Source organism: Dyella subtropica (assembly GCF_026283965.1).
In the GTDB taxonomy this organism is placed as follows: Bacteria; Pseudomonadota; Gammaproteobacteria; order Xanthomonadales; family Rhodanobacteraceae; genus Dyella_D; species Dyella_D subtropica.
Window position 1 is genome coordinate 1 of record NZ_JAPDPD010000026.1, and the last position, 54,502, is coordinate 54,502.

The following is a 54,502-nucleotide window of genomic DNA, read 5'->3' on the forward strand; positions in this document are numbered from 1 at the left end:
GACACGCACCGCGAGCCTTCTGGACATCACCCCGTCTTTTAGAATTCACATGTGCGGCCGCTGCGTCAGCTCGCCTGCGGCCCGGGCGCCGCCTCGACAGACAGCCAGTCTGCCTTCGCCGACGCCCGGGCCGCAGGCGAGCTGACACAGCGGTGACGCCTACGTTGAATAGACCAGAGCATCCTTAACGCGTCGGCAAAGGAATGAACTCCTCTTCGTCGCCCGCCACCTTGCCGTAACGCTGTTCTTGCCATTCGAGCTTCGCCTGCTCGATGCGCTCCTTACGGCTCGACACGAAGTTCCACCACAAGTGTCGCTCGCCATCCAACGGTGCACCGCCGAACAGCATCACACGACTGGCTTTGGTGGCCTTGATCGGCGCCGAGGTCGCAGCGGTCTGCGCCGCCGCCTGAGTAGGTGGAATGGTCAAGCCTTCCCAGCTCACTTCCCCTTCGATCACGCAGAGGCCGCGCTCAATGTGCTCCTCCGGCCAGGCCAGTTCGGCACCAGCCTCCAATGTCGCCTCCATGAAAAACATCGGCGCGAAGACCTTCACGGGCGAACGCTCACCGTAGGCCGTACCGGCGATCAGCACCAGTTCGGCGCTTGGCCGGCGAATACGTGGCAAGGCAATCGCGTCGTGGTGGTGGAATTCCGGCTCGACCTCTTCGTCATGCTGTGGCAAGGCCACCCATACCTGCACACCGTGCATGCGCTGGCCGTCGCGTCGCTGCTCGGGCGGCGTACGCTCCGAATGCGCGATGCCACGTCCGGCGGTCATCCAGTTCACTTCGCCCGGCCGGATGTCCGCTACGCTGCCGACGGTGTCGCGATGACGGATGGCGCCGTCGAACAACCACGTCACCGTGGCCAGGCCGATATGCGGATGCGGGCGCACGTCCATGCCGCGTCCCGGTGCGAAATCCACCGGACCCATCAGGTCGAAGAACACAAACGGCCCTACGTGCCGGGCCAACAGCACCGGCAGCAACCGGCGCACAGTGAAGCCATCGCCCAGATCGTGCAGGCGTCCTTCGATAAGTATCGGAGTCTGTTCCACAGCCATGCTCCTCGTCACCAGGCCCGTTGATATTGCGCCGGCGCGTCGATCTTCGCACCCAGCTCTTGCGCCGCGCGGCGCGGAAAATACGGATCGCGAAGACTTTCGCGAGCGATCAGTACCACATCGGCATCTTCGTCGCTGACGATGTCCGCTGCATGGGCAGCCTCGGTAATCAGGCCCACCGCTCCCGTTGCGATGCCGGACTCGCGGCGAATCCGCGCCGCAAACGGCACCTGATAGCCGGGGCTGAGCGGAATCTTCACGTGCGGAACCAGGCCACCGCTGGACACGTCGACGAGGTCGACGCCCAGCGCTTGCAGCTCGCGCGCCAGCCGCACGCTTTGCTCGATGTCCCAGCCGCCTTCTCGCCAGTCGGTGGCGGAGATACGCAGCCATAGCGGCAGTTCCGTCGGCCACACCTCGCGCACCGCAACAATGACTTCGCGCAGCAGGCGCGTGCGATTTTCGAAACTGCCACCGTAGGCGTCGTCGCGCCGGTTGCTCAGCGGAGAAAGGAATTGGTGCAGCAGATAGCCATGGGCAGCATGCAGTTCAACCAGCTGGAATCCGGCGGCACGCGCCCGTTCGGCCGCCGCACGAAAATCCGCCACGACGGCGCATAGGCCGACGACGTCGAGTGCCTGCGGCGTATGCCAATCCTGGTCGAATGGAATGGCCGAAGGCCCAACGGTTGCCCATGCACCTTCTTCAACGCTCAACGGGCGGCCGCCCTCCCACGGCCGATGCACGCTGGCCTTGCGACCTGCATGCCCCAGCTGCACACCAGGAATGGCGCCCTGCGCGGCGATGAAGCGCGTGATCGGTTGCCATGCATCGCGCTGGGCGTCATTCCACAAACCCACGTCCGATGGCGAGATACGGCCTTCGGGAGAAATAGCCGTAGCTTCGGCGATCACCACGGCCGCGCCACCCACGGCGCGACTGCCCAGGTGCACGAGATGCCAGTCGTCCGGAAGGCCATGGATGGCGGAGTACTGGCACATCGGGGCGATCACCAGGCGATTGCGCAAAGTCAGGCTGCGCTGGACCAGTGGAGCGTAGAGATTCATTGTCGTGCCTTGAGGAAACTGCCACAGCAGATGCCGGCGCGGAGGCTTGGCTTCAAGAGGCCGCGGCGTTCCGCGCATCGATGGCGGCCGCTGACGCCATCCATCGAGCCACACGCACGGCGACCGCTTCCGGCGACTTCATCCAGGCAAAGTGATCGGCGGGTGTACCCGCCAAATCCTGTGGACCCAACACGTGCAGCTCGCAACGTGCACCGGGCATCTTCGCCAGCAGCCAGGCCAACGAGGCTTCGGGCCCCAGCCAGTCGTCCCGCATGCGCAGGCCCAGCAAGGGCAAAGTCAGCTCGGATAAGCGCGCCTCGAAATCCACTGGCATATCGGCCGCCGCGTAACGCCCCGTACGTCCGCTGCGCGCCCAGTCGGCGATCACGCCACGCGCTTCATTCCCACCAAAACCGATGCGCCGCCCGGGCAAGTGACCCATCAAGCGGGCCAGCACGGGAGCCAGCACGTAGGACAGGCCGATCAGGTAGCGCTGCCTGAAACGCCGCCAATAAGGAGAGCCGCTTGCCACGAGAACAATGCCGGAGTGATCGCGCGGGTGCAGGCTGGCATACAGCGTGGCGAGCTGCGCGCCGAGACTGTGCCCGCCTAGCCAGCAAGGCAACGTTCCGAAGCGCTCGCGTACGGCCTTCAGTCCGGCCGGCAGATCGTCCTGCAACAGCTCGCGGTAAGCCCAATCGTTGTGCCGCCCGGCCCGCTGGTCACTCGATCCAATTCCACGCCATTCGTGCAGCGCCACGGCAACACCGTGTGCAGCCAACGCCTCGGCCAGGGGCAGGTAGTGCTTTGCGGGAACGCCCATCGCCGGCAACCAGTACAGCAGGCCGGTGATTTCTCCGACCGGGGCCACCGTGAGCAACTCGGCCTTGGCACCGTCGGTCGCGGTGATCGGAAGTATGGACGATTCGAATGCCGGCGCCGCGATGGAAGGTTGTGGTTCTTGCACCCAGAGGACCCCGGTAAATAATGAAAGATCGCAGGCTAGCGAATGCACTCTATATGCGCCAAGCATGGATACAAAAAAAGGCCGGCTTGCGCCGGCCTTTTCTCCAATCATGGCCTGAATTCAGGCCGGCGCCACTTCATCGGCTTGCAGACCTTTCTGGCCCTGCACCACCTTGAAGCTCACCTTCTGCCCCTCTTTCAGGCTGCGAAAGCCTGACCCGGTGATAGCGCGGAAATGCACGAAGACATCGGGGCCACTTTCCCTGCTGATAAAGCCAAAACCTTTAGCGTCATTGAACCATTTGACGGTGCCAATTTCACGTTCCGACATGACTCACTCCGATCTGCTCGATACTGAGACAAGTCAGCCTCCCCTTTGGCCGACGGCTTACTGGGCATGCAGGGAATCGGGTGAGGCGATGCGGGACTCCTTGGAGCCTGGCACCGGGGCACGCACGTGACCTGGCAAACACAGTGGAATTAGCATAACGGATTTTCTTAATTGCAAGTAGCCGATGGCCTAGATAATGAAAACGGCCCATGCAATAAAAAAGCCAGGCATCGCTGCCTGGCTTCTTTAAAACGCATTGACGGCGTATCAGGCCGCCTGGACCTCATCGGCCTGCAGACCCTTCTGGCCCTGCACGACCTTGAAGCTGACCTTCTGGCCTTCTTGCAGGCTCTTGAAGCCATTGCCCTGGATCGCGCGGAAATGCACGAAAACATCCGGGCCGTTGTCGCGGCTGATAAAGCCGAAACCCTTGGCGTCGTTGAACCACTTGACGATACCGATCTGACGATCAGACATGTAAATCACTCCGTAAGGTTTTATGAGACTCGGCCCCTCCAACATGGAGCGGGCCGGCTTACTGGTGTGCTAGGAAACCCTAGGGGTGAGGCGATGAAGCAGATCGCTGATCAGCGGCATCGGGTCACAAAACTCTGGTGACCCCGGCAAACACAGTGCCTATATGATAGCCGTATCAAACCCCTAAACGCTAACCGATGCTTTTGTCAAACTGAACGAAACGGCGGCTCAGCGCTTAAAAAAACACGCTAGGGCTTTCGTCCATTTCACCCATTGACGGCATCGATTCAGCTTTTCTTTACATGTCGCGTTGTCTATTGCATCTGCGTCCTGTCACCCAACCATGCGACCGAATTCAGCGCGGGCACGCACGCGCTGGAACTTACCAGTCGAGGGGATTCACTATGTCCAACCTACCTTCCCGCCTCGCCCTGATCGTTCTTTCCGGAGGACTCATCCTGGCCGGTTGCGCCGACAAGACCACCCGCCCAACCACGCCCTCATCCACAACGACCGGCAGCACGCCGACCTCCACATCCCACGCCACACCCACCCGCCCCAGCTCCGCCACAGGCGGGAAATCGCGACCGGCCACCCAGACCGCCGAACCAGCCCTGCCGGACAAGACCGGCATCCAGGCCTGCGACGACTACCTCGCGTCCTACATGGCTTGTCACCGCGCCGCGGGCATCTATGCCCCCGACCAGATCGAGGGACGCTACGAGATGATGCGTGAAAGTCTGTTGAAGGATTCACTGAATCCTGACATCCGGCCGCAACTCGGCAGTCGTTGCACTTCGCTGGCCTCCCAACTGCACCAGGCCTTGCATGGCAAAGCCTGCGCCGCGGAGCCCGCTGCAGCGACCAGCAGCGGCAAGCCCTGAGCGGGGATGCCAGCGCCAAGTGGATCAGCTAACCCCGCCAGAGCGCCCGCAAAGCCGGCGCCATGCCTGAAGGCTGGCACCGGCCCAAGCGGATTTTCGGAGTGGCATGCCATTGCGCGCAGGCGACGACAGCCTCCGCCAAATCTTGAAGCAGGCCTGGCGTGGGCTCCTCCCCCGCTTCCAGATGCAGCGACTTCACTTCGAACACGCCCTCTACCCGATGCGCCTTGGCGTCGAGCCGCCCGATCAGGCGACCACGGTGCAGGATCGGCAGCACGTAGTAGCCGTAGCGACGTTTGGGCGCGGGCACGTAGCACTCGATGGTGTACTCGAAGCCGAACATGGCCAGCACGCGGGCGCGATCCCATACCAGCGGATCGAACGGCGACAGCAACGTGGTATGCGTGGCCCGAAGGCGACCTTGCGCAGCTTGTTTCAGTAGATCGACATGGTCGGCATGGACATAGCCCGGCACCTTCCAGTCGCTTACGGACACTTTGAGCAATTCCCCGGAAGCCACCAGCGGGACAAGCTCCTGCTCGGTCACCGCGGGCTTCAATCGGTAGTAGTCGGCGATCCAACGCGCCTGAGTGATGCCCAAGGCACGCACGCTATCGAGGATGAAGCGCTGGCGCAGAGCCGCATGCTCCAGCGTCGCCGGCTCGCCATCCAGTGGCGGATCGAGTCGCGCGATAACGTTCTCCGCCAGGTCGTACACACGCTGGAAGCGCTCACGGCGGGCCACCATCAATTCACCCAGCGCGAACCACGCCTCCAGCCAGCGCTTCTCTGGCTTCCACGACCACCAGCCGCTGACACCACGATCCTCGCGAGTGAAGTCCGCAGCGCGCACCGGGCCGGAATCGCGGATGCGTGCCAGCAGCCCGTCCATACCGTCGCGTTGATCGCGATGCATGCGCGCCGCATGGCGATGCGCCCAGTGCGTATCCCGTTGCCCACGCCATGCGCGGTGCCACGCATAATCGGAGGCTGTAACGAAACACGCTTCATGCGCCCAGCATTCCGCCAGCTGTCCTTGCGCAAGCGCTTCGTCCAGCCACATCGGCTCGTAGTCACCCAGACGCGAATGAAGCACCAGGTACGGACTGCGAGCTACCACGTGGATGGTATCGATCTGCAGCAGACGCATGCGCGCGATCGCCTCCACCACGTCGGCACGACGCGCACGTTTGCGCGGTGCGCGCAGCAGGCCTTGTGCCGCCAACTGCAGGCGCTGTGCCTGCGCCAAGCTCAAGTGGGTCACCGCAGATGAAGAAAGCGACAACGAAGACAAAATTTTCACATCATCGGGGCGCAATGGTTGTGCAGGCATTTACCAAGCCTTTGTTAGCGTGTGAGTGGCGCAGGAAGTGCTGTTGACCGGAACACTGCCGCAGCCCACTTTTGGTTCCTGCGCCCTTCCGTCCTCGAGCCAGTGATTCTGACATGGAGTATCGATGATGAAATCACGCAAACCACTGCTGACCCTTCTCGCCTCCGGTTCTCTGCTGTTCGCCGGCGCACTGTTGGCGCAGAACCAGCCTGCCCCGCCGCCTCCGACACAAAGCATGCAGACCGTGCCGAGCACCTCGCCCTCTCCGCCGACGCAATCAACGCAGGCGCCTGTCGGCAAAGACAGCACGCGCTTCAACAGTCCGCAGGGTGAGGTGACCATCAACTCCACCATCCCCGCCACGAAGAATGCCGGCCCACCGCCGGACTTCGCTCAGCTTGCGGGTGGCAAGTCATACGTCACGGAAGACGATGCAGCGGCCTATCCGCCGCTGGCCAATGACTTCCTGCATGCGTCGAGCGGCAAGAACCGCCTGACCAAGGCCCAGTACGAGAACTGGTTGAAGCATCACTAAGCTTCCGGCACCTTTGACGCCGGCCGCGGCTAGCCTGCGGCCGGCGTTTTCGTGCTCGGGGACGCCGTCGTGACCAAGCCGCATCACCCACGCCCGGACGGGCCTATTCATGGAGCACGCAATGAAGCGACCGACTGCCCTGGCGACCGTCGTACTGGCCGCGGGCCTCGCATGCCCCGAGGGCCATGCCCAAAACCCCAGCCCGATGGACATTCGCGCCTGCACGGCGATCGAAAGCGACGCCCAACGCCTGGCGTGCTACGACCGCGCCACCGGCCGCACCAACATGTCGACGGCGCAGAAAAAGGTCGACGAGGCCGCCGTCTCGCCGGGCGTGTTCTCCCGGGACAAGAGCGCCCGCGAAACCGTTGAGGCAGGCAATCCGGAAGTAGCGCGTCCACTTTCACTGCTGGATTCGCGCTGGGAGCTGTCGCCCGAAAGCAAGCTGGGTACCTACAACATTCGTGGCTATAAGCCGCTCTATGTCATGCCAGTGTTCGCTACCAGCAACCAGAACGACATGCCGCACAGCCCCAATCCCGAGAACACCGTCACGTCACCGCAGCCGCTGCAGAACACCGAGATGAAGTTCCAGCTCAGCCTGAAGACCAAGGTGTGGCAAGGCGTCTTCGGCGATGTCGGCGACCTGTGGATGGGCTACACCCAGTCCTCGCGCTGGCAGGTATTCAACGGCAAGATTTCCCGTCCGTTCCGCGAAACCAACTACGAACCCGAAGCGATGCTGGTGTTCGACACGCATTATCAGGTGCTGGGCTGGGATGGCCGCCTACTTGGTATCGGCTTCAATCATCAGTCCAATGGCCGCGCCAATCCGCTATCGCGCAGTTGGAACCGAGTGATGGCCAACGTCGGCCTCGAGCGCGATGGCTGGGCGGTCATGCTGCGCCCCTGGTGGCGCATTCCCGAAGACCGCAAGACCAACGACAACCCGGACATCAGCGATTACATCGGTCGTGGCGATGTTCAGATCATCCGCGAATGGAAGGGGCAGGAATTCGGTCTGATGCTGCGTCATTCGCTGCGCGGCGGCAGCCGCAGCCGCGGCGCCGGTCAATTCACCTGGAGCTTCCCCATGGCCGGCAATCTGCGAGGGTACATGGAGCTGTTCAAGGGCTACGGCGAAAGCATGATCGACTACAACCACAACGCCACCTACCTCGGCATCGGCGTATCGCTGCTCGACTGGTATTGAGGCCGGCAATCCAACGAGGCCTGGTGCTAAGAGCCTGTTCAAAATCTCTATGCCGGCCTATATGGCGCGGTGCTGAGGGCGAGCAGTTCCATACAGAACCAGAGACTTTGAACAGGCTCTCAGCGCCACCAGGCCTTTTTCGTGCCCATGAGGATCTTCAGCATCTGCCCACGCGCCAGCGGCAAACGGCTCAGAGGGTGAAATGCCACATCACGCAACCGTGCCAGGCCGTCGTGATCGGACTGGAACAGCGGCGTCAGCCAACGGCTCATCCACTGATAGACGGCCAGATGATCGCGGCGACGGCGGCGATAATCCTGCAACGCGACATCCACCTGCGGAGTCGCCGCGAGCGCATCCGCCAGCGCTTCGGCGTCCAGCAGCGCCATGTTCACACCCTGCCCCAGCTGCGGACTCATGGCGTGTGCCGCATCGCCGAGAAACACCATCCTTCCGTGCACCGGGCTGCGCAGCACTACGTCGCGGTAGCGCGCGCGATGCAATTGATCGGGCGAGGTGATGCCATCCAGCAGCGGCACGGCTTCCGGCCATAGCGCCGCGACACGTTCCTGCAACCGAGCCAGCCCAGCCGCATCGAAAGCATCGACCTGCTCGCCCGGCAAGCTGAAATAGAACGTGAGCCAGTGCCCGCCGCGATCTGCACGCTGCCCGACAGGAAGCAATCCGATCATTTCGCGCGTACCGCCGTAACGTTGCCGCAACTCGGTACGGTGCGGCCACTGCTCTGCCGGCAACAGGCACCACAACGCTCCCCACCGATACATCGCCTGGCGACGCACCTGTTGCGACACGCCCTGGCGCAGGCGCGAGTGCGCGCCGTCAGCCACCACGATCAAGTCGAACGGCCCGTGGACGCCACCCTGGCTGTCACGCAGGTGCTCGCCGTCTTCGCTCAGCGCCTCGATGCAGACGCCAGTGTGGATGCGTGGCGCGTCCCGATAGGCATCGCGCAGCACGGTGAACAGACTGCCGCGGGTCAGGCCAAGGCCAAAGCATGCCGAGGCATGGTCGGCGTAGCACATGTCCATCACGCGTCGGCCGTGGCGATTGACGCCGTGCAGACGCTCGATGCGCTGCCCTTGTGCCAGCACCTGATCGTGCAGACCCAATCGCGCGAGCACACCCAAACCCGTGGGCTGCAACAGAAAACCCGCGCCCACCGGTCCAGGCGCTGCCGCCTGCTCATAAACGCTCAGCGCATGGCCTTGAGCGGAAAGGAAAAGCGCCGCGGCCTGGCCGGCGGCACCATAACCCACAATGGCGATGCGCAAACGATCCTGCATGGAAACAGCTCAGTCCTTGAGTGGCAGCTCGCACGAAGCCGCTCGCTTTGGCGCATTCGATGCGCCGATCCAGCTGGATCGGCGCATGCCTTCACCTTGCAGCCACTAGTCAAGACATAGCGAGCGGCCGCGTAGTCGTTTTGTCAGTGGCGCTCAGTGGTGATGACCGCCTTCACCGTGCACATGACCGTGCGACAGCTCTTCCTCGCTGGCCTCGCGCACGTCGGTCACTTCGATGGCGAAATGCAGGGTCTTGCCTGCCAAAGGGTGATTGCCGTCGATATGCACTGTCTCGGCATCGACCTTGGTCACGGTGACATTGAGGACGCCCTGCGGACCACGCCCCTGGAACTGCATACCCGGTTCGATGTTGTCCACGCCCTGGAAAGCATCGCGCGGCACTTCCTGCATCAGCTCGGGATGGTGCACGCCGTAACCTTCTTCGGGTGCCACCTCGACCTTGAACTGATCGCCGGCCTGACGGCCTTCCATCGCCTTCTCCAGGCCCGGCACGATCTGGCCGGTGCCATGCAGGTAGGTCAGCGGCTCACGGCCTTCGGAGCTATCGATGACCTGACCCTGGTCGTCGGTCAGCGTGTAGTGGAAGGAGGCGACGGAGCGCTCGGAAATCTGCATGGTGTTCTCACAAGTACCAAAGTGGGCCGGCCGAACCGGCAAGAACGATAAGCCTATCATCCATGCCGGTGCGTTGACGAAGCACGGCCGTCCATCGCACCACTGCCGCCATGCCAGAATGGCGCGCCTCCCCACTCCCCACACCATGTCTTCACTACTCGACGCCTGGCGCCATCGCCCCACTCACCGTCAGGTCTGGGCGCTGGCCGTGCCGATGATTCTGTCCAATCTCACCGTGCCATTGGTGGCCTTGGTGGACAGTACCGTGGCCGGTCATTTGCCTCAGACGCAGGACCTGGGCGCGGTGGCCGTGGGCAGCGCGATCTACGCCCTGCCGGTATGGAGCCTGGGCTTCCTGCGCATGGGCACGACGGGCTTCGCCGCCCAGGCCATGGGTGCCGGCGACAACGCCGCGCTGCGCACCGTCCAAGCACAAGCTCTGATGCTTGCCGCCCTGCTCGGAGTGGTCGTCGGCGGGCTCATGCTGCCGCTGCTGCCCTGGCTGATCGGACAGATGCATTCCACCCCGCAACTCGCCACGCGCAGCCTGGACTATCTGCATCTGCGCTTGCTGGGGCTGCCGGCGGCCTTGCTCAACTACGCCTTGGCCGGCTGGTTCATCGGCGCCCAGCGCGCCCGCGCCACGCTGGCGTTACTGCTGGTCACCAATCTGGTGAACATCGGCCTGAATCTGTTGTTCGTACTCGGCTTTGGCTGGGGCGTTCCAGGCATTGCGCTTGCCTCGGTCTGCGGCGAGTGGTGCGGTGCGCTCTATGGCCTGTGGCGCGCACGCAAGGCTGTCCGCGGGCTTGCGGGGCAGATCGACTGGCGTGCCATGCGTGGCTTGACGCATTGGCGCCCGCTGTTGATGGTGAATCGCGATATTTTTCTGCGCACGCTGGCGCTGGAGGGCGTGTTCTTCAGCATCTCCCTGCTGGGTGCCCGGCTGGGCGATGCCACCGTCGCCGCCAACGCCCTGTTGTTGAATGGCCTTATGCTGACGGCCTTCAGCCTGGACGGCTTGGCCAATGCCGTGGAAGCCCTGTGCGGGCACGCCATTGGCGCGCGCGATCGCATCGCTTTGCACCGTGCACTGGTCGTGGCCAGTGGCTGGTCCCTGTTCGGCAGCCTCGGTTACGCTCTGCTGTTCGTGGTGGGTGGGCACGCGTTTGTCAACGTGCAAACCAGCCTGCCCGAAGTGCGCGACATGGCTTACCGCTGCATCCCATGGCTGGCGGCGCTGCCGCTGGTCTCGGTGTGGAGCTACCTGCTCGACGGCTTGTTCATCGGTGCAACGCGGGCACGCGAAATGCGCGACGGCATGCTGATCTCCGTACTGCTATTCGCGCTGCTGGCCTGGGCGACACGGAGCTGGGGCAACCACGGTTTGTGGCTGGCTTTTCTCGCCTTCATGGCGACGCGCGGCCTCAGTCTTGGCTTCATCGGCTGGCGGCTGCAACGGCGTCAAGCATGGATCGCGTAAGACCATCGCCCATCGCCCTGGCGCACCAGCTACGCGATACTGCCGCGATGAAAGTCATCTCATTGAGCCGCCACTGCCTGCTGCTCGCCACGGCCACGCTGTCTTTGCTCACCGCCGTCGTGTCGGCCCAGGGCGTATCGATACAAAGTGGCCAGGATCTGGCCGCGCGCATCGACGCGCATATCGGACAGCCACGCTTTGCCGGCGCAAGCTGGGGCATCGCCGTGGTCTCGCTGAATAACGGACGCACGCTCTACGCACACAACGCGGACCAGCTGTTTCAGCCCGCCTCCACCGCCAAGCTCTATACCGCCGCACTCACGCTCAGCGAACTAGGCGCGGATTACCGCATCCCCACGCGCCTGCTGGCAGGCGACAAGCTGCGTCATGGCACGCTGGACGGCCCGCTGATCCTCTACGGCATGGGCGACCCCACACTGGGTGCCGACGCCTCCACAGTGGACTGGGCCAACCAGCTGTCCAGGCAACTTGCCGAACGCGGTATCCAGCACATCAAGGGCGACCTGATCGCGGACGACACCTACTTTGCCGGCCCATCGATGGGCTCGGGCTGGGAGGCCATCGACTTGCAGAGCTGGTTCGCCGTGCCCTCTTCGGCACTCAGCGTGCAAGAAAACCAGGTCGATGTGACGATCACACCTGCCGCGCGGGAAGGCCATACCGCGATGGTGTCGCTGGAGCCGGCAGGTGCCGTACCGGCCGTGGTTAACCGCATGACCACGAGCGCCCCCAAACTGCGCAACGACATCAATCTCTATCGTGCACCGGGCGACAACACGCTGTATGCCTTCGGCAACATCGCGGCGCGTTCGCCCGCACAACGCTTCAAGCTGGCCGCGGTCGATCCCGCCCAGCTCGCTGGCGATCAGCTGCTGAAGGCGTTGGCGCGGCACGGCATCAAGATCCAGGGCCATCTGCGTGTCCTGCACTGGCCGCAGAGCAGCGAGGCCCTGCGGGCGGACACCTCGACCGTCGCCGAGGTGCTGTCACCGCCGGTGGGTGAGATCCTGCAGCGCGGGCTCAAGCACTCGCAGAACCTCTATCTGCAAAACCTGCTGCTGATCGCCGGCGTCCGCGCACAAGCCGATGCGATGCAGGGACCTGCGCCACCGGTCGGCTTTCTCACCACCGAGAACTGGGGCATCCGCAGCTTGCGCCAGTTGCTCGATCGCATGGGCGTGGCGCCCACGGCCAGCCTTATCGAAGAAGGCACCGGCCTGTCGCGCCGCGACCTCAGCACACCCAACGCCATGACCCAGCTGCTCGCCTTCCTCGCCGCGCAGTCCTACGCCACCACGCTGCGCGAAGCGCTGCCATTGGCCGGCGTCGACGGCACCCTGCAATGGCGCATGCGCAACACCCCCGCCGAAAACAACGTGCAGGCCAAGACTGGCAGCATGAATCTGGTGCACTGCATGGCCGGCTACGTCACCACGGCGGGCGGCGAGCGGCTCGCCTTCGCCATCATGCTCAACAACTACGATCCGCCGCCCGGCTCGCCAGGAGCCAGCCGTGACGTGGATGCCATTGCCGTGATGCTGGCTGGGCTGCGTGCCGATACACCAGCTTCTGCTGACGCTAAAGCCAGCGCAGGTGCGCCTCAACCGGTCAACTGAGCTTCCAGATCCTTGCCGATCTTCTCCGGCGTGTCAGTCGGTGCGTAACGCTTCACCACCTCGCCTTCGCGATTGACCAGGAACTTGGTGAAGTTCCATTTGATCGACTCGCTGCCCAGGATGCCTTTGCCTTCGCTCTTCAACCACTTGTAGAGCGGATGAGCGTTGCCCCCGTTGACCTCGATCTTGGAAAACACCGGGAAGCTCACGTCGTAGTTCGTGCTACAGAAGTTCTTGATCTCGGCCTCATCGCCCGGCTCCTGGTGACCAAACTGATCGCAAGGGAAGCCAAGCACCACCAGGCCATAATCACGCTGGGCACGCCACAGCGCCTCCAGCCCGGTGTACTGAGGCGTGAAACCGCACTTGGAAGCGACGTTGACGATCAGCATGGCCTTGCCGCGCCACTCGCTGAGCGAGCGCTCGTTGCCGTCGATGTCGCGTGCGCTGAAATCGTAGACCGTGGTCATGGCGGGGCTCCGGGAGATATCTGTTTGGCAGTCTACGCCAAGCTCAGGCAGAGCTGGCATAGAATGCCCGTCCCGGTCACTGTCCAAGGTCCGTCGTGATCCGCTTTGTCGATGTCCACAAGTCCTACCGTGTCGACGGTCAGGACATCCCCGCCCTGCAACCCTTCAGCCTGGATGTCGCCGATGGCGAAGTGTTCGGCATCATCGGCCATTCCGGCGCCGGCAAGTCGACGCTGATCCGGCTGATCAACCTGCTGGAACGCCCCAGCGGCGGCCGCATCCTGATCGGCGATACCGACATGACCACGCTGGGCGACGCCGAACTGCGCCTGCAGCGCCAGCGCATCGGCATGATCTTCCAGCACTTCAACCTGCTGGCCTCGCAGACGGTGGCGAACAACATCGCCTTCCCGCTGCGCCTGGCCGGCGAGCGAGATGCGGCGGTGATCCGTACCCGTGTGAACGAATTGCTCCAGCGTGTGGGCCTGAGTGAACACGCCAACAAATACCCATCGCAACTTTCCGGCGGCCAGAAGCAACGCGTGGGCATTGCCCGGGCACTTGCCAATCGGCCGTCCATTCTGTTGTGCGACGAAGCCACCAGCGCGCTCGATCCGCAAACCACCGCCTCGGTGCTGGACCTGCTGGCCGAGATCAACCGCGAATTGAAACTCACCATCGTGCTGATCACGCACGAGATGGATGTGGTGCGCCGCGTGTGCGACCGGGTGGCCGTGCTGGACGCCGGCCGCATCGTCGAACACGGCTCAGTGGCCGATGTCTTCCTCCACCCAACACACGCCACCACGCGCCGCTTCGTCAACGAGGCGTTGCCGGAAGAAGCCGCGGGTGAACAGACGTTCTATGCGCACATCCCCGGACGCATCCTGCGCTTGTCTTTCCGCGGCGAAGCCACCTGGACGCCGGCACTGGGCCGAGTGGCGCGCGAGACAGGCGTGGATTTCAACATCCTTGCCGGCCGCGTCGACCGCATCAAGGATTTGCCCTACGGGCAGTTAACCCTCGCCATGCAGGGCGATGGCGTGGACGCCGCGCTGACGACGCTGCGCGCGGCCGGCGTCGAGATCGAGGAGCTTGCACGATGACCACCCCGTTCCTGCAAGGCCTGTTCCCCAATATCGATGACTGGGCGGAGATTGGCCATGCCTGCATCGATACCTTATTGATGCTCGGCGGCTCGCTGCTGCTCACTGTGCTGATCGGGCTGCCGCTCGGCGTGCTGCTCTACCTCACCGGCAAAGGCCAGCTGCGCGCCATGCCGAAGCTGTACGCCGTGCTGTCTCTGCTGGTGAACGTGCTGCGTTCCATTCCCTTCATCATCCTGATGATCGTGCTGATGCCGCTGACTTACGTGCTGGTGGGCACCAAGCTCGGCATCCGCGGCGCCATCCCGCCACTGGTGATCGGTGCCGCGCCGTTCTTCGCCCGCTTGGTGGAGACCGCTCTGCGCGAAGTGCAGCGCGGCGTGATCGAGGCCAGCCAGGCAATGGGTGCCAGCACGTGGCAGATCGTGCGCCACGTACTGTTGCCCGAAGCGCGCGGAGGGCTGATCGCCGGCACCACCGTCACCGCCATCGCCCTGGTCGGCTACACCGCCATGGGCGGCGCCATCGGCGCGGGTGGCCTCGGCGACCTGGCCTACCGCTACGGCTACCTCAGCTACAAGTCGGACTACATGCTGGTGACCGTGGTGCTGCTGATCGTACTGGTGCAACTGTTGCAGATGCTCGGCGACCGCATCGTGGCGCGTTATACCCGTCAGTAATCTCGTTATTCCCGTAGGTAAGGGTGCGTGCGTCTTTGCATCCGGCGGTATGGATGGCTATTCTGGCGCACCGCACAAAGAGCCGTCGCCATGAACAAGCTGCTCGTCGCCCTTGCCGCCCTGCTCGCGCTTGCCGGCTGCTCGTCCTCCAATTCCAGCAGCAGCGGCGACAGCCAGAAGCTCGTCGTCGCTGCCACCGCCGTGCCGCACGCCGAGATCCTCAAGCAGGTCAAGCCGCTGTTGGCGAAGGAAGGGGTCGACCTGGAGATCAAGGTGTTTGCCGATTACGTGCAGCCGAATACGCAGGTGGCCGAGAAGGCGATCGACCTCAACTACTTCCAGACCAAACCCTATCTGGACGAATTCAATCGCCAGCGCGGCACCCATCTCACCATCGTCACTGGCGTGCATATCGAGCCGTTCGGCGCGTATTCGCGCAAGCTCAAGAGCATCGATCAGCTACCGGAGGGGGCCAGCGTCACCCTGCCCAACGATCCGAGCAACAACAGCCGCGCCCTGCTCTTGCTGGCGCGCCACGGCCTGATCACGCTCAAGGACCCGAACAACGAGCTGTCCACGCAGAAAGACATCACCGCCAATCCAAAGAACCTCAAGTTCCGCGAATTGGAGGCTGCGATGCTGCCGCGCACCCTGGACGAAGTGGACCTGGCGCTGATCAACACCAATTACGCGCTGGCTGCCGGCCTCAACCCCACTCGCGACGCACTGCTGATCGAGGGCAAGGACTCGCCCTACGTGAACTACCTGGTCGGCCGCCCCGACAACAAGGACGACCCACGCGTGCAGAAGTTGGCCAAGGCACTGACCAGCCCGGAAGTGAAGGCCTTCATCGAGCAGAAGTATCAGGGCGCCGTGTTGCCGGCGTTCTGAGATCCATCCATGGATAAAGATAAAACGCCGGGCACTGCCCGGCGTTTTTCGTTGCGGCGTTACGCCGCCTCATCGACCGGCTGCGGAATATCGAACACCTGCCGCAGATAGGTCACATAGGCCTTGTCCTCGCACATGTTCTTGCCGGGCGAATCGCTGAGCTTGGCCACCGGCTGGCCATTGCAGCGGATCATCTTGATCACGATATTCAACGGCGTCGGCCCCACGTCGTTGGTAAGGTTGGTGCCCACGCCGAACGCGAGCAGGCAGCGATCGCGGAAATGCGCGTACAGCTGCATCACCTTCGGAATATCCAGGCCGTCACTGAAAACCAGCACCTTGCTGCGCGGATCGACGCGATTCGCGCGGTAGTGCGCCAGCACCCGCTCGCCCCAGGCGAACGGATCGCCGGAATCGTGCCGGGTGCCGTCGAACAGCTTGCAGAAATACATGTCGAAGTCGCGCAGGAAGGCGCTGAGGCCGTACACATCCGACAGCGCGATGCCCAGGTCGCCGCGGTATTCCCTGGCCCAGGTCTCCAGCGCCGCCACCTGCGAGTCACGCAGACGCGGCCCCAGTGCCTGATGCGCTTGCAGGTATTCGTGAGCCAGCGTGCCCAGTGGCGTCAGCCCCAACTTCCACGCCAGCCACACATTGCTGGTACCCGCCAGTTGCGGGCCCAGAGCGTCGCGCAGGGTGGTCGCCACCTCATGGTGCCAGATGCGGGAGTAGCGTCGGCGCGAACCGTAGTCCGCGATCTTGCAGCCCTCGTAACCCGGGGTATCGCGCAGCAACGCGATCTTGTCCTTCAGGCGCCGCCGCCCTTCTGCCAGGTCCAGACCCGGCTGGGTGTTGCGGAAGTACACCTCGTTGACGATGGACAACAGCGGCACTTCGAACAGGATAGTGTGCAGCCACGGCCCGCAAATGCGGATCTCGATCTCGCCGGCGCCACTGGCCGCCGGCAAGATTTCCACGTACTTCGCGTTGAGCTGGAACAGCCCGAGAAAGTCGACGAAGTCGCTCTTGATGAAGCGCCAACTACGCAAGTAGTCCAGTTCTTCCGGTGTGAAGCGCAGGCTGCACAAAGCATCCAGCTCGGCGCGAATCTCATCGATGTAAGGCACCAGGTCGATGCCGGGATTGCGGCACTTGAAGCGGTACTCGACCTGCGCGGCCGGATAGTGGTGCAGCACCACTTGCATCATCGAGAACTTGTACAGATCGGTATCGAGCAGCGAGGTGATGATCATCGGTGGCTCATGCGGGGAAGGAGGCGCACGTCGTCGCGTGTCGCTCATCGATTATCCGCGTGCCATGCCCGTCTGTGCGAGTCCGAAAAAGTAAAAACCCCGGTAGCCAGGGGAGTAGCTACCGGGGTTCTGTCAGGCCGTCCCCAACAAAGAGGGGGAAAACAGGGGCGGCCCCCGATAACGCGATGAAGCTGCGCCATCTCATGTCGCCTCTCGGCGATACGATGACTTAGTGCGGTCGCGCCGGCACAAGTTCAAGGCTACCTTCGAAACGATTCAGCTTTCTGCCAGCTTCGCCGTTACGCCATTAGAATGCCGCCTTCCCAGCCGGAGTCCGCCATGCCTTTGCTGCGCTGTCTGTGTCTGCTCGCCCTTCTGCTTGCCCTGCCCGTCGGCGCCGCCGAATTGAAGATCGACCTGGGAGGCGGCCTGACCACACTCGACAGTGCGCAGCTCGCCGCACGCAAGGATGCTCGCACGATCACCATCGCCGACGACGTCTCCTATAAAGGCACCATGCGCTATCGCGCAGTGCCCTTGAAGCAACTCCTCCCAGGCATCGACTTGGGCGACCACCTGCAATTTGTCGCCGATGACGGCTTCGTGGCAGAGATCCCTGCCACACTGATTCTTAACACTCGCGGGGCCGAGGCTTGGCTAGCGGTGGAGGAGCCGACGCAGCCATGGCCCGCGATGCCCGGCAAGGCCGTCAGCGCCGGCCCTTTCTATGTGGTGTGGACGCATCCAGAAGCGGCAAAGGTCGGCCCGGAACAGTGGCCCTATCAGCTCATGACGATCCGCGAGCAGCAGGACGTTGTTGTGCGTTTCCCCGCCATTGCACCCGACCTTACGCTCCCTGCTGAGAGCCCCATCCGGCATGGCTTCGATGTATTCCAGCGCAACTGCTTCGCTTGCCACACCCTCAACGGCGAAGGCGACGCGCGACTTGGGCCGGACTTGAACGTCCCGCACAACCCCACCGAATACCTGCGCGCCGACCTGCTGCGCGTCTACGTTCGAGACCCGCAATCGCTGCGTCACTGGCCGCAAGCCAAGATGCCGGGTTTCGACGTCAGCGTACTGAGCGAAGAGGATCTCGATGCCCTGCTTGCCTATCTGCATCACATGGCCGGCCGCAAGAGCAGCCACTGAAGAACCCCTTCCTCTACCTCACGGAATGCTTCGGCGAAGCTCCTGATACAGCCGCCCAGACGTCCAAATAGCAAAACAGCGCTCACCATGACGAACGACTAACCGCCGGTCGTAGCCACGTTTTCGTCAGCCAGGCGCTGCAACCACTCGTCACGCTTCGGCTTCGGCAGCCCGCCAAGCCGTCGCACCTCAGCATAGAACGCGGGCCATTGTGCGCCGGCCTGCTGAAACAACGCAGCGAAGGCCGGCTTCCATTGATCGTAGAGACCGAAGGGCAGCAGCCGCGCGTTGTTGATCGGGCTCGCTACCCACGCATCGTAGCGATGCTCCAACGGCCAGTTCTGCGAGCGCCATTGCCGGTAGCGTTCGCGAAAGGCCGCGATTTCGTGCTGTTTGCCCGCTTCCATGGCAGTCTCAGCCTCACCGCCGGCATACACGATCTTGAGCCGATCGCGCAGATCGAGCACCAGCCGGGTAAAGTCATCATCCATCGCCTTGGCGTTTCCATTCTGCGGCGACAAGCCGCGCGACTGCCGCCACTCGCGCAAACCCTGCTCTTGCACGAAGCTGGCGAAGGATTCGTTGAAGCTGCTGTCGTCTTTCACATAGATCAGCTGGTGGGCCAGCTCGTGGAAGATCGTGCCTGCCAGCTCGTCATCGTCCCAGCGCAACATGCTGCTGAGGATAGGATCGGCAAACCAGCCCAGGGTGGAATACGCCGACACGCCGCCGACGTAGACGTCGTTGCCGCTCGCCTTCAGCCGCGCCGCCTCCGCCTTGGCCTTGCCCTCTTCGAAATAGCCGCGATAGGCCACGCAGCCGGCGATAGGAAAGCAATGGCGCACGGGCTCCACCGAATAGCGCGGCGCCGCGAACACGTTCCACACCACATACGGGCGCCGCAGATCGACGTAGCGCGTGTAGCTGCGGTTATCCGGCAGCCCCAGCCGCAGCGAAGCGAAGTGGCGTGCCTGCTGTGAGAGCTCCAGACGGTTCGCCAGCTTGGGATCGGTGGCGGGGTCCGCCACCACCCTGGTCACCGCGCGCTCCCGCAGCACCAGCTCGCCCTGCCCGTGCGCGACATGGGCGTAGTAGCGCAAGCTGGCGCATGCGGATAGCAAAAGGCCCACCGCCAGGAGAGCGATGAGCCTTGGTAGCCAGTGCGGCGGCATGGAGTTCGGACGTCCCATGCCGCGATTGTGCCTCAGTGCTTAGTGCCCAGAGTGATTACCCGAGTGCCCGCGACCGCCGCTCCAGTTGCCGCGACGACCACCGTCGCTACGGCCACGCCAGCTGCCGCCACGATTCCAGTGGCGATCCCGATCATGCCCGCGCGAACCGCCGTACCAGATGCCACCGATACCCACGCTCACCGGCGGGGCGTAGCAGCAGTCGTAGTAGCCACCGTAATAACCCGGCGCGTAGCCGTAGTAGCCCGGCGCGTAATAGCCATCGTCGTAGACCACCGTGCCGCGACCGTAATAGGCGTCACCCACATAAGCCGAACTGCGCACGTAGCTATAGCCCGGATCGTAATAACAGCCAGACAGCACCGCGGTGACGGCGGCGAGGGTCAGGCCAGCAAGCAGACGTTTCATGACACACCCCTGTTGGGATCACAGCATCACGCTAGGCCCGGAGCATTGAATGCGGACTGAGCACACCGGCCTCGGCCAGCGGGCGTTTACCCGCCAGCCATATGGGATGCTCTGATCCATTCTGCGTAGGCTGCACCGGCAGGAACGAAACGTCAGCCCTTGCCGCGGTGCCCCTGTCCACTGCGTTCCTGCGACTGGTGCAGATGACCGTAGCCGGCTTCGCTGGAAAGTCCTCCCTGGACGGCTACCGGCGCATGCAGGTCGTCGCCCGGAAGCGCATGGCGGCTGGCTCCAGGCCAGCCCGCCCCACGCCGGACACGCTCCTGCTTGGCCTCAAGCAAAGCCTGAATATGCGCCACCACCTCTTGCTGGCTGACGTGGTGCACGTCTGCAGACGGCTGCATCCTGTTTGTCGTGGAGATCGACTTTGAGCGGATCGTTGCCATACGCCTCAACTCCTGCGGTGGCCGAGGGAACCCGGCGCCGTCAACAAGCGCCGGGCTACACGATATGTAGCACCACCAGGATGTATTCGGAGTGAGTGCGCAGGCCCTCGCGCAGCAGGATCAGAACCTCGGTTGCGAGAGCTGGGCGAGAAAGTGTGAAATCACATCCGGCCGGATCACTACCGTGAACGCTATGCCAAAAGCCGCACCCCACAGGTGCGCACTATGGTTGACGTTGTCTCGTGATTGGCGATCCATATAGATCGAGTAGGCCACATAGAGCACGGCGTAAATGATCGCGGGCATCGGTATCACGAACACCACGATGCGCGACCACGGCGCCAGCATGATGAAAGCGAACAGCACCGCCGACACCGCACCGGAGGCGCCCAGGCTGCGGTAATTCGGGTTGTGCCGGTTCTTCAGGTAGGTCGGCAGAATCGAGACCACCAGCGCCCCGATGTAAAACAACGCAAAGCCCATCGTGCCCAACTGCGCGCTGTAAAACCCTTCCATCACGCGTCCGAAGAAAAACAGCGTGATCATGTTGAACAGCAGATGCCCGAAGTCGGCGTGGATCAGCCCATAGGTGACCAGCCGGTGATACTCGCGCTGCCGCTCGATCGCCGGTGGCCACAGGATCAAGTCGTTCATCAGGCGGCTGTTGTTGAACGCCATGAACGAGACGATGCAGGTGATGGCGATGATGAGCAGGGTAATCAACATGTAAGGTCCCTGGAGACAGGTGCGGCAAGAGCGGGCATCTTGGCGGCCCCGATCCAACTTGTCGACCTCACCAACGTTCAAGCGTCGTATGATGCCCGGCTTACACGCATCCCCGCGCCATCACTGCCCCGCTAATGCCCCCCATCCGCTATCTGCATCTGGACGTCTTTGCCGCTTCCCATGGCGGCGGCAACCATCTCGGCGTCGTCACCGACGCTACCGGCTGGAGCGATGCGCAAATGCAGCGCTTCGCCCGCTGGACCGATCTGGTCGAAACCACTTTTTTGCTGCCGCCGACCGACCCGAAGGCGAGCTACCGCGTGCGTATCTTCACGCCGCATAAGGAAATCCCCTTCGCCGGCCATCCCAGCATCGGCAGCGCGCACGCCGTGCTCGCCTGCGGCCTTGCCACGCCGCGCGATGGCCTGCTGTGGCAGGAATGCGGCGCCGGTGTGCTGCCGATCCGTATCGAAGGCAGCGGTGCGGCACAGCAGTTGCTGCTGCAGTCGCCCAAGGCCACGGTGGAGAAAACCGGTGCGGACGCCCACCCGCTGCTTCCCGCGGCGCTGGCCGGTATCGGGCTGGGCAAGCTGCCGCCGGCCTACGTCGCCGGTGGCCGCCATTGGTGGCTGGCCGAATGCGCCGATGAAGTGAGCTTGCGCAACTGGCAACCCGACCACGCCGCCATCGCCGCTTTGGCCAAGGCCACCGACAGCCTCGGCTTGTGCGCTTTCGCACGCAGCAGTCATTCGGATTATCAGCTGGTCGTGCGCGCCTTCCCGGCCGGCGTCGGCATCGTGGAAGACCCGGCCTCCGGCGCCGCCAACGGCCTGATCGCCGCCTATATCGCCCATGCCGAACCGCAAGGCTCGCTGGCCGCCGGTTACACCGTGAGCCAGGGCCGCGAGATCGGTCACGACGCCAGCCTGCTGGTGCACATCATCGATGGCATCGTGTGGATCGGCGGACGCACGCACACCGTGATCGACGGCACCTTGAACTGGAACGGCACTGCTTGAACGCTGGCGCGCAGATTTGGGTGGATGCCGATGCCTGTCCGGTGGCCATCAAGGAAATCCTGTTTCGCGCCGCCGAGCGCGAACAGGTGCCGGTCACCCTCGTCGCCAACCAGTTCCTGCGCACGCCACCCTCGCGCTTCGTTCGCGCAATACAGGTGGCCGGCGGCTTCGACGTGGCGGATAACGAAATCGCGCAGCGTGTGTCGGCGGACGACCTGGTCGTGACACAGGACATCCCGCTGGCTGCGCAAGTGATCGCCAAAGGCGCGCTCGCCATGCACCCGCGCGGCGAGCTGTACACCCAGGACACCATCGCTCAGCGATTGGGCATGCGCAACTTCATGGAGGAGTTGCGCGGAGCCGGCGTCGACACAGGCGGCCCCGCCGCATTCCATGCACGCGACAAACAGGCTTTCGCTAATCAGCTCGATATGTGGCTTACGCGACTTCGCCAGGCGCGAAAGACCCAGGCCGCCAAAGGCGAATAACACCCTTGTAGGAGCCCACCCTGTGCGCGACAAACCGGCAGGACTGCCGGTTTGCACGGCGGCTAGCCGCCCGAAGGGCGAGGGCCATGGATGGCCCGAGTGAAAGCACTGCGTAGCAGTGCCGCTCTACAGCTGGTCGCCCACAGGGTGGGCTCCTACAAGGCGCTCAGCGATCCAGGCCCGCACGGCGCGCCGCGACCATCGCCAACGCCGACCAATCCACATCCTCATCACCGGCGGCGAGGGTTTCCAGCAGGCTGTCCCGCAGCACGCTCGCGAACGGCAGCGGCACCCGTGCGGCATCGCCCGCGGCGAGCGCCAGGTTCACGTCCTTGTAGCCCAGCGGCAAGGCGAAGCCCGCCGGCTTGAAGCGCTGTTCGGCAATCAACTTTGCATAGCCCTGATAGGCCGGCGTGGCGAACAGCGTGCTGGTCATCAAGCCAAGAAAATCGGCCGCGCTCACGCCATGGGCGCGAGTGAGCGCGGCGGCCTCGGCCATGCTCTCAATCGCCGCGCCCAGCATGAAATTGCCGGCGATCTTCACCACATTGGCGCGCTCGGGCTCCTCGCCCATCGGCCAGATGCCAACGCTCATCGCCTCCAGCAGCGGACGCACGCGCTCAAGCACTTCGGCCTTGCCGGCGACCACGATATTCAACTTGCCGGCCGCTGCCACGTCCGGACGCCCGAACACAGGCGCCGCCAAATAATCCAGGCCGCGCTCCGCGTGTGCCTGGGCCAGCTCTTTCGCCAGCGCCACCGAGACCGTCGAATGGTTGACATGCACGGCGCCGCGATCCATCGCATCGAGCAATCCGCTATCGAGGATCACTTCGCGCACGGCTCGGTCGTTGGCCAGCATGCTATGGAGTACATCGCCTTGCGCCGCGCGCTCTGGCGTACGCGCCACCTTGGCGCCCAGCGAGGCCAGCGGCTCGGCCGCTCCCGGCGAGCGGTTCCACACCGTCACCGTGTGCCCTGCCTTGATCAAATTGCTGGCCATGGCACTGCCCATGGCGCCCAGGCCGATGAATCCGATTTTCATGCCTAACTCCTCTTTCTCTACCACCGAGTTGCGGACCATGCCGTATCCGGGGTGGACACCATGTGACTCATACCACCTGCCCTGCCGCCTGCCCCGAGGCCCAGGCCCACTGGAAGTTGTAGCCACCCAGCCAGCCGGTGACGTCCACCACCTCGCCGATGAAATACAGACCCGGCACGAGTTTCGACTGCATGGTGCTGGACGACAGACCGTCGGTGTCGACACCGCCCAGCGTCACTTCCGCAGTGCGATAGCCCTCGGTGCCGCTGGCGACGATGGGCCAATCGTGCAGTTGGGCCGCGATCTGATTCAGTTCGGCCTCGCGGTACTGCTTCATCGGCCGGCTTTCGAACCACAGCTCGCATAGACGCTGTGCAAGGCGCTTGGGCAAGGCATCGGACAGCACGTTCTTCAGCTCCATCGCCGGCCTCGCCGCACGCTGTGCATTGAGCCAGTCGGCCATATCCAGTTCGGGCAGCAGATCGATGAGCAAGTCATCGCCCGGTTGCCAATACGAGGAAATCTGCAGAATCGACGGACCGCTGATGCCGCGATGCGTGAACAACAGCCCCGCACGAAAACCTCGCTTGCCGACGCGCGCCTCCACCTGCGGCAGCGCTACACCGGCGAGATCCTGATAACGCTCCTGGTGCTTGCCGCTCAGCGTCAGCGGCACCAGACCGGCGCGCGTGGGCAATATGTTGTGACCGAACTGCCGCGCCAGTTCATAGCCAAGGCCGGTCGCACCCATGCTGGGAATCGACAAACCGCCGGTCGCGACCACTAGCGATTCCGCATGCACTTCGCCGCGCGCCGTATGCACGCTGAAGCCCTCGTCGGTTTTGCGCACACGCTCGACACCGCAACTCGTTTCGACGCGCACACCCGCCTGGCTGCATTCGTCCAGCAACATGCGCACGATCAACTTGGAGGACTCGTCGCAGAACAGCTGCCCCAGCTCCTTCTCGTGATAGGCGATGCGATGCTTCTCCACCAGCTCGATAAAGTCCGCCGGCGTGTAGCGCGCCAACGCGGATTTGGCGAAATGCGGATTGCCCGACAAGTAGTTCGCCGGTGTCGCGCCGGTGTTGGTGAAATTGCAGCGGCCACCACCCGACATCAGGATCTTCTTGCCGACCTTGTTGGCATGGTCGACCACCAGCACCTGGCGCCCACGCTGCCCCGCGGCGATCGCACACATCAGGCCGGCGGCGCCCGCGCCGATCACCAGAACATCCACCTTCACGCCATCACCTGCATACCTGCTCCCGCTGTGTTCCAACCCAAGATTGGGACGGATTATCCCCCAGAGCCTGCCCTCCCAGTCTGCATGGCCCGCGCCGGGAGCCGTTTGCTCGCAGGCCAAGGAAGAACGAGGGCGTGTACGTCCGTACACAACTGAGTGATGACGCCGGCGTGCGGGCAAACGGACCCGGCCCGAAGGGTTGAGTTGCTGTGGGCGCCACGCGGCGGTGCGCGGCTTGGCCTGACAGCCAGCCAGGCACTGCGCCACGCCCCACCACCTGGCGCCCACAGCAACTCAACGCGGGCTATGCAGACTGGAAGGGCCGGCTCTTTGCCGCATCGCGTACACTTGCTTGTCCGTCTTTCATCGAGATACGCCATGCCTTCTTTCGACGTAATTTCCGAAGTCGACAAGCACGAGCTGACCAATGCCGTCGACCAGGCCAACCGCGAACTGACCAGCCGCTTCGACTTCAAGGGCACCGACGCCAAGTTCGAACTGGACGAGTTCGTGATCACCCAGAGCGCCCCCAGCGAGTTTCAGCTGCAGCAGATGCTGGACATCCTGCGCGGCCGCCTCACCTCCCGGAAGATCGACATCCGCGCACTGGACGTCGCCGACCCGGAAACCAACCTGGGCGGTTCGCGCCAGAAGATCACCGTGAAGCAAGGTATCGAGCAGCCGGTGGCGAAGAAGCTGGTGGCCTCGCTGAAGGAAGCCAAGCTCAAGATCGAAGCACAGATCAACGGCGACAAACTGCGCGTCACCGGCAAGAAACGCGACGACCTGCAGCTGGCCATGGCCGTGCTGCGCAAGGCCGACGTGGAGCTACCGCTGCAGTTCGACAATTTCCGCGATTGATATCCTTGCCCCCGGCCTATAGCTGTCTCTTGTACACATCTCGCGTCGGCATGGAGTTGCTCTTTCGACCCAGCAGGACCTGATGGCCTCCCGATGAGCGAGGTTTTGCTTTTGCTCTTGGGGTCCCCTGTGAAGCGGTGAGGGCTGGACGATCAGGCCCCGCAGGGGGCATCGACAGGACGTCGATGCCTTTTCGACACGACAGGGACGTCGTGTCGAAAAGCCCGGCCAGACCTCACGTACCCGAAGGGCGCGGAACCGGGGTGGCCTCTCTTTTGGTTACTTTTCTCTGGCCAAACAGAGAAAAGTGACTCGGACCGCGGCAGCGGTTCGAAAGCCCGCGGCAGGCGAGCCAGGTCACGACAACGCGAACATCAAACGGCAACGCCACTGGACCCCGGCCTACGCCGGGGCGACGAAGTAGAAGCGGTGTCGCGAGCACCCGCCCCTCACCCCAACTCTCTCCCCGGCGGGGAGAGGGAGAACTGCTCAGACCTGCCCCGCCACCACATTCACACTCAACGCAATAATGAACACGTTGAAGAAGAACGCGATCACGCTATGCAATAGCGCCACGCGGCGTAAGTAGCGACTGGTGATTTGCACATCGGAGACCTGAAAGGTCATGCCGATCACAATGGCGAAGTAAGCGAAATCCCAGTAGTCCGGCTGCGGCGTATCGGGAAACTGCAGCCCTTCGTGCTTCTTGCCGAAATCGCCGTAATAACCGTGCGCATAATGCATGGCGAACATGGTGTTCATGAACAGCCATGACAGCACGATGCTCGCCGCGGCCAGCCCAATAGTCGCCATGCCGCCATTCTTGCCACCGTGCAGTTCGGCGCCTAACGACACCATCACCACGGCGGCCAGCACGATACCGCTCCACAGGAAGCCCCAGCGCCCCGCGTCCTGCGCGCGCGCCTGGCAACGCATCAGTTCTGGCGAGGCACGGCCGAACAACACCGCCAGCAAGACCAGATAGACGAGCGCCGCGAAGTCGAATCCCAGCAACAGGGCCATGGACGGACGCACGTCCAAGGCCAACAGGCCGGCCACTGCGATGATGAAGACCGCGGCAGAGCCCATCAGGCGTGGCCGCGCCCGCAGATGATGAAACCGGCGCCGCGACCTCGCGACGGGTGCACCGTGATCGGCGCTGCTCATGTCGGCCTCCCGAATGATGAGGCACGCATTGAGGTCTTGAACAAGATCGACTCCTGCATCAGCGCATGAATAGTGACGATGATAGCCATCGAAGCCCTAGGGTCCCTAACCCACGCGTAGATCGTCGTACTCCGGGTGGCGCCGCATCCACGCCTCCGCATAGGAACACGCAGGCACCACTTTCCAATGCTCCGCACGGGCATGGTCGAGCGCGAACTTCACCAGGTTCGCCGCGATACCGCGCCCACCGACGACCTCCGGCACGATGGTATGGGTGATCGTCAGGATGCCGTGCAGCAGGGTGTAGTCGAGTACGCAGAGCACGCCCTCGACGCTGGCCTCGAAACGGTGCGCAACGCTTTCGTGATGAATGTCGATGGACATGACAGCTCCTGGCGGCAATGGGCGGGCCAGCATAGGCCAAAGCGGGCTGCCTCGGCCGTGAACGCCTTCAGAAATGGCATTCGCGTTCCCTGCATGTTCGCTTTCGCACACTGCGCCTCTTCCGCCGCCACACAGGACCGCCGCCATGAAACGCTCCGCCTCTGCCGCCTGGAGCGGCAACCTCAAGGACGGCAAGGGCCACATCTCCACCGAAAGCTTCGTACTGCGCGACGCGCCTTACGGCTTCCGCGCCCGCTTCGAGAACGGCCCGGGCACCAATCCGGAGGAACTGCTCGGCGCCGCCCATGCCGGTTGCTACACCATGGCACTGGCAGCCGGCCTGAGCCAGGCGGGCTTCACCGCCAAGCGCATCGATACCCGCGCGGTGGTGAAGCTGGATCAAGATGGCGATGGCTTCGCCATCACAACGGTCGATCTCACCTGTCGCGCCAAAGTGCCGAAGATCGATACCGCTGCCTTCGATCAGATCGCCTTGGCCACCAAACTGGGCTGCCCGGTATCGAAGGTACTCAACGCAAAGATCAGCCTGGACGCGGCGCTGGAAGCCTGACGGCAGTCCTGCCGGCTTGTCGCGCACAGGGTGCGCTCCTACAGACATCGGCTGAACGGGTCCATTGATTAGCAGCCCGCCGCCTGCAAGCGCACTGCCACACCCGAGCCAGCGCGACGACGGCGTACGGCATCCGCCAAGCGCTCCAGCACCTGCACCGACGTATCCCAATCGATGCAACCGTCAGTGATGCTCTGACCGTAGCGCAGTGGCTGACCTGGCACCAATGCCTGGTGTCCGCCGACCAGATGGCTTTCCACCATCACGCCCATGATGCGTCGCTCATCGGCCTCGATCTGCTCGGCGATATCGTTGATCACGCGCGGCTGATTCTCCGGCTGCTTGGCGCTGTTGGCGTGGCTGGCGTCAATCATCAGCCGCGCCGGCAGGCCCGTGCGCGTCACCACCTCGCAAGCGGCATTCACGCTGGCCGCGTTGTAGTTCGGCAGCTTGCCGCCGCGCAAAATCACGTGGCAGTCGTCGTTGCCGGTCGTGCTGGCGATAGCCGTCTGGCCGTCCTTGGTCACCGCCATGAAATGATGCGGCTGCGACGCCGCCTGCACCGCATCCACCGCGATCTTCACATTGCCGTCGGTGCCGTTCTTGAATCCCACCGGGCAGGACAGGCCCGAAGCCAGCTCGCGATGCACCTGGCTTTCCGTAGTGCGCGCACCGATCGCTCCCCAGGCCACCAGGTCGGCGATGTATTGCGGGGTGATCATGTCGAGAAACTCGCAACCCGCCGGCACGCCCATCGCATTGATGTCGCGCAACAAGCCACGCGCCAGGCGCAAACCCTTGTCGATCTGGAAGCTGCCATCGAGATCGGGGTCGTTGATCAGCCCCTTCCAGCCCACCGTGGTGCGCGGCTTCTCGAAGTACACGCGCATCACGATCTCCAGCGTGTCGGCAAAACGCTCGCGCTGCGCGGCCAGAAGGCCAGCGTATTCGAGCGCGGCGGCGGTGTCGTGAATCGAACACGGCCCGATCACCACTACCAGCCGGTCGTCCTGTCCGGTCAGGATGCAGTGCACGGCATCGCGTGCGCTGGCCACGGTGTTGGCGGCGGGCTCGCCGATGGCACAGTCGCGCATGACTTGCGCGGGTGTACTGAGGGTGGTGATCGCGCGGATGCGCAGGTCGTCGGTAGTCTGGCGGGTCACGGCGTGCTCCTGGTGGGGTTTCCAGCGGCGGCCATGAAAAAAGCCGCCAGTGGAGGCTGGCGGCTTTAGGGATGCGGTTTGATCTACTTTACGACGATCGCGCCCCTACTTCCGCCAACGGCATCGGATAGCCGTAAAACCAAAAGTAATAGCGGGCGGAGGTGAGGATCATGGCGTGCAGTGATAACACACTGCGTCGGCGATGCAAACCCCGCAACGGCATTTGGCCTTCCAAATCAGTATCCATTGAAACCACCAGCCGGGACGCCGCACAACGATAGAATCCCGCCATGTCATCTCCTCTCCATCTGCTGACCCGTCCCGCCCGCGAACCCATCCGCCGCTGGGTGCTGAGTGCCTTCCCCCGCGGCGGCGGCGGAACCATCGACTACGACCACCCGGTTGGAGACCCCGGGTTGTTCGGGCCGGACAGCGTCACCTGGCGCATCCACGCGGATTTCCCCGGCATGCTGGCCGGCGGCCTGGCCGCGCTGATGCTCCAGACCCTGCACCCGCTGGCCCTGGCCGGCGTGTGGGACCACTCCAACTTCCGCGAAGACCTGCTCGGCCGGCTGCGCCGCACCACCACCTTCGTCAGCGGCACCACCTACGCGCCGCGCGAGCAGGCGTTGCCATTGATCGAGCGAGTGAAGCAGATCCACTCGCAAGTGATCGGCCACGCGGAAGATGGACGTCCATACGCCGCCGACGATCCGCATCTGTTGACCTGGGTGCATGTCACCGAAGCCCATAGTTTCTTACAGGGCTATCGCCGCTTCAGCCACAACCACCTGCCCACCGGTGCCGCCGACCGCTATTACGACGAAGTACGCCGCATTGCCGAAGCACTGGGCGCACGTGACGTGCCCGCCTCGGAAGCCGAAGTCAGCGCCTACTTCCGCCGCATGCACACCGAACTGATCTACAGCGAACGCTCCCGCATCGTGCTCGACGTCCTGTCCCACGTACGCCTGCCCGTACCCGTCGCCGGCCTCTCACGCGACGTCTTTCTACTGGCCGGCGCGTCCCTACTACCCGAATGGGCGGAACGCATGCTGCAGCGAACACCCCTGCAACGCGCACAAGCCCGACTCGCAGCCCGCGCCCTATGGTCGGTATCTCCCATCTTCCGCGCTGCATTGAAAGACGGCATCGCCAGCCGGGCTTGTGCACGCGTGGGTGTCGCTAGTGAGAGTCTGCAGGGCTGGCAATAGAAGCTTGAAAGCCCAGGCCCCGTCTCGAACACCCGCCCCTCACCCCAACCCTCTCCCCGAAGGGGAGAGGGAGCAAGAACAAAAGCGATGCGTAAGCGAGCCCGACCTTGCTCTTCGGGTCCCCTGTGCAGCGGTGAGGGCTGGACGATGAGGCCCCGAAGGGGGCGCAGGCATGGATGCCTGCGCCTTTTCGACACGACAGGGACGTCGTGTCGAAAAGCCCGGCCAGCCCTCACGGACTCGCAGGCGAAGCCGGAGAGCGCGAAACCGGGGTGGCCTCTCTTTTGGTTACTTTTCTCTGGCCAATCAGAGAAAAGTGACTCGGACCGCGGCAGCGGTTCGAAAGCCCGCGGCAGGCGAGCCCGAGCACGCAGTCGCGACAACCGAGCGATAACGCCACTAGATTCCGGCCTACGCCGGAATGACGAGATCAACCACCCGCCATCATCTCGTCATACCGCCTCTGCATCTCCTCCGGACTCACCTTCTCAATGCTGTGCCCAATCAACCACTCATGCCCAAACGGATCCCGCACCGTCCCCCCACGCTCCCCATAAAACGCATCCGCAGCCGGCCGCACCAACGTGCCCCCAGCCTCCACCGCACGAGCCAACATGCGATCCGCATCGTCCACATGCAGATGGATGGAAACGCTGGTGCCGCCAAGGCTCTGCGGCCCCACGATGCCGTACTCCGGATACTCGTCCGACACCATGATCACCGTCGGCCCCAACTCAAGTTCCGCATGACCGATACGGCCCGTCCCCGGCTCATTAAGCTGGTAACGCAGGCGTGCCCCAAAGGCCCGCTGGTAATAATCCAGCGCCGCCGCGGCATCGCGCACACGCAGATAAGGGAAGACCTGGTGAACCACAGGGGTGGCCGTCGTATCCATGGCTGGCTCCATCAAGAGAGGGACTGCGGTCGATCCTGCCATCCATCATCAAGCGCCGTCTTGTAGAAAATACGAGTGAAAGCCCCGTCGCACGCGGATTGACACAGCCCGGCGATCCGCTAACGTCGCCAAATATGTCCGTAGGGGTGCCATGGTGGCGACGCTTATTCCAACCCGAAACAGCTGCCTGTCGCGGATGACCAGCGGCGAGAAGCGCTTTTCCGAGCGACTGGAACAGAAGCTCGAAGACGATTATCTGCTGTGGTACGACGCGCCCATCGGCCCTAAGCAGCGCCGGCCGGACTTCATCGTCGTCCATCCCCGCCGCGGCTTGCTGGTGCTGGAGGTGAAGGACTGGAAGCCGGACACGATCCAGCAAGCCGACCCCACCTTGTTCACCCTGCTCACCGGCCGCAGCAGCGTCAAGGAGCACAACCCGCTGATGCAAGCGCGTGACTGCGCCAGCGAGGTCTACAAGGTCCTGCAGCACGACCCAGCCCTGCGCCATCCGCCCGGCCATCACTACGCGGGCAAGCTGCTGATGCCGTGGGGCTACGGTGTGGTGCTGTCCAACATCAGCCGCAAGCATTTTGTGGCGGGCGGCCTGGACGCCGTGATTCCCTCTCACCTGGTGATCTGCCAGGACGAGATGTACGAGTCGGTCGAGTCCGAGGATTTCCAGGAACGGCTGTGGGCGATGTACCCGCAGGTGTTCCCGACGGCGCTCACCCTGCCGCAGATCGACCGCGTGCGCTGGCACCTGTTCCCGGAAATTCGCGTCGAACCAGGCTCCGGCCAGTTCGGCCTGTTCGATCACACCACCAGCGGCGCTGTGAACAAGGTGGAAATCCCGGACCTGATCAAGGTGATGGACGCGCAGCAGGAGCTGCTGGCACGTTCGCTCGGTGACGAACACCGGATCATCCACGGCGTCGCCGGCTCCGGCAAAACCATGATCCTCGGCTTCCGCGCCATGCAACTGGCGCGCGCGTTGAACAAGCCGATCCTGATCCTCTGCTACAACAAGACGCTGGCATCGCGACTGGACCAGTTGATGGGTGAACGCGGCCTCAGCGACAAGGTGCAGGTGTACAACTTCCACAAGTGGTGCCGCAGCATGCTCACGGCTTACCACGTGCCCTTGCCGCCCGACGGCCAGGGTTTCTTCGACGCGTTGCCGCCGGCCGTGATCGAAGGCGTGGACAAAGGGCAGATCCCGCGCTTCCAGTACGGCGCCGTGCTGATCGACGAAGGCCACGACTTCGAGCCGGATTGGTACAAGCTGATCGTGCAGATGATCGATCCCGACACCAACTCGTTGCTGGTGCTGTACGACGACGCGCAGAACATCTACGGCAAAACCAACCGCCGCCAGCTCAGCTGGAAGAGCCTTGGCGTGCAGGCGCAAGGCCGCACCACCATCCTCAAGCTCAACTACCGCAACACGCTGGAAATCCTCTCCGTCGCCCGCGTCTTCGCCAACGAACTGCTGTCGGGGCGCGACGACGAAGACGACGGCGTGCCGTTGATCGCGCCCCAAAGCGCCGGCCGCCGCGGCGCCCTGCCCGAATTGATACGCGTCGAGCGCACCGAAGATCAGCTGCCTGCCATCATCGACCGCCTGCGCGACGAACAAACCCTGGGTCGCCCGCTGTCCGATATGGCGGTGATCTTCCGCAACAAATGGGAAGGCGAGAAATTGTATGAAGCCTTGCAACGCGCCGGCATCCCCTGCCGTCTTGCCGAGGGCAATGGCAAGACGACGCTGTTCGTCGCCGACGACACGGTCAAGCTGATCACCATGCATTCCAGCAAGGGCCTGGAGTTTCCAGTGGTGATCATCCCCGGGCTCGGCTCCTTGCCTATGCCCGGCAAGGATGAGGCCGAGGAGGCACGTCTGCTCTACGTCGCCATGACGCGTGCGACGGAGCAACTGGTGATGATCCACCACGCCGATTCGGCATTCAGCGCGCGGATCCGCAACTCGATCAACGAGGTGCAGGGGCAGTTGGCCGGGCGGGCGTGAGCCGGCTCCATGGAACGATGCCTGTCTGATCGCCGCTCTCAACGACGGCGGTTCGTTTCCTGCACTGTTGCTCCGAAACGTTCGCCGTGTGCCTTGCCCCATTGCGCCAGCGCATCGAGCGCCGGCCGCAACGTGCCACCCAGCAGGGTGAGCATGTAACCGGGTGGCGCATCGCGGACAGCTTCGCTGCGCATCACCATGCCGTCATGTTGCAACTGCACGAGCTGCTGGCTGAGCACCTTGTGCGCAATGCCAGGCAATGCCGACTGCAATTCGCTGAAGCGCTTGGCGCCCGAGGCCAGCTCCCACAGGATCGCCGGCTTCCACTTGCCGGCAATCGCCTGCAGCGCCAGTTCGACCGGGCAGACATGCTGAGGCTCTTCATCCTGGATCATCACGGGCCTCCTTGGAACCTGGTCTCTTGGTTACCGGGCGGTGCGTATCGCGTGGCTGCACTTCTCGCCATCATGCCACCCGACCTATTTCACAACCGGAGATGCTGCATGATCGTGGAGTACATCCGTTACAAACTGCCCGCCACTGACGCCCCCGCCTTCGAAAGCGATTATGCGCGCGCCGCCACCAGCCTGGCTGCCAGCCCGTTCTGCCAGGACTACGAACTGACCCGCTGCAGCGACGAAGCCGGCGTATACATCCTGCGCATCCGCTGGACCTCGGCCGAGGACCATATGCAGGGCTTTCGCCGCAGCGAGCACTTTCCGCCCTTCCTCGCCGCCATCCGCCCCTACGTGCCGCAGATCCAGGAAATGCGCCATTACGAGCTGACCGAGGTCGTGGGCGGAGCAGCGGGCTGAGCAGCAGCCTTCTATGCAGGAAGTCATGGTGGGAAGGCGACAACGGGTCGCTTAAAGTCGAGCGATTGCAGTCCCGACGTCATCTTCCCACCTCGCCGCCGTGATGGAACGCGCCTGCGGCCCGCCCGCCTGGAGGTTTCATGCCGCTCCGCCGCCCCCTGCTCGTTGCCGCCGCACTCGCCACCGCCATCGGCGCCAGCCTCGCCCAGGCCCAGACCTCCCCGCTCGCGCCGGATATCCCGGCCAAATTCACCGCACCGACTGACAGCTACGACTACACCAAGCGCGAGGTGATGATCCCGATGCGCGACGGCGTAAAGCTGCATACCGTCATCGTGATCCCCAAGGGCGCCAAGCACGCGCCGATCCTACTCACCCGCACGCCCTACAACGCCGATGGCCGCGCCGCGCGGCTGGAGTCGCCCAGCATGCTGGCGCAACTGCCGCAGGGCGATGAGGTGTTCGTGCGCGGCGGTTACATCCGCGTATTCCAGGACGTGCGTGGCAAATACGGTTCGGAGGGCGACTACGTGATGACGCGCCCGCTGCGCGGCCCCTTGAATTCCAGCGAAGTCGATCACTCCACCGACGCTTACGACACCATCGACTGGCTGGTGAAGAACCTGCCGGAATCCAACGGCAAAGTCGGCATGCTCGGCTCCTCGTATGAAGGCTTCACCGTAGTGATGGCGTTGATCAACCCGCACCCGGCGTTGAAAGTGGCCGCGCCGGAAAGCCCGATGGTGGACGGCTGGATGGGCGACGACTGGTTCCACTACGGCGCCTATCGCCAAACCAACTTCGACTACATCGCCGGCCAGACCGCGCAAAAAGGCAAGGGCTCGGGCCTGCCGCGCGTAGGCTACGACGACTACACCAATTTCCTGAGCGCCGGCTCGGCTGGCGACTACGCCCGCGCCAGTGGACTGGAGCAGCTGCCGTTCTGGAAGAAGCTGGAGGAACACCCGGCCTATGACGCCTTTTGGCAAGGCCAGGCGCTGGACAAAATCATGGCGCAGCAGCCGCTGAAGGTGCCCACCATGTGGCTGCAGGGTCTGTGGGATCAGGAAGACATGTGGGGCGCCATCCACAGCTACGAAGCGACCGAACCCAAAGACAAGAACAACGACAAGAACTTCCTGGTGATGGGCCCGTGGCGGCATAGCCAGGTGAACTACGACGGCACTTCGCTCGGCCCGTTGCAATGGGAGGGCGACACCGCGCTGCAGTTCCGCCGTGACGTGCTCAAGCCGTTCTTCGACCAGTATCTGGAAGATGGTGCGCCCAAAGCCAACACACCGCCGGTGCTGATCTACAACACCGGCGAGAACCGCTGGGACCGCTTCAAGTCCTGGCCGCTGAGTTGCGACAAGGGCTGCGCGAGCAAGCCGAAGGCGTTGTTTCTCGGCGCGGAGGGCACGCTGTCATTCAACGCGCCGAGCGAATCGGCAACGAAGTACGACGAGTACGTCTCCGATCCCGCCAAGCCCGTGCCCTACCTGCCCCGCCCCATTCACTTCGCCGATCACGATGCGTGGACGCGCTGGCTGGTAGGCGACCAGCGCTTCGTCGACGGTCGCCCGGACGTGCTCACCTACGTCAGCGAACCGCTGAAGGAACCGCTGCACATCGGCGGCGCACCGGTAGTGAACCTGTACGCGTCCACCAGCGGCACCGACAGCGACTGGGTGGTCAAGCTGATCGACGTGTACCCGGACACCGCCGCCTCGAACCCTTCCATGGGCGGCTACGAGTTGGCCGTGTCGCTGGATATTTTCCGCGGCCGCTACCGCACCAGCTTCGAACATCCGCAGGCGATCACGGCCGACCAGCCGCTGCTCTACAGCTTCGGCTTGCCGACGGCCAACCATGTGTTCCAGCCGGGGCATCGCATCATGGTGCAGGTGCAGTCCAGCTTGTTCCCTCTGTACGACCGCAACCCGCAGACCTACGTGCCGAACATCTTCGACGCCAAGGCCAGCGACTATAAGAAGGCCACACAGCGTGTGTGGCACACGCCGGGCACAGCCAGCTCGATCAGTTTGCCGGTGGTGTCAGGCGGGAAGTGATGTGCGTTGAATAGCGGGATGGGGCGTTGTCGCAAGGGCTCACCCCTCCCACACATACACCTCAAAAAAAGGGCTGGCGAAATGCCAGCCCTTTTCATTGCCACAACATCACCAAGCGCGCTTACGGCGTACAGCTCTTACCGTGCTCGCCATGGAAGCCCTTCGCCTTCGCGTCGGCTTCGCTCATGTACGAACCCGCCTTGGTCTTGCCGTACCACTTGTCAGCCTGGCAGTGATAAACCTTGCTGGCGGTATTGACCCAGACCAGACCCGGGCCACCACCCGGTGCGGCATTGGCCGGAGGTGCCATCGGTCCTTTCTTCTCGGCCGGTGCTGCTGCGGCGGCCGGTGCGGCAGCCGGAGCCGGTGCTGTCGCCGGAGCGGCCTTCGGCGCGGCAGCGGCGGGGGCCGGAGCAGCCGCAGGCGCTGCTGCAGGAGCCGCAGCGGTGTACCACTCCTTCACGCCTTTGTGGCCCGCACAAGCGCCCTTCTTGGTGGCGTGGTCGGTATAGCTGCCGTCGTTGCACTGGCCCGTGGAACCCGCCGGCGCCGATGCTTGCTGTGCGAACACTGCAGGGCCCGCCAGCAGACAGGCCGCCATCACTGCGATCAAACCGTACGATTTCATCTTCACTCCCTCCAGCGCGAATTCACTTCCGTTGATCGCTACGCACCAGGACCGACTTACAGTCCCCTCTCGCGGCGATGCTCCCAAGCGCAATCAGCTACGCCTGCGGCGGGACTATGCATCAAAACGATGTATACGCCATGTCGGTTCGCAAGGCGTATTCATCATCTGTGCGGTTGCCTCGCAAGCTTTTACGGTGTCGGTGTGACCGGCTTCAAATCTGACTTCGGCCGCGCCACGGCATACATCTCCCAGGTGATCTGCTTGAGCAGCGCGAAACGATCATCGCCCTGCGCGTACAAATCGAAATGGGTCTTGTCGGGAATGAAGCGGATGTCTGCCTTCGCATGCAGCCCATCCAGCACGGCCTTCAGGCGATGCGCGGCCCCGTCCAGATAGAACGTGTCGGCGGTGCCCACGAACAGGTGGATCTTGCCGTCGAGATCGGGCTTGAGCTTGGGCCACTCCGCCTGCAGGCGTTTGGCGATGTCGTAGTGCTCGCTCCAATACGCCACCACGGCGGGATCGATGTCGCCGGTGTCGCGATCGAACATGGGCTGCGGATGGCCATCCTTGCCGCGCGGTGAGAATACCCATTCGAACGAGGCGATCTGGCCGCCGTAGCTGCCGAGCACTCGCTCCAGCTGAGCGAATTGCTGGAACGTAGCCAGCACCTTGCCTTTGTCGCGGATCAACGGATACGCCGAACCATCCGGTTCGCGGTAAGCATTGGCCTTCGGCGCATACAGATCGATGCCGGTGAAATCATGGAAATCGCTGGGATCGGGTGAGGTCGACCACGTACCGCCGAACACTTTCGGATAGCGCGTCTGCAACCACAGCGTGGCCCAGCCGCCGGAGGAGTGGCCATTGAGGAAGCGTCCGCGCACTTTGCCGTCCATGTGGTAGTGCGATTCCAGATGCGGAATCAACTCTTCGGTAAGCGCCTTGCCCCAGGGTCCGTTGTTCACCGAATCGGCGAACTCATGCGTGCCGGTGGGGCTGGATTGGTCCAGGAACACCCAGATCATGGGCGGCATCTGACCCTTCTCCATGCCCACATAGGCATTGGTCACAGGACCACTGAAGCGGTCGATGCCGCCACCGAAACCATGGGTGTAATACACCACTGGATAGCGTTGCTTGCCTTTCGGGTCGTAGCCCGGGGGAACCAGCACCAAGCCGCGCATGTGGATCGGTCGGCCCCAGAAGGCGGACAGCGAAGGACTGACGAAATCGAGCGCCTCGGCGTGATTCTGCGCAGCCGACAGGGCATCGCGCTGCGCCTGCGGCGCCGAAGGCGGCAGTGTCCACGATTCCTTCGCCGGCAAGGTCTTCACCAACTGCAGCTTCGGCATGATCGCCTCGGGCAGGCGCATGGGCACCACTTCGCTGATCACGTCGCCCGCGCTGCGGCCGGTGTAGTTGTAGCTGTGGTCGGCGTCGAGTACGGCCTGCACCAGATAGTCGCCTGGCGCCAGCTGCGCCAGGCCGGAGGGAAACGCCAGCGCATCGGCATCCAGATCGATCGATTCGCCAGGGGCGAGTCGGGTGACTTCGCGCGCGGCCACCAGGGTCTGTCCCGGATTCAACGGATCGACGTCCACCGCCTCGACCTTGCCGTCCTGCGTCTGGGCCTTGGCCACCTTGGCGTCGATCACGAATAGCAGCAGACGCCCGGACACCGGCGCGGTCTCCTCACTACCCAGGGTCACGCGGAAAAAGTGATGTGCGCGTGGCGCATCGGTACGGGCGAGCGCAACGCCGCCCAGCAAGGCATAGCCCAGCAACGCAACTACGGCAAAACGACGAGCGAGCATGACAGTCTCCCTGGTGATTCGTTCGGAACCTTCAACCCAAGTGTTATGCGAACTGCTTACTTATGTTTTGTCTGAAGCGATGAAGGCGGGATGTTGCAGCAAGGGCCTCCCCCCTCCCAGCCTCACCCCTGCTTGGCCTCACCCTTCTCATCCTTCACCGGCGTCAAACGCAGATCCTGGAAATCGAAACTGAAATCGGTCAGCGGCGAAACCGGCTGCATGCGCACTTCGCGAATCGCACCATCGGCATCGATCGAGAAGGTGATGAAGGCGTCGGCGTTCAATGCGCGATCGTCCCAGCGCACGATGAAGGTGCTGTGCTGCCACGGCTCCATGGTGCCGGCCAGCTGCGCGGTCTTGGAGAAGCGCAGGCGCATCTTGCCACCCTCCTGGCTCACCGTGATGTCGCCGTACCACGGATCGCGATACGTGCCGACGTACTTCGCCAGCGGCAATGAGGGCTTGCTGTTCTTGTCGCGCTCGGCTTCGTGCTTCTTCCAGCTGTCGTCGGCCTTGGCCTCGGACTTCTTCACCGAGGCGGCGTAGGCCGCCACCCAGTCGGTCTTGCCCTTGCCCAGATAGGCATCCAGCACGCGATAGGTCACCGCGTTGAACGCCGCGCCGGATTCCTGGTTAGTCAGCACCACCACACCCAACTTCAACTCAGGTACCAGCGTGAGGCGCGAGACCATGCCCGGCCAACCGCCCGTGTGCCAGACCAGACGCTGCCCGCGATAGTCGGACAGAAACCAGCCCTCGCCATAACCGGCAAAATTCGGCTTGACGCCTGCCAGCTCGGGCACCGGCGGCTCGCCGATCTTCATCGGCGTGAGCATGGACCACATCTGCTTCTGGCTGTCCTCCTTGAACAGACGACGCTCCTTGCCATCGACATCCGGCAGGCGACCACCGGCCAGTTGCACATTCATCCACTTGGCCAGGTCATGCACGCTGGCATAGATGCCGCCCGCGCCCGGGTTGTTGCTCCATGCCATCGGCGGCACCGGCTTCAGATCCTTGAAGTTGAACTTGGCGTGGCCGACGGCCGTATCCATGCCGGGCTTGAGATAGGTCATGTCGACCAGCGACTCGTCCATGCCTACCGGTTTGAAGATGTTGTCGCGGATGAAATCCGCATAGCTCTGACCAGAGACTTGCTCGATCACCAGCGTCGCCACCGCGAACAGAATGTTGTCGTAGGCATACGCGCTGCGAAAGCTGGTAGCGAGTGGCACTTCGCGCAAGCGCTGCACCACCTCCTTGGTGCTGTACGACGTCGGCGGCCAATACAGCAGGTCGCCTGCGCCGAGCCCCAGGCCACTGCGATGCGCCAGCAGATCGCGGATGCGCATCTCACGCGTCACGTAGGGATCGGACATTTGAAACCACGGCAGATGGTCGATCACCCGATCATCCATCTTCAGCTTGCCCTGCTCGGCCAGCATCTGCAGCGCGGCAGCAGTGAAAGCCTTGGTGTTGGAGGCGATGGCGAACAGCGTGCGCGCGTCCACCGGCGCCGGGTTGCCCTGCTCGCGCAGACCGAAGCCCTGCTCCATCACCACCTTGCCGTCCTTGACGATGGCGACGGCGATGCCCGGCACGTCGAACTGCTTGCGTGCGCTGTCCACGTAGGCCTGGAAGTCCTGCAACTGGGCTGGCAGCACATCGCCCTTCGCGGCCAATGCCATTTCCGGTGCGGCACCGGGCGAGATCAGCGGCTGCGCCCCTACGGACGAGGCAAACACGAACAAGGCTACACAGCCTGCCATGCGCGGGGACAAGACTCGCTGGGACATCGTCGGCTCCACCGGTTTGAAAGCGCCCAACTATCGCGGCAAAACCGGGGCAACACCAGCGCTGAAAGTCACAACGCCAGGGATGCCCTGATCTATTCAACGTAGGCGGACACACAGGGCTGCCCCAGCATTTTGAATCTCAAGGACGGGGTGATGTCCAGAAGGCGCCCAGCGCGTGCCGCGCGGCTTGAAAAGGCAGCCAGCCTTCCCTGTGCCACGCAACACGCGCTGGGCGCCTTCTGGACATCATGCCGCCTACGTTGAATAGATCAGGGCATCCCTGGACTCGCCGCGCTCAAATACCCATCATCCGCGTCTTTCAAAGCCGTTTGACGAGCATACGATGTCACTGACAGTGGATTGGATCGCCGCCCACGCACTGGTGCTGTGGGCGACCCTGTTGCTGCTGGCCTTGCTGGTCGGCGACTCGGCCTGGCGGCGCAGCGCACAGTTGCGCGTCGCCGCCCTCGCCGGTCACCGCGAAGCGGCGGTGATGCGGTGGCGCACCGGCGTCGTGTTGATAGCGGTCATGGCGGTATTGTTTGGCAGCATCGCGTTTGCTGTCGGCGTGGGCGCCCCCGGTGCACTGGCTGGCTTCGACAGCTCACTGGCCGAGCAGCTTCGCGCTCAGCTGCCGCTGCCAGCCTTACGCATCATCGCCATGCTTACCGTGCTTGGTGGCACGGCATGGGTCGCATCCGCCGCCACGCTGGTGCTGCTGGCTCTGTTGCTGTGCAGGCAGTGGGCGTTGGCGTGCGTGTGGGCCACGGCGCAGCTTGGCATCATGCCGCTCACCTATGAGATCAAGGCGCTGGTCGAACGCCCGCGCCCATGGCATGACCATGGCTTTATCACGGAAGCGGGCTGGAGTTTCCCCAGCGGCCATGCGCTTGGCTCCATGGTGTTCTACGGCATGCTGGCCTATGTCATGTTGCGCTTGCTGCCCATGCGATGGCATCGCGCCGTCATCGCCGCCACCGTGTTGCTGGTCGGCATGATCGGCATCAGCCGCATCCTGCTGCAGGTGCATTACTTCAGCGACGTTATCGCCGGCTATGCCTGCGGTCTGATCTGGTTATTGCTGTGCATCGGCGCAGCCGAAGGGATTCGGCTGCGCCGTGCCTGACAACTTCGCGCCATGACGCTCTGCGCTGCCCACAGAGCGGGCGCCTACCGTTGGTGTTTAGCATCGAGCCAGGGTGCGAGCGAAACCGACCAGATGTTTTCGCTCGCATTGTCCCAGGATTGCATACGTGCCAGATCGCGTTCGGCCTGCTCGCGTGTGCGTGGATAGCTCACCCGCGTCGAGCGGGTGCTGCTGAAGTAGAGCGTGCGGTGATCGGGGCCCAAATGAGCGCCCCACGGTCCGTTGATATTGATCTTGTCGCCCAAGTCGATCGGCTCGCCCCAACCTTCTCCCTGGCGAAACGCTATGTAGAGATGGTCAGGCCCGTCCTTGCCCGCGAAGTTCGCGTCGAACACGATAAATGACTCGTCGGGCGCGATGGCCGGATCGAGCTTATGCGCCGAGGGGTTGCCCAGCGATACCGGCACCGGCGGCAAATAAGTCCCGTCGCGATACTGCGCGCGATAAAGCCGAAAATCGTCGTCTTCACCCGGCTTCTGGAAATAAACACTGCCATCCGCCGCGACGCTGGGTGCGTAGGTGCGCGTGCTTTGATTGACCGTATCCGGCAGCCGCACTGGCGTGCCCCAGCCGTCGCCCTTGCGATCCACTCGCCACAGGTGCCCGCCCGAACCACGCTGCACCTTGCCATTGGCCATCACGGCATCCAGTGGCTTGCCGCCTTCGACGTCCGGCCGGTTCGAACTGAACACGAGGAAGGAGCCGTCCGGCGCCATCGCCGGATCGTGATCCAACCATTGCCCGGAGAACGACGCGATCTGCGGCGTCGACCAGGTATCGCCCACCTTGTGGGATTCCAGGATCACCGCATTCGGCCAATTGATGCGATCGAACAGCACGGTACGGCCATCCGGGGAGAACGCCGTCGAATCCTCGTTCGCCGGGCCGGAGATGACACCCGGCGCAAAGATCTCAGGCGTGGGCGATGAAACCGCCTGGGCGTGAGCAAGCGGCGTGGCGCCACAGAACAAAACCGAAACCAGCAACGTCCCTACGACATGCTTCATGGATCAGCCTCGATGTAAGTTGGACGGCAGAGGGGATGCGAATGGATACGCCGCCCGCGCAAAACCAGCGCGTGCATGAAGTCATGCATCGCCGCCATCGCGCCGCCTCATGGCATCATGACGGGCCACTATCACTAGCCCATCACGCTGGCCCACCACGATGCCTATCGACGATCTGTTCGCCGCTCCGCCGGCCGGCCACGACGGCACTCCGCACATCCGCGTCGGCATCGGCGGCTGGAACTACGCGCCCTGGCGCAAGAACTTCTATCCCGACGGCCTGCCGCAACGCCGCGAGCTGGAATACGCCAGCCAGCACCTGCGTGCCATCGAGATCAACGGCACCTACTACGGTGCACAGAAAGCCGAAACCTACGCACGCTGGGCGGCCGAAACACCAGCCAGCTTCGTGTTCTCGCTCAAGGCACCGCGCTATGTCACCGAAGGCAAGCGGCTAGCGACCACCGGTAAAGGCGTCAGCGGCTTCGTGCACGGCGGCCTAGCCGAGATGGGCGATCGGCTAGGCCCGATCCTGTGGCAGCTGCCGCCGTCACGCCCCTTCGATGCCGACGATCTCGCAGCCTTCCTCGACTTGTTGCCGCGCGAATTGAATGGACGTCCGTTGCGGCACGTGCTGGAAGTGCGGCATCCCAGCTTTCTCAGCGAGAGCTATGTGGCGCTGGTACGTCCGCATGGCATTCCCACCGTATTTACGGACTCTCCCGATTACCCTTCGCTGGCCGATCTCACGGGCAACTTCAGCTATGCACGCCTGATGCGCAGCGAGGACGGCGTCGCCACGGGGTATGCCGCGGAAGCGCTCGACCAATGGGCCGATCGCGCACGGCAGTGGTCCGCGGGCGGAGACGTGGTGGAGTTGCCGCATGTGGCGGCGCCACTCGCTACCGGTGCGCCGCGCGATGTGTTCGTGTTCTTCATCAGTGCGGCCAAGCATCGAAACCCGGCGGCGGCGATGGCGTTGCAGCAGCGGGTGAATGCGAAGGACTGAAGGTGTGGATTAGGCGACGCACTTTTTTGCTCGTCATTCCGGCCTGGGCCGGAATGACGAGTGGTAGCCGCGTTGAACCGAGCACCCGCCCCTCACCCCACCCCTCTCCCCGAAAGGGAGAGGGAGCTAAGGCATTACGCACTGATGAGCTCTTCACGCACCCGCGCCGCGATCTCGAACGAGCGCTTGCGCGCCTCGTGATCGAACACGTTCGCTGTGATCATCAGCTCATCCGGGCGATGCCGTTCGATGAACGCAGCCAGCCCCTCGCGCACGGTGCCGGCGTCGCCCACCACCGCGCAGGCTAGCGCGCGCTCCACACCAAACTTCTCGGTAGGCGTCCAATACGTCTCGATATCGTCGATGGGTGGCGGGATCAAGCCGGGCTGGCCGCGGCGCAGGTTGATGAAGCTCTGCTGCTGGGTGGTGAACAAACGCCTCGCTTCGCCATCGCTTTCCGCAGCGACCACGTTCACACCAAGCATCGCGTGCGGCTGGTCCAACCGCGCGGAAGGCTTGAAGTCGCGGCGGTAGAGCGCGAGCGCCTCATCCATCGCATCCGGTGCAAAGTGCGAAGCAAACGCGAACGGCAGACCGAGTGCCGCCGACAGGCGCGCACTGAACAGGCTGGAGCCGAGCAGCCACACCGGCACGTCCACACCAGCACCCGGCACCGCGCGCACAGGCTGGCCCGGCGCCGCAGGCTCGAAGTACGCCAGCAGCTCAAGCACATCATCGGGGAAGGTCTCGGCGCCATCGTAATAGCGTCGTAGCGCGCGGGCCGTCGCCTGGTCAGTACCCGGCGCGCGACCCAGCCCCAGATCGATGCGCCCGGGATAGAGCGATGCCAACGTGCCGAACTGCTCGGCCACCTGCAGCGGCGCGTGATTGGGCAGCATGATGCCGCCTGCACCGACACGGATGGTGGAGGTGCCACCCGCTACATGACCGATCAACACGGCCGTGGCCGCGCTGGCGATGCCCGGCATGTTGTGATGCTCGGCCAGCCAATAGCGGCGGTAGCCCAGACGTTCGGCCAGTCGCGCCAGGTCCAGGCTGTTGGCGAATGCCTGCGTCGGCGTGCTGCCCTGGGTAACCGGTGCGAGATCGAGTACAGAAAACGGAATCATGCGACGTCCTCAGTGACGAAGCCTTCGATCTGGGGGCATGCCCAGCCCCTGCCAAGTCGTTCGCGGAAAACCTCCGGCATCACCGTCAAACGTGCCGTATTTGGCAACCTTGAGAAGGCTCCAGGGCCTGTCGCCGGACACCTCTACATTTTCCGCTTACCCTGCCGATAACCCTTTGGGGAGACCGTGTCCGCGCGGTCATGGGGATAGCACAGACAATGAATTGGCTATGGCGACAATTTTTCGCCAGCCGGCCCACGCCGGAGCGACGTCCGCGCGCGGTCATGCACAGCCTGCCGGAAGCTCAGACGCCCCGGGCAGCGAACGCGGCCGAGCCTCAGCTCGAGCACCTGGCGGAACGCTATCAGCGTTTCATGCTGGGCCTTCCCGATGCGGCGAGTAGCGCGCCCCATCCCGGCGAACTGGGGTTGTTGCGGCGCCTGCAAATGGTCAGCGAACGCTTCGACGTGCGCGGCTTGCCGCGCCTGCCCGCCGTGCTGCCTCAACTGCTGCACGCGCTGAAAAACGACAATGTTGCCGGCGCCGAACTGGCCCGACTGGTCGGACGCGACCCGATGCTGGTGGGCGAAGTGATGCGGGTGAGTCGTAGCATCTACTACCGCACCTTGCATTCCATCCAGAGCTTGCAACACGCCGTAGTGCTGCTTGGCCAGGACGGGCTGCGGCGCGTGGCCACCCAGCACATGATGAAACCCATTCTCCAGGCCAGTGCCGGCGCGCGCGGCCTGGTGGCAGGGCAGCGCCTGTGGGATCACGCGGAGCGCTGCGCGCATGCCAGTGCCTTCCTCGGCAAGTACGCCGGCTGCGATCTGTTCGAGGCATATCTGGCAGGCATCGTTTGCAACACCGGCACCGGCGCCATGATCCACTTGCTGGACATGGAAGAAGTGACCTCGCCCGAACTCCTCAGCGCGGCATTTCTCGATGGCTGCGAGCAGCTCGCCGCGCGGCTCACCCTGCGGGCCGCCAAACATTGGGAGTTGCCACCGAACGTGATCCAGGCACTGTCGGAGTACGCACAGACCGATGCACAAGCGGCCCTTTCGCCGCTAGGCAAGACGCTGCACGCCGCCCATGTCCTGGCGATGGCACAGTTGCTCAGCGACCACCGCGTGATCGATGGTTGCCCCGACCTCAGCCAGGCCTGGCCCGAACGTTTCGCACCTGCCCAAGTGGCGCGTTGCCAGCAGGATTTGCAGCATCAGTTCGACAACGCAAGCGCATCCCGCTACTCGGCATAGAGCCCCTGTAGGAGCCCACCCTGTGGGCGACCTTGCCTCATCAGCACTTCGCCCCCCTATCGCGCACAGGGTTCGCTCCTACCCGCTGGCCTCGGGATGGCGTGCCAGCCACGCGGCCAGTTCGACTTTGTAGCGCTCCAGCGCTTCTTCGTAGAGGTCGTAGATGCAGGGCACGCAGCCCTCGCCGCAGCAGTCCGCGGCATCCGGCTCGATCGGACGTACTGGCCGTGGATCGCTGGAAGGTGCAGCCGCACCTTCCAGCTTCGTACTGTCGTTCTCGTCTACCAAAACGTCAGCCCGTTTGCAGATCAGCCCGGCTTGCGGAAGCGATACGCAAACTGGTCGGTGTGACCGCGTATCGACTTATCGAACACCTTGATGTTGTGTGGATCGGCCGGATTGCGCAGCACGCTGCTCTCGCCATCGAATACGAAGCCTGCAGCCTCCACTTCCTTCTTCACGATAGCCGGATCGATGCGATGCAGCGTATCCGTGTCGCGCAAGCCTGAGCCCGCCTCGGCGACGTGATCGATGATGACGTACAGGCCACCGGGGCGGAGCGCCGCGAACACCTGTTTATTGAGCACCGCTGGATCTACCTTGCCCATGAACTTGTCCGGGTAGTCGTGGTAATTCTGCGAGGTGAACACCACGTCCACTTGCTGCGGCACGCTCAACTGATTGGCCGGCTGGATCAGCACACTGACATTGGCGTAATGCGGCTGCGCCACCAGCGCCTTCGAACCGGCCACGTCAGACTCGGACTCCTTGGCATATTCGTTCGGCCATACCGCGTAAACCTGGCCCCTCGGCCCCACGATGGCGCTGAACACACGCGTGAAATAACCACTGCCTGGGATCAACTCCAACACCTTCTGCCCCGGCTTCACTTCGGCGAACGCCATCACGTCGGCAACCTTGCGCCGCGCGTCGTTGGCGACATCATCCTTGCGCGCGGGGTCGTTGACGGCAGCGGTCACATAGGGCGCTGGCGATGCGCCTGGCGCGGGAGACGGCTGGGCCAACGTGGCGGCGGGAAGCGCAAGGGCAATCAGCACTGCAAGAACGGTCGCACGCATAACGGACTCCGTTGCTGGTGGGTGGGAGCGGCATTGTGCGCCCAAAATCGGCATCCGGCGGCATGACCTTGGACATCCCGAATCCGGACCGTGCAATGACCCGGATTCGGTGTTACGCGACCTACTTGTTTCTGGGTGCCGGCGGTGGCGGTGCATTCCGCACCGGGATGTTCTGGAAGGACTGACGTTGCATAGCGCCGTTATCCACCGTCCCCAGATTGCATTTCGCGGTGGCCATGTTCTGGTCGCCCTTACAGGCCTGAGCGTCCAGCGATGCCAGCGCCGCCATGTACTCTTCCTTGGACAGGCGGTGATCGTGGTTCTGATCGTACTGATCGAAGTGCGCGCGCAGGTCGTTCAACGACTTTGGCACTTCGGAACGGCTGATGAAGCCATCGTGGTTGGTATCCACGTCCTCGAACGCCAGCGAAGGCTTGGATTCCGCCTTTGGCGCTTCCGCCTTGGCCGCTGCATCCTGCGCCGTGACGCCCCCTGCCCATGCCGTTGCCAACAACAACGCAGCGGCCATCCCTACAACGGATTTATACCTTTCCATGTACTCCCCTCTTCGATTGGACCAATGAACCCAATCTGCTAGCGAAGCGTTGTAATTCAGTCGAGGGTGGGCCGCAAGGGTCCTCCGGCAGCGTTTGACAAAGACGTCTAGCCCACCAACACCCAGCTGTACAACGTCTGATATTCCCCGCGCCCCACCACGCTATGGATCAGTGCCAACCGATCCACCCGCCAATGCACGGGCTCGATGGGCGTGGTTTCCAGCATGCCGCCGCGACTGTAGGCTACGGTGACATGCGGTGTGAACGTGCGCTCCATATGCCCGCCCTGCCCGGCCCGGATCAGGGCCTCGCGCAGGCGCTGCCATAACTGCGGCATGGGTTCGGGCACGATCGAGCCGCGCAGCACGCAGGGCGGCTCGCGGCCATGGAAGCTGGCGGCGAAGTCCAGCACCCAGTCGAACGGCACGGCGCGCAGTGCATCACCGGCGACTTTGGCGGCCTCGACGATGTCCTGACGCAGCATCGGATGGTCGCCCAGAAAGTGCAGTGTGGCGTGGTAGCGCGCTGGATCGATCCAGCGTGCGCGCAGGGACGCCTGCTGGGCTTTCAAGGCAACGGCCGCCTGCTGCAATTGCGCGCGGGTCGCATCGTCCGGCATCAATGCAAAGAACAGGCGGTGCAACTCGACCGGCGCAGCATGATCGCCGCCGAGCAGGTCAAGCTGTGGAGAGTCGCTGGGGGAGCGTCGTGCGGTCATCATCAAACGGGTAAATCCATCTCGGCTTAACCGGCTGGAGACTACGCTTCCTTCCACCCGACGGCCATGCCGACATGCGGAAAGGCAGAGCAGGCTTGCGCAAGGACAAGTTAGCAGAGCCTGCCGGAAGTGAGCCACCGACCTGGCAATGAACCAACCACCCGGTTCCGCCCATTAACAACTAGGTCACGCAGTCGTTACAGCCACGGGAAAAAGATGTTGCCGTGAAAGTGGTCGTAAAAGTCGCCGTATAACCAATCGCGCCCCGCCAGCCGGCGCAGCCGTACGCGAGGTATGCCACACCGAAACGGTGGGAGGCCGCCATGAAAACCCGTTGCATCTTCAGCACCAACGACCTCGATGCCGCGCGCGTCGCCATGCAGGCCGCACGCGATGCCGGCGTCGACGATTACGACATCTCGCTGGTCGCCCGCGATGACATCGAGCTGGAGAAGATTCCCGATCACCTGATGACGGGCCGCACCGACTTTGCGCCCTCCGCCATCCGCGGCGTGGCCTGTGGTGGCGGCACCGGGTTGCTGCTCGGTCTCGTCGCCGTCGCCATTCCACCGCTGGGCGTGACCCTGGCCGGCGCGGGTGCCATCGCCCTTGCCGGCGCCGCCGTGGGCTGCTGGACGGGGGCACTGATCGGCTCCGAGGTGCCCGACATCATCCACCGCAAATTCAAAGGCGAACTCGACGCCGGACACATCCTCGTCGTCATCGACGCCAGCAAGGACAAACTCGAACGCGCCGAACCCGCCGTCGCGCGCACCGGGGCCACCATGCTGCCGTTCCACGCGCACACCGTGCTGACCTGATCGATGGCTCCAGCCGCCACCCGTCGATCAATCGGCGGCGGCGCTCTCTGCAACGAGATAGCGCTTATCGCGCAGCGTTTTTTGCGCCAGCACCAGGGCCACCACTGAACACACAGCGATACCCGCCACCATCGGGCGCGCCGTACTGTCGATGAAGCGTCCGATCACCGCAATCACACAGGCGCCGGTGACGAACTGCATGGTGCCCAGTAAGGCAGATGCCGTACCGGCGATCTTGCCGTGCTCTTCCAATGCGAGCACAGCCGAGCTCGGAATGACCAGGCCAAGAAAGCCATAGCCGACGAACAGCAAGGCCATCAACACGCCAAGCTGGTTGATACCCGCCAGATTGAGCAGCAACAACGCCACCATGGTCACCGCATATCCGACGACGGCGGTGCGAACCAACCGTGACAAGCCATAGCGCGCGCCGAGCTTGCCGGTGAATTGCGCGGCACCGATGAAGGACACGGCGTTGATCGAAAACGCCACGCTATAGAGCGTCGGCGACAAGCCATAGTGATCGATCAACACAAAGGATGAATTCGCCAGGTAAGCAAAGAAGCTGGCCACGCCGAAGGAGCAGATGAACACCAGGCCCAGGTAATGACGATCCTTCAGCAAGGTGACATAGGCATCCAGCGCTGTGCGTACATTGCTGGCGACACGCATTTCACGCGGGCGCGTTTCCTTCAACACCGTCGACGCCAGAATCACACCGAACACCGCCGCGCCCGTCACCGTCCAGAAAATTCCGCGCCAGCTCGCCAAGCGGATCACCAGACTGCCGGTCAGCGGCGCGAGAATCGGCGACACGCTGAACACCAGCATCAGCAGCGACATCAATCGCGCCGCGTCGTGCCCGGTGTGCATATCGCGCACGATCGCACGTGGCACCACCATGCCGGCACAGGCGCCCAGACCCTGCACAAAACGGAACGCGATCAGGGTGTGGATATCCGGTGCCAGCGCACAACCCACGCTGCCCAGCGCGAACACCACAAGGCCAAAATAGATCGGCGGCTTGCGCCCCACCATGTCGGACAGCGGTCCATACACCAACTGCCCGATGCCCAGCGAAATGAAGAACGCCATCAGGCTCATCTGCACCATATCCACATCGGTATGCAGACTCTCTTTGATGGTGGGCAGCGCCGGCAGATACATGTCGATCGCAAACGGCCCAATCGCCGAAAGCAGACCAAGAACGAGCGCCGCCCCTAAAAGCCGGGATGTCATGAGTGAATGTCCTTAGATTGCGAAAGCCGAAACGGGGGGATGCCGACCGGCTCGGCCGAACATCCACAGGCGCTACATGCACGGGGGATTCGGCGGGAGGCGTGAATTATTAAACTAACAAGTATGAAAATACAAGTATTCCCGCCCCATGGCCCACCGCCGTAGGAGCGCACCCTGTGCGCGACAAACCGGCAGGACTGCCGGTTTGCACGGCGTAAGCCGCCCGTAGGGCTGGGGCCATGGATGGCCCGAGTGAAACGGCCCGCAAGGGCCGCGCTCCGCGCAACATCAGCCCTGCTGCGCAGGGCCTTCGCGCACAGGGTGCGCTCCTACCAACCGCTCAACAGGTATGGAGAACTCAACCGCGCAAGGGGGAATGGCTGACCAGCGCCGTCCGAATCTCGCGCAACTTCGCCTTGAGCTTCGCCGCGTTTTCCGGCCCCATGCGCAATAGCAGCTTCTGCCCGGCCGATAGCGATTGCAGCGACGGATCCGCAAACAGGTAGTAAGTATCGGTGCGCACCAGCTCCACCGGCGCGCTCACTTGAGGCGTCGCCAGCATGTTGTCGATCGCGGCCACCAGACGATCGTTGAAATACCCATGCGGATAGCCGAGATCGCGATACGCCTGCTGAAACAGCGGGTAGTAACGCACATACCAAGCCACCGCCTTGCCGGCATCCACCTGCTCCACCACACGCATGTAGGGCGCATAGCGTTCGGCGTTGCGTTGCGCCAACGTCGCGCGGCCGTCGGCCGGGTTCACGGCGAACGCACCCTGCGGGGTATGCAGCGGCAGAATGTGCGTTGCCACGCCTCGGCTCGGCAACGCATCCACGGTGGCCACGATGCGCGGGATGATCTGTTCGCGCAGCAACAATCCCGCCAGACCATCGCCACCGAGTTGCGTCAATGCGTCGGCCACGGTGGCATCGCTGCCCTCGAGCGAAGGCAGCGGCGCTGTGGAAGCGGGCGCAGGCGCGGCCTCGCTGATCGGATGCTGGATGACGGACGATGATGTGGACGGCGCTGCTGTCGTCGATACCAGCGTGGGCGCGGGCGGCTGCTCTACGCCGTGCAAACCCTTGCGCCAAATAAAGACACCCGCGGCGACCGCCGCGGCCACTACGATCACCGCCACCATCCATGGACCGAACGAAGACTGCCGACTTTTCACTGCACCATCCTCACGCCTTGCCAGTCTCTTTATGACTGGAGCTTGCCCGGATGGTTCACGTCCATGCAGTAAAACCCTAAGTGCTGATGGTGCAGCAAGCGCTACTCCCGCCTACTTGCCGGGATCGTCTGCGGGATTCACGAAGTGAATATCCGTCGGACCGACTTCGTTGATCTGCACGGTGACGCCATGCACGGTGCTCGTCTCGTGGGGCATCTTCGCCGGCATCGAGAAGAAGCCGCCCGGGCCCAGCGTCCGAGTGCCTTTCTCGGTGCGCAGCGTCAGGTCGCCCTCCAGCACCGTGACCTGCTCTTCCATCGAGTGCCAGTGCATCGGCAGCTTGTAGCCTGCAGGGTTCTTCACGCGGATTACCACGACACCCGGCTTGTCCGGATCGCCCAGCAATACCGTCCACTGCGAACCTTTGCTGCCACCCATCGGCGAAGGCGCCCATTGCAGTTCACCCTCCTCCAGCATGACCTGGGATCCAGGCGCCGTGGCCATTTTAGGCACCGGCATACCGGTTTTATCGACACTGCCTGGCGAAGCCGCGTGCAGCGCAAGCGGCAGCAACCCCATCAACAACATCACAGGCATCTTGGTCATGACGTACTCCGGTACCGCGTAAATGGTGCGATACAACGCCGAACAAACCAGACTGACCGAACCTACGCCGGCGACATGGGCGTTTCAGCTAGCCAAAGGGTGTAGGAGAAGTCAGCCGATTAGGCGCAGGCATTGATTTCATGTTCGATAGCTTCCGCGACGACATCATTCAGGCTTACACCTTTCGCTGCCGCCAACTCCGCTGCTCGCAAATGTAGCTCGGGGGAAATACGCGCGTTGAACTTACCCGAGAAGGACTTCATCGGCTCGATGCCATTCTCTGCACACACGTCCAAAAAGACACGCAGCGACTTGGCGCCCTCGGTATGCAGGCCCTTGACTGTGGATGCATAGAAGTCCGCGCCACCGTTGAGGCCCAGGAACTCGCCGCGAAACATCTCCATGTCCGGGTCGAACGTGATGACGGCGCGATAGTTGTTGATGGTCATGATGTTGATCATGGTTTGACTCCATTGCTTTCTAGCCATTTGCGAACACTTGCCACCGCTCCCTTATCGGTATCGGGGGCTGGGTGTGGCCGGTGATACACCTGCACCTGACCGAACAGCACCACCGCGATGCGCGAACCCTCGCGCTCGGTGATGGTGGCGCCCAGCTCCACAAACAGCGCCTCGATATCGCGCCACTGGATATTGCCCGACACCGGTCGGGCATAGATGGCCTCTAAGGTCTTGGCGTGCTTTCGCTTCATGGCCGCATAGTACCAGTTTTTAGTACCACGCAATCCAATCAGGCGCAGCGGATCCTGCTGCTGATCTTCTGCCTCCTGGTTACTGGCGAATATAGCCAGCGCAAGGTAGTAATCTGACCTCGCCGCCTCCCCCTTTCGGCTGCGGCATCCCCGTTGTCCCCATCGTTGCGTTCGCCCAGGAGGAAGAACATGGCTTTCTCTGCACGTGTCGAAAGCAGTGCCATTTCGAGTATCAACGTCACACCGCTGGTCGATGTACTGCTGGTGCTATTGATCATCTTCATGATCACGGCCCCAGTGATTACGCACAAAACGAAGATCGATCTGCCGCAACCCGGAAAGGCGGTCGTGGACACCTCCGAACCTATTCGGTTGACTATCCAATCGGACGGCTCGCTGTATTGGAACGACACCCCAGTAGACGAAGCGCAACTGAAAACCCAGCTGACTATTGCCGGGCAACAAGCCGTCCCGCCAAGCCTGAGTATCGACGCTGCGGATGGCGCAGCTTACGAGGCGGTGGCCCGGGTGCTCGCCGACGCGAAGATGCAGGGCCTGACCCGGATCGACTTCGCAGCCAGCCACTGATGCCCTAGTTTTCGGCTCCGCAACACACTGAAGGGGCGCCGCCCCTTCAGTACTTTCTGCACTCGGCGTTCACGCGACAAAGGCAGGAAGTCTGCGAGCCTCCGCGACCCGATCCACCACCACATGCATGTCGAATCCGGGCAGCCCCGTTCGTCGCACTGCTGGGAGCGCCCCAATCGCCGCCTGACCATGCGGACTGCCGGCGATCTGTCCAGATAGGCCCGACACAACGAGGAAACACGCGATGACTACCCGATTCCAGCGCATCACCCCCTTCCTGTGGTTCGCCGACGAGGCCGAGGAAGCCGCGAAGTTCTATGTCTCCATTTTCGAGAACTCGAAAATCACCACCACCACCCGCTACGGCAAGGAAGCCGCGCAGGCGACCGGCAGGCCGGAAGGGTCGGCCATGACGGTCGGCTTCCAGCTCGACGGACAGGACTTCACCGCGTTGAACGGCGGCCCGGTTTTCAAGTTCAACGAAGCCATGTCGCTGGTGGTCCACTGCCGTTCCCAAGCGGAAGTGGATCGCTACTGGAAACAACTTTCAGAAGGCGGCGATGAGCGTTCGCAGCAATGCGGCTGGCTGAAGGATCGCTACGGCGTGTCCTGGCAGGTGGTGCCGGACCAGATGATCGAGCTGCTGAGCCACCCCGACCGGACCAAGGCGCAGAAAGCCATGGCGGCACTCATGCAGATGAAGAAGATCGATCTGCACGCGCTGCAACAAGCCGCGGCCTGATGTGGCGGCGCACCGCTACGGCTATGCCGTACGGTGCGTCGTGATCAGCCCTCATCGGCCGGCAGCGTGGATCAGCGCACGTGCACCCAGTGCACGTAGATGCCATTCGCCTTGTCTTCCGCGCGAAAGCCTTCGCGCCCCTCCACCACGGTGCCCCATAGGCAGCGCAGACCGGCGGGCGTGAGCCGATCGATTCGCACAGGCTCGTTATCGGGAATAGGGAAATCCGTTTCGAGTACCAGCGCCT

60 protein-coding genes (1 of these 60 cut by a window edge) are annotated in these 54,502 nt (G+C 63.3%); 23 read left to right on the plus strand and 37 right to left on the minus strand.

The window, feature by feature from the left end:
• Window positions 1-184 precede the first annotated feature (184 nt).
• The 5 genes from OUZ45_RS18560 to OUZ45_RS18580 form a co-directional block, all read right to left on the minus strand.
• The gene (locus tag OUZ45_RS18560; RefSeq protein ID WP_266171774.1) at window positions 185-1,060 is read right to left on the minus strand and encodes a pirin family protein; all 876 of its coding nucleotides are present in this window, start codon (window positions 1,058-1,060) and stop codon (window positions 185-187) included.
• A 14-nt stretch (window positions 1,061-1,074) separates the two neighbouring features.
• Window positions 1,075-2,133 (minus strand): NADH:flavin oxidoreductase/NADH oxidase, encoded by a 1,059-nt coding sequence (locus OUZ45_RS18565; RefSeq protein WP_266171776.1) that lies wholly within the window; start codon window positions 2,131-2,133, stop codon window positions 1,075-1,077.
• Between the two features lie 52 nt (window positions 2,134-2,185).
• On the minus strand, window positions 2,186-3,100 hold the full coding sequence (locus tag OUZ45_RS18570; protein WP_266171778.1) for an alpha/beta hydrolase family protein: 915 nt from the start codon (window positions 3,098-3,100) through the stop codon (window positions 2,186-2,188).
• Window positions 3,101-3,220: 120 nt separating this feature from the next.
• Window positions 3,221-3,430, minus strand: coding sequence for a cold-shock protein (locus tag OUZ45_RS18575; protein ID WP_266171780.1), 210 nt, complete (start codon window positions 3,428-3,430; stop codon window positions 3,221-3,223).
• A gap of 267 nt (window positions 3,431-3,697) precedes the next feature.
• Window positions 3,698-3,907, minus strand: coding sequence for a cold-shock protein (locus OUZ45_RS18580; RefSeq protein WP_266171782.1), 210 nt, complete (start codon window positions 3,905-3,907; stop codon window positions 3,698-3,700).
• Between the two features lie 404 nt (window positions 3,908-4,311).
• Between OUZ45_RS18580 and OUZ45_RS18585 the strand changes: the two genes are divergently transcribed.
• Window positions 4,312-4,791, plus strand: coding sequence for a hypothetical protein (locus OUZ45_RS18585; RefSeq protein WP_266171784.1), 480 nt, complete (start codon window positions 4,312-4,314; stop codon window positions 4,789-4,791).
• Between the two features lie 28 nt (window positions 4,792-4,819).
• On the opposite strand, the gene OUZ45_RS18590 is transcribed toward OUZ45_RS18585, so the two are convergent.
• Window positions 4,820-6,124, minus strand: a complete 1,305-nt coding sequence (locus OUZ45_RS18590; protein WP_266171786.1) for a winged helix-turn-helix domain-containing protein — start codon at window positions 6,122-6,124, stop codon at window positions 4,820-4,822.
• A gap of 127 nt (window positions 6,125-6,251) precedes the next feature.
• Here OUZ45_RS18590 and OUZ45_RS18595 point away from each other — a divergent pair, with 127 nt between their 5' ends.
• A complete protein-coding gene (locus OUZ45_RS18595) occupies window positions 6,252-6,659 on the plus strand; it encodes a hypothetical protein (protein WP_266171788.1) in 408 nt (135 codons plus the stop codon).
• Window positions 6,660-6,780: 121 nt separating this feature from the next.
• Entirely contained in the window at window positions 6,781-7,872 is a 1,092-nt protein-coding gene (locus tag OUZ45_RS18600; RefSeq protein WP_266171790.1) for a phospholipase A, read from the plus strand.
• A gap of 119 nt (window positions 7,873-7,991) precedes the next feature.
• Here the strand turns inward: OUZ45_RS18600 and OUZ45_RS18605 are convergent, their stop codons facing one another.
• Window positions 7,992-9,176, minus strand: a complete 1,185-nt coding sequence (locus tag OUZ45_RS18605) for an FAD-dependent oxidoreductase (RefSeq protein WP_266171792.1) — start codon at window positions 9,174-9,176, stop codon at window positions 7,992-7,994.
• 153 nt (window positions 9,177-9,329) lie between these two features.
• Window positions 9,330-9,812, minus strand: a complete 483-nt coding sequence (locus OUZ45_RS18610; protein ID WP_266171794.1) for an FKBP-type peptidyl-prolyl cis-trans isomerase — start codon at window positions 9,810-9,812, stop codon at window positions 9,330-9,332.
• Window positions 9,813-9,957: 145 nt separating this feature from the next.
• On the opposite strand from OUZ45_RS18610, the gene OUZ45_RS18615 reads away from it, so the two are divergent.
• Both OUZ45_RS18615 and dacB read left to right on the plus strand, forming a co-directional pair.
• On the plus strand, window positions 9,958-11,295 hold the full coding sequence (locus tag OUZ45_RS18615) for an MATE family efflux transporter (RefSeq protein ID WP_266171796.1): 1,338 nt from the start codon (window positions 9,958-9,960) through the stop codon (window positions 11,293-11,295).
• Entirely contained in the window at window positions 11,283-12,932 is a 1,650-nt protein-coding gene (gene dacB / locus OUZ45_RS18620; RefSeq protein ID WP_266171798.1) for a D-alanyl-D-alanine carboxypeptidase/D-alanyl-D-alanine endopeptidase, read from the plus strand. Before OUZ45_RS18615 ends, dacB begins: the two co-directional genes overlap by 13 nt.
• Here the strand turns inward: dacB and OUZ45_RS18625 are convergent.
• Window positions 12,917-13,402: a glutathione peroxidase gene (locus tag OUZ45_RS18625; protein WP_266171800.1), complete on the minus strand. Its 486-nt coding sequence runs from the start codon at window positions 13,400-13,402 to the stop codon at window positions 12,917-12,919. The genes dacB and OUZ45_RS18625 overlap by 16 nt on opposite strands.
• Before the next feature lie 95 nt (window positions 13,403-13,497).
• On the opposite strand from OUZ45_RS18625, the gene OUZ45_RS18630 reads away from it, so the two are divergent.
• From OUZ45_RS18630 to OUZ45_RS18640, 3 genes are all read left to right on the plus strand, one after another.
• Entirely contained in the window at window positions 13,498-14,508 is a 1,011-nt protein-coding gene (locus OUZ45_RS18630) for a methionine ABC transporter ATP-binding protein (protein WP_266171802.1), read from the plus strand.
• Window positions 14,505-15,188, plus strand: a complete 684-nt coding sequence (locus OUZ45_RS18635; protein ID WP_266171804.1) for a methionine ABC transporter permease — start codon at window positions 14,505-14,507, stop codon at window positions 15,186-15,188. Before OUZ45_RS18630 ends, OUZ45_RS18635 begins: the two co-directional genes overlap by 4 nt.
• Window positions 15,189-15,278: 90 nt before the next feature.
• The gene (locus OUZ45_RS18640; RefSeq protein WP_266171820.1) at window positions 15,279-16,079 is read left to right on the plus strand and encodes a MetQ/NlpA family ABC transporter substrate-binding protein; all 801 of its coding nucleotides are present in this window, start codon (window positions 15,279-15,281) and stop codon (window positions 16,077-16,079) included.
• A gap of 59 nt (window positions 16,080-16,138) precedes the next feature.
• Here OUZ45_RS18640 and pncB read toward each other — a convergent pair whose 3' ends face one another.
• Window positions 16,139-17,332 carry a nicotinate phosphoribosyltransferase gene (gene pncB / locus OUZ45_RS18645; RefSeq protein WP_266171821.1) on the minus strand — a complete coding sequence of 398 codons (1,194 nt, stop codon included), beginning with the start codon at window positions 17,330-17,332 and terminating at the stop codon, window positions 16,139-16,141.
• 339 nt (window positions 17,333-17,671) lie between these two features.
• Between pncB and OUZ45_RS18650 the strand changes: the two genes are divergently transcribed.
• Window positions 17,672-18,484, plus strand: coding sequence for a cytochrome c (locus tag OUZ45_RS18650; protein ID WP_266171822.1), 813 nt, complete (start codon window positions 17,672-17,674; stop codon window positions 18,482-18,484).
• Window positions 18,485-18,582: 98 nt separating this feature from the next.
• On the opposite strand, the gene OUZ45_RS18655 is transcribed toward OUZ45_RS18650, so the two are convergent.
• The 4 genes from OUZ45_RS18655 to OUZ45_RS18670 all read right to left on the minus strand — a co-directional run bounded on the left by OUZ45_RS18655 (window position 18,583) and on the right by OUZ45_RS18670 (window position 21,254).
• Window positions 18,583-19,674, minus strand: coding sequence for an aminopeptidase (locus tag OUZ45_RS18655; protein ID WP_266171823.1), 1,092 nt, complete (start codon window positions 19,672-19,674; stop codon window positions 18,583-18,585).
• A 21-nt stretch (window positions 19,675-19,695) separates the two neighbouring features.
• Window positions 19,696-20,082, minus strand: coding sequence for a hypothetical protein (locus OUZ45_RS18660; protein ID WP_266171824.1), 387 nt, complete (start codon window positions 20,080-20,082; stop codon window positions 19,696-19,698).
• Between the two features lie 152 nt (window positions 20,083-20,234).
• Window positions 20,235-20,486 (minus strand): hypothetical protein, encoded by a 252-nt coding sequence (locus OUZ45_RS18665; RefSeq protein WP_266171825.1) that lies wholly within the window; start codon window positions 20,484-20,486, stop codon window positions 20,235-20,237.
• Window positions 20,487-20,648: 162 nt separating this feature from the next.
• The gene (locus OUZ45_RS18670; RefSeq protein ID WP_266171827.1) at window positions 20,649-21,254 is read right to left on the minus strand and encodes a rhomboid family intramembrane serine protease; all 606 of its coding nucleotides are present in this window, start codon (window positions 21,252-21,254) and stop codon (window positions 20,649-20,651) included.
• A 134-nt stretch (window positions 21,255-21,388) separates the two neighbouring features.
• Here OUZ45_RS18670 and OUZ45_RS18675 point away from each other — a divergent pair, with 134 nt between their 5' ends.
• Entirely contained in the window at window positions 21,389-22,273 is an 885-nt protein-coding gene (locus tag OUZ45_RS18675) for a PhzF family phenazine biosynthesis protein (RefSeq protein WP_266171828.1), read from the plus strand.
• Window positions 22,270-22,761 carry a YaiI/YqxD family protein gene (locus OUZ45_RS18680; RefSeq protein WP_266171829.1) on the plus strand — a complete coding sequence of 164 codons (492 nt, stop codon included), beginning with the start codon at window positions 22,270-22,272 and terminating at the stop codon, window positions 22,759-22,761. Before OUZ45_RS18675 ends, OUZ45_RS18680 begins: the two co-directional genes overlap by 4 nt.
• A 166-nt stretch (window positions 22,762-22,927) precedes the next feature.
• Here OUZ45_RS18680 and OUZ45_RS18685 read toward each other — a convergent pair whose 3' ends face one another.
• Complete coding sequence (locus OUZ45_RS18685) at window positions 22,928-23,845, minus strand: NAD(P)-dependent oxidoreductase (RefSeq protein WP_266171830.1); 918 nt, start codon at window positions 23,843-23,845, stop codon at window positions 22,928-22,930.
• A 28-nt stretch (window positions 23,846-23,873) separates the two neighbouring features.
• Window positions 23,874-25,052 (minus strand): BaiN/RdsA family NAD(P)/FAD-dependent oxidoreductase, encoded by a 1,179-nt coding sequence (locus tag OUZ45_RS18690; RefSeq protein WP_266171831.1) that lies wholly within the window; start codon window positions 25,050-25,052, stop codon window positions 23,874-23,876.
• A 378-nt stretch (window positions 25,053-25,430) separates the two neighbouring features.
• Between OUZ45_RS18690 and OUZ45_RS18695 the strand changes: the two genes are divergently transcribed.
• Window positions 25,431-25,913: a YajQ family cyclic di-GMP-binding protein gene (locus OUZ45_RS18695; RefSeq protein WP_266171832.1), complete on the plus strand. Its 483-nt coding sequence runs from the start codon at window positions 25,431-25,433 to the stop codon at window positions 25,911-25,913.
• Between the two features lie 489 nt (window positions 25,914-26,402).
• Here the strand turns inward: OUZ45_RS18695 and OUZ45_RS18700 are convergent, their stop codons facing one another.
• Both OUZ45_RS18700 and OUZ45_RS18705 read right to left on the minus strand, forming a co-directional pair.
• Complete coding sequence (locus tag OUZ45_RS18700; RefSeq protein ID WP_266171833.1) at window positions 26,403-27,080, minus strand: DUF1345 domain-containing protein; 678 nt, start codon at window positions 27,078-27,080, stop codon at window positions 26,403-26,405.
• A gap of 105 nt (window positions 27,081-27,185) precedes the next feature.
• Window positions 27,186-27,464 (minus strand): GNAT family N-acetyltransferase, encoded by a 279-nt coding sequence (locus tag OUZ45_RS18705; protein WP_266171834.1) that lies wholly within the window; start codon window positions 27,462-27,464, stop codon window positions 27,186-27,188.
• 145 nt (window positions 27,465-27,609) lie between these two features.
• On the opposite strand from OUZ45_RS18705, the gene OUZ45_RS18710 reads away from it, so the two are divergent.
• The gene (locus OUZ45_RS18710) at window positions 27,610-28,035 is read left to right on the plus strand and encodes an OsmC family protein (protein ID WP_266171835.1); all 426 of its coding nucleotides are present in this window, start codon (window positions 27,610-27,612) and stop codon (window positions 28,033-28,035) included.
• Window positions 28,036-28,103: 68 nt separating this feature from the next.
• Here OUZ45_RS18710 and OUZ45_RS18715 read toward each other — a convergent pair whose 3' ends face one another.
• Together OUZ45_RS18715 and OUZ45_RS18720 are read right to left on the minus strand one after the other, a co-directional pair.
• Complete coding sequence (locus OUZ45_RS18715; RefSeq protein ID WP_266171836.1) at window positions 28,104-29,198, minus strand: 3-deoxy-7-phosphoheptulonate synthase; 1,095 nt, start codon at window positions 29,196-29,198, stop codon at window positions 28,104-28,106.
• Window positions 29,199-29,286: 88 nt separating this feature from the next.
• Window positions 29,287-29,490 (minus strand): hypothetical protein, encoded by a 204-nt coding sequence (locus OUZ45_RS18720; protein WP_266171837.1) that lies wholly within the window; start codon window positions 29,488-29,490, stop codon window positions 29,287-29,289.
• Between OUZ45_RS18720 and OUZ45_RS18725 the strand changes: the two genes are divergently transcribed.
• Window positions 29,489-30,412, plus strand: a complete 924-nt coding sequence (locus OUZ45_RS18725) for an oxygenase MpaB family protein (RefSeq protein ID WP_266171838.1) — start codon at window positions 29,489-29,491, stop codon at window positions 30,410-30,412. The genes OUZ45_RS18720 and OUZ45_RS18725 overlap by 2 nt on opposite strands.
• A 430-nt stretch (window positions 30,413-30,842) precedes the next feature.
• Here OUZ45_RS18725 and OUZ45_RS18730 read toward each other — a convergent pair whose 3' ends face one another.
• Window positions 30,843-31,307, minus strand: a complete 465-nt coding sequence (locus tag OUZ45_RS18730) for a VOC family protein (RefSeq protein WP_266171839.1) — start codon at window positions 31,305-31,307, stop codon at window positions 30,843-30,845.
• A 154-nt stretch (window positions 31,308-31,461) separates the two neighbouring features.
• On the opposite strand from OUZ45_RS18730, the gene OUZ45_RS18735 reads away from it, so the two are divergent.
• Window positions 31,462-33,333: a 3'-5' exonuclease gene (locus OUZ45_RS18735; RefSeq protein WP_266171873.1), complete on the plus strand. Its 1,872-nt coding sequence runs from the start codon at window positions 31,462-31,464 to the stop codon at window positions 33,331-33,333.
• Window positions 33,334-33,371: 38 nt separating this feature from the next.
• Here the strand turns inward: OUZ45_RS18735 and OUZ45_RS18740 are convergent, their stop codons facing one another.
• Entirely contained in the window at window positions 33,372-33,728 is a 357-nt protein-coding gene (locus OUZ45_RS18740; protein ID WP_266171840.1) for a winged helix-turn-helix transcriptional regulator, read from the minus strand.
• 108 nt (window positions 33,729-33,836) lie between these two features.
• Between OUZ45_RS18740 and OUZ45_RS18745 the strand changes: the two genes are divergently transcribed.
• Together OUZ45_RS18745 and OUZ45_RS18750 are read left to right on the plus strand one after the other, a co-directional pair.
• On the plus strand, window positions 33,837-34,148 hold the full coding sequence (locus OUZ45_RS18745; RefSeq protein ID WP_266171841.1) for an antibiotic biosynthesis monooxygenase family protein: 312 nt from the start codon (window positions 33,837-33,839) through the stop codon (window positions 34,146-34,148).
• A 140-nt stretch (window positions 34,149-34,288) separates the two neighbouring features.
• A complete protein-coding gene (locus OUZ45_RS18750; protein WP_266171842.1) occupies window positions 34,289-36,217 on the plus strand; it encodes a CocE/NonD family hydrolase in 1,929 nt (642 codons plus the stop codon).
• A 121-nt stretch (window positions 36,218-36,338) separates the two neighbouring features.
• Here OUZ45_RS18750 and OUZ45_RS18755 read toward each other — a convergent pair whose 3' ends face one another.
• The 3 genes from OUZ45_RS18755 to OUZ45_RS18765 form a co-directional block, all read right to left on the minus strand.
• Window positions 36,339-36,845, minus strand: coding sequence for a DUF3761 domain-containing protein (locus OUZ45_RS18755; RefSeq protein WP_266171843.1), 507 nt, complete (start codon window positions 36,843-36,845; stop codon window positions 36,339-36,341).
• A 191-nt stretch (window positions 36,846-37,036) separates the two neighbouring features.
• Window positions 37,037-38,665, minus strand: coding sequence for an alpha/beta hydrolase (locus OUZ45_RS18760; protein WP_266171844.1), 1,629 nt, complete (start codon window positions 38,663-38,665; stop codon window positions 37,037-37,039).
• Between the two features lie 122 nt (window positions 38,666-38,787).
• A complete protein-coding gene (locus OUZ45_RS18765) occupies window positions 38,788-40,461 on the minus strand; it encodes a serine hydrolase (RefSeq protein ID WP_266171845.1) in 1,674 nt (557 codons plus the stop codon).
• Between the two features lie 343 nt (window positions 40,462-40,804).
• On the opposite strand from OUZ45_RS18765, the gene OUZ45_RS18770 reads away from it, so the two are divergent.
• Window positions 40,805-41,587, plus strand: a complete 783-nt coding sequence (locus OUZ45_RS18770; protein WP_266171846.1) for a phosphatase PAP2 family protein — start codon at window positions 40,805-40,807, stop codon at window positions 41,585-41,587.
• Window positions 41,588-41,631: 44 nt separating this feature from the next.
• Here OUZ45_RS18770 and OUZ45_RS18775 read toward each other — a convergent pair whose 3' ends face one another.
• Window positions 41,632-42,615 (minus strand): TolB family protein, encoded by a 984-nt coding sequence (locus tag OUZ45_RS18775; RefSeq protein ID WP_266171847.1) that lies wholly within the window; start codon window positions 42,613-42,615, stop codon window positions 41,632-41,634.
• A gap of 166 nt (window positions 42,616-42,781) precedes the next feature.
• On the opposite strand from OUZ45_RS18775, the gene OUZ45_RS18780 reads away from it, so the two are divergent.
• Window positions 42,782-43,624 (plus strand): DUF72 domain-containing protein, encoded by an 843-nt coding sequence (locus tag OUZ45_RS18780; RefSeq protein WP_266171874.1) that lies wholly within the window; start codon window positions 42,782-42,784, stop codon window positions 43,622-43,624.
• Window positions 43,625-43,758: 134 nt separating this feature from the next.
• Here the strand turns inward: OUZ45_RS18780 and OUZ45_RS18785 are convergent, their stop codons facing one another.
• The gene (locus tag OUZ45_RS18785; protein WP_266171848.1) at window positions 43,759-44,754 is read right to left on the minus strand and encodes an LLM class flavin-dependent oxidoreductase; all 996 of its coding nucleotides are present in this window, start codon (window positions 44,752-44,754) and stop codon (window positions 43,759-43,761) included.
• Window positions 44,755-44,972: 218 nt separating this feature from the next.
• Between OUZ45_RS18785 and OUZ45_RS18790 the strand changes: the two genes are divergently transcribed.
• Complete coding sequence (locus OUZ45_RS18790) at window positions 44,973-46,016, plus strand: HDOD domain-containing protein (RefSeq protein WP_266171849.1); 1,044 nt, start codon at window positions 44,973-44,975, stop codon at window positions 46,014-46,016.
• Between the two features lie 78 nt (window positions 46,017-46,094).
• Here OUZ45_RS18790 and OUZ45_RS18795 read toward each other — a convergent pair whose 3' ends face one another.
• The 4 genes from OUZ45_RS18795 to thpR all read right to left on the minus strand — a co-directional run bounded on the left by OUZ45_RS18795 (window position 46,095) and on the right by thpR (window position 48,373).
• A complete protein-coding gene (locus OUZ45_RS18795; protein ID WP_266171850.1) occupies window positions 46,095-46,304 on the minus strand; it encodes an oxidoreductase-like domain-containing protein in 210 nt (69 codons plus the stop codon).
• A gap of 20 nt (window positions 46,305-46,324) precedes the next feature.
• The gene (locus tag OUZ45_RS18800) at window positions 46,325-47,095 is read right to left on the minus strand and encodes a class I SAM-dependent methyltransferase (protein ID WP_266171851.1); all 771 of its coding nucleotides are present in this window, start codon (window positions 47,093-47,095) and stop codon (window positions 46,325-46,327) included.
• Window positions 47,096-47,216: 121 nt separating this feature from the next.
• Entirely contained in the window at window positions 47,217-47,651 is a 435-nt protein-coding gene (locus tag OUZ45_RS18805; protein WP_266171852.1) for an EF-hand domain-containing protein, read from the minus strand.
• Between the two features lie 107 nt (window positions 47,652-47,758).
• Window positions 47,759-48,373 (minus strand): RNA 2',3'-cyclic phosphodiesterase, encoded by a 615-nt coding sequence (thpR, locus tag OUZ45_RS18810; RefSeq protein WP_266171853.1) that lies wholly within the window; start codon window positions 48,371-48,373, stop codon window positions 47,759-47,761.
• A gap of 320 nt (window positions 48,374-48,693) precedes the next feature.
• Between thpR and OUZ45_RS18815 the strand changes: the two genes are divergently transcribed.
• Window positions 48,694-49,191 carry a hypothetical protein gene (locus tag OUZ45_RS18815; protein ID WP_266171854.1) on the plus strand — a complete coding sequence of 166 codons (498 nt, stop codon included), beginning with the start codon at window positions 48,694-48,696 and terminating at the stop codon, window positions 49,189-49,191.
• A 27-nt stretch (window positions 49,192-49,218) separates the two neighbouring features.
• Here OUZ45_RS18815 and OUZ45_RS18820 read toward each other — a convergent pair whose 3' ends face one another.
• The 5 genes from OUZ45_RS18820 to OUZ45_RS18840 all read right to left on the minus strand — a co-directional run bounded on the left by OUZ45_RS18820 (window position 49,219) and on the right by OUZ45_RS18840 (window position 52,925).
• The gene (locus tag OUZ45_RS18820; protein ID WP_266171855.1) at window positions 49,219-50,430 is read right to left on the minus strand and encodes a multidrug effflux MFS transporter; all 1,212 of its coding nucleotides are present in this window, start codon (window positions 50,428-50,430) and stop codon (window positions 49,219-49,221) included.
• A gap of 358 nt (window positions 50,431-50,788) precedes the next feature.
• Window positions 50,789-51,607 (minus strand): DUF3014 domain-containing protein, encoded by an 819-nt coding sequence (locus OUZ45_RS18825; RefSeq protein WP_266171856.1) that lies wholly within the window; start codon window positions 51,605-51,607, stop codon window positions 50,789-50,791.
• Window positions 51,608-51,718: 111 nt separating this feature from the next.
• Window positions 51,719-52,213 carry a cupin domain-containing protein gene (locus OUZ45_RS18830; protein ID WP_266171858.1) on the minus strand — a complete coding sequence of 165 codons (495 nt, stop codon included), beginning with the start codon at window positions 52,211-52,213 and terminating at the stop codon, window positions 51,719-51,721.
• 119 nt (window positions 52,214-52,332) lie between these two features.
• On the minus strand, window positions 52,333-52,674 hold the full coding sequence (locus OUZ45_RS18835) for a type II toxin-antitoxin system HicB family antitoxin (RefSeq protein WP_266171859.1): 342 nt from the start codon (window positions 52,672-52,674) through the stop codon (window positions 52,333-52,335).
• Complete coding sequence (locus OUZ45_RS18840) at window positions 52,671-52,925, minus strand: type II toxin-antitoxin system HicA family toxin (RefSeq protein ID WP_266171860.1); 255 nt, start codon at window positions 52,923-52,925, stop codon at window positions 52,671-52,673. Before OUZ45_RS18840 ends, OUZ45_RS18835 begins: the two co-directional genes overlap by 4 nt.
• Before the next feature lie 189 nt (window positions 52,926-53,114).
• Here OUZ45_RS18840 and OUZ45_RS18845 point away from each other — a divergent pair, with 189 nt between their 5' ends.
• Window positions 53,115-53,513, plus strand: a complete 399-nt coding sequence (locus OUZ45_RS18845) for an ExbD/TolR family protein (protein ID WP_266171861.1) — start codon at window positions 53,115-53,117, stop codon at window positions 53,511-53,513.
• Between the two features lie 244 nt (window positions 53,514-53,757).
• Window positions 53,758-54,255, plus strand: a complete 498-nt coding sequence (locus OUZ45_RS18850; protein ID WP_266171862.1) for a VOC family protein — start codon at window positions 53,758-53,760, stop codon at window positions 54,253-54,255.
• A gap of 71 nt (window positions 54,256-54,326) precedes the next feature.
• Here the strand turns inward: OUZ45_RS18850 and OUZ45_RS18855 are convergent, their stop codons facing one another.
• Window positions 54,327-54,502, minus strand: partial view of a hypothetical protein gene (locus OUZ45_RS18855; RefSeq protein WP_266171863.1) — the end only. The gene runs 334 nt beyond the window's last position; 176 of the gene's 510 nt are visible here — the last part of the coding sequence; its start codon lies beyond the right edge, outside the window; the stop codon is at window positions 54,327-54,329.

Coding starts and splice junctions, on each gene's coding strand:
- OUZ45_RS18675 (WP_266171828.1), top strand. CDS start 21,389: ATGCCCCCCATCCGCTATCTGCATCTGGACGTCTTTGCCGCTTCCCAT.
- OUZ45_RS18640 (WP_266171820.1), top strand. CDS start 15,279: ATGAACAAGCTGCTCGTCGCCCTTGCCGCCCTGCTCGCGCTTGCCGGC.
- OUZ45_RS18700 (WP_266171833.1), bottom strand. CDS start 27,080: ATGAGCAGCGCCGATCACGGTGCACCCGTCGCGAGGTCGCGGCGCCGG.
- OUZ45_RS18615 (WP_266171796.1), top strand. CDS start 9,958: ATGTCTTCACTACTCGACGCCTGGCGCCATCGCCCCACTCACCGTCAG.
- OUZ45_RS18585 (WP_266171784.1), top strand. CDS start 4,312: ATGTCCAACCTACCTTCCCGCCTCGCCCTGATCGTTCTTTCCGGAGGA.
- thpR (WP_266171853.1), bottom strand. CDS start 48,373: ATGATGACCGCACGACGCTCCCCCAGCGACTCTCCACAGCTTGACCTG.
- OUZ45_RS18800 (WP_266171851.1), bottom strand. CDS start 47,095: ATGCGTGCGACCGTTCTTGCAGTGCTGATTGCCCTTGCGCTTCCCGCC.
- pncB (WP_266171821.1), bottom strand. CDS start 17,332: ATGATCATCACCTCGCTGCTCGATACCGATCTGTACAAGTTCTCGATG.
- OUZ45_RS18815 (WP_266171854.1), top strand. CDS start 48,694: ATGAAAACCCGTTGCATCTTCAGCACCAACGACCTCGATGCCGCGCGC.
- OUZ45_RS18600 (WP_266171790.1), top strand. CDS start 6,781: ATGAAGCGACCGACTGCCCTGGCGACCGTCGTACTGGCCGCGGGCCTC.
- OUZ45_RS18730 (WP_266171839.1), bottom strand. CDS start 31,307: ATGGATACGACGGCCACCCCTGTGGTTCACCAGGTCTTCCCTTATCTG.
- OUZ45_RS18650 (WP_266171822.1), top strand. CDS start 17,672: ATGCCTTTGCTGCGCTGTCTGTGTCTGCTCGCCCTTCTGCTTGCCCTG.
- OUZ45_RS18750 (WP_266171842.1), top strand. CDS start 34,289: ATGCCGCTCCGCCGCCCCCTGCTCGTTGCCGCCGCACTCGCCACCGCC.
- OUZ45_RS18845 (WP_266171861.1), top strand. CDS start 53,115: ATGGCTTTCTCTGCACGTGTCGAAAGCAGTGCCATTTCGAGTATCAAC.
- OUZ45_RS18565 (WP_266171776.1), bottom strand. CDS start 2,133: ATGAATCTCTACGCTCCACTGGTCCAGCGCAGCCTGACTTTGCGCAAT.
- OUZ45_RS18705 (WP_266171834.1), bottom strand. CDS start 27,464: ATGTCCATCGACATTCATCACGAAAGCGTTGCGCACCGTTTCGAGGCC.
- OUZ45_RS18770 (WP_266171846.1), top strand. CDS start 40,805: ATGTCACTGACAGTGGATTGGATCGCCGCCCACGCACTGGTGCTGTGG.
- OUZ45_RS18755 (WP_266171843.1), bottom strand. CDS start 36,845: ATGAAATCGTACGGTTTGATCGCAGTGATGGCGGCCTGTCTGCTGGCG.
- OUZ45_RS18790 (WP_266171849.1), top strand. CDS start 44,973: ATGAATTGGCTATGGCGACAATTTTTCGCCAGCCGGCCCACGCCGGAG.
- OUZ45_RS18745 (WP_266171841.1), top strand. CDS start 33,837: ATGATCGTGGAGTACATCCGTTACAAACTGCCCGCCACTGACGCCCCC.
- OUZ45_RS18760 (WP_266171844.1), bottom strand. CDS start 38,665: ATGCTCGCTCGTCGTTTTGCCGTAGTTGCGTTGCTGGGCTATGCCTTG.
- OUZ45_RS18685 (WP_266171830.1), bottom strand. CDS start 23,845: ATGGTCCGCAACTCGGTGGTAGAGAAAGAGGAGTTAGGCATGAAAATC.
- OUZ45_RS18610 (WP_266171794.1), bottom strand. CDS start 9,812: ATGCAGATTTCCGAGCGCTCCGTCGCCTCCTTCCACTACACGCTGACC.
- OUZ45_RS18765 (WP_266171845.1), bottom strand. CDS start 40,461: ATGTCCCAGCGAGTCTTGTCCCCGCGCATGGCAGGCTGTGTAGCCTTG.
- OUZ45_RS18595 (WP_266171788.1), top strand. CDS start 6,252: ATGAAATCACGCAAACCACTGCTGACCCTTCTCGCCTCCGGTTCTCTG.
- OUZ45_RS18785 (WP_266171848.1), bottom strand. CDS start 44,754: ATGATTCCGTTTTCTGTACTCGATCTCGCACCGGTTACCCAGGGCAGC.
- OUZ45_RS18695 (WP_266171832.1), top strand. CDS start 25,431: ATGCCTTCTTTCGACGTAATTTCCGAAGTCGACAAGCACGAGCTGACC.
- OUZ45_RS18665 (WP_266171825.1), bottom strand. CDS start 20,486: ATGCAGCCGTCTGCAGACGTGCACCACGTCAGCCAGCAAGAGGTGGTG.
- OUZ45_RS18830 (WP_266171858.1), bottom strand. CDS start 52,213: ATGACCAAGATGCCTGTGATGTTGTTGATGGGGTTGCTGCCGCTTGCG.
- OUZ45_RS18725 (WP_266171838.1), top strand. CDS start 29,489: ATGTCATCTCCTCTCCATCTGCTGACCCGTCCCGCCCGCGAACCCATC.
- OUZ45_RS18740 (WP_266171840.1), bottom strand. CDS start 33,728: ATGATCCAGGATGAAGAGCCTCAGCATGTCTGCCCGGTCGAACTGGCG.
- OUZ45_RS18820 (WP_266171855.1), bottom strand. CDS start 50,430: ATGACATCCCGGCTTTTAGGGGCGGCGCTCGTTCTTGGTCTGCTTTCG.
- OUZ45_RS18720 (WP_266171837.1), bottom strand. CDS start 29,490: ATGGCGGGATTCTATCGTTGTGCGGCGTCCCGGCTGGTGGTTTCAATG.
- OUZ45_RS18775 (WP_266171847.1), bottom strand. CDS start 42,615: ATGAAGCATGTCGTAGGGACGTTGCTGGTTTCGGTTTTGTTCTGTGGC.
- OUZ45_RS18625 (WP_266171800.1), bottom strand. CDS start 13,402: ATGACCACGGTCTACGATTTCAGCGCACGCGACATCGACGGCAACGAG.
- OUZ45_RS18575 (WP_266171780.1), bottom strand. CDS start 3,430: ATGTCGGAACGTGAAATTGGCACCGTCAAATGGTTCAATGACGCTAAA.
- dacB (WP_266171798.1), top strand. CDS start 11,283: ATGGATCGCGTAAGACCATCGCCCATCGCCCTGGCGCACCAGCTACGC.
- OUZ45_RS18835 (WP_266171859.1), bottom strand. CDS start 52,674: ATGATCAACATCATGACCATCAACAACTATCGCGCCGTCATCACGTTC.
- OUZ45_RS18635 (WP_266171804.1), top strand. CDS start 14,505: ATGACCACCCCGTTCCTGCAAGGCCTGTTCCCCAATATCGATGACTGG.
- OUZ45_RS18590 (WP_266171786.1), bottom strand. CDS start 6,124: ATGCCTGCACAACCATTGCGCCCCGATGATGTGAAAATTTTGTCTTCG.
- OUZ45_RS18840 (WP_266171860.1), bottom strand. CDS start 52,925: ATGAAGCGAAAGCACGCCAAGACCTTAGAGGCCATCTATGCCCGACCG.
- OUZ45_RS18670 (WP_266171827.1), bottom strand. CDS start 21,254: ATGTTGATTACCCTGCTCATCATCGCCATCACCTGCATCGTCTCGTTC.
- OUZ45_RS18580 (WP_266171782.1), bottom strand. CDS start 3,907: ATGTCTGATCGTCAGATCGGTATCGTCAAGTGGTTCAACGACGCCAAG.
- OUZ45_RS18605 (WP_266171792.1), bottom strand. CDS start 9,176: ATGCAGGATCGTTTGCGCATCGCCATTGTGGGTTATGGTGCCGCCGGC.
- OUZ45_RS18850 (WP_266171862.1), top strand. CDS start 53,758: ATGACTACCCGATTCCAGCGCATCACCCCCTTCCTGTGGTTCGCCGAC.
- OUZ45_RS18805 (WP_266171852.1), bottom strand. CDS start 47,651: ATGGAAAGGTATAAATCCGTTGTAGGGATGGCCGCTGCGTTGTTGTTG.
- OUZ45_RS18660 (WP_266171824.1), bottom strand. CDS start 20,082: ATGAAACGTCTGCTTGCTGGCCTGACCCTCGCCGCCGTCACCGCGGTG.
- OUZ45_RS18655 (WP_266171823.1), bottom strand. CDS start 19,674: ATGGGACGTCCGAACTCCATGCCGCCGCACTGGCTACCAAGGCTCATC.
- OUZ45_RS18710 (WP_266171835.1), top strand. CDS start 27,610: ATGAAACGCTCCGCCTCTGCCGCCTGGAGCGGCAACCTCAAGGACGGC.